The sequence below is a fragment of the Serratia proteamaculans genome (assembly GCF_004684015.1).
Classification (GTDB): domain Bacteria; phylum Pseudomonadota; class Gammaproteobacteria; order Enterobacterales; family Enterobacteriaceae; genus Serratia; species Serratia proteamaculans_F.
The window spans coordinates 1-57671 of record NZ_SRIA01000001.1 but is presented as its reverse complement, the minus strand read 5'-3'; the positions used below and the strand labels follow the sequence as shown (position 1 = coordinate 57671).

55 protein-coding genes (1 of these 55 running past the window's edge) are annotated in these 57671 nt (G+C 54.5%); 22 read left to right on the top strand and 33 right to left on the bottom strand.

Annotated elements, in window-relative coordinates; genetic code table 11:
- The 3 genes in view from E5C26_RS00280 to E5C26_RS00270 are tightly spaced (each overlapping or abutting the next) and all read left to right on the top strand, a layout consistent with a single transcriptional unit that may run on beyond the window.
- A protein-coding gene (locus E5C26_RS00280; protein ID WP_135314577.1) for a helix-turn-helix transcriptional regulator crosses the window boundary here: on the top strand, positions 1–327 show its 3' portion. It extends 279 nt beyond the left edge of the window; the window shows 327 of its 606 coding nt (coding positions 280–606); its start codon lies beyond the left edge, outside the window; it ends in the stop codon at positions 325–327.
- Entirely contained in the window at positions 324–1292 is a 969-nt protein-coding gene (locus tag E5C26_RS00275) for a threonine/serine dehydratase (protein WP_135314576.1), read from the top strand. Before E5C26_RS00280 ends, E5C26_RS00275 begins: the two co-directional genes overlap by 4 nt.
- The gene (locus E5C26_RS00270; RefSeq protein WP_135314575.1) at positions 1279–2220 is read left to right on the top strand and encodes an ornithine cyclodeaminase family protein; all 942 of its coding nucleotides are present in this window, start codon (positions 1279–1281) and stop codon (positions 2218–2220) included. The genes E5C26_RS00275 and E5C26_RS00270 overlap by 14 nt, the downstream gene beginning before the upstream one ends.
- A gap of 45 nt (positions 2221–2265) precedes the next feature.
- Here E5C26_RS00270 and yidA read toward each other — a convergent pair whose 3' ends face one another.
- From yidA to dnaA, 5 genes are all read right to left on the bottom strand, one after another.
- Positions 2266–3081 (bottom strand): sugar-phosphatase, encoded by an 816-nt coding sequence (yidA, locus tag E5C26_RS00265; protein ID WP_135314574.1) that lies wholly within the window; start codon positions 3079–3081, stop codon positions 2266–2268.
- Between the two features lie 122 nt (positions 3082–3203).
- Entirely contained in the window at positions 3204–5618 is a 2415-nt protein-coding gene (gene gyrB, locus E5C26_RS00260; RefSeq protein WP_135314573.1) for a DNA topoisomerase (ATP-hydrolyzing) subunit B, read from the bottom strand.
- 18 nt (positions 5619–5636) lie between these two features.
- Entirely contained in the window at positions 5637–6722 is a 1086-nt protein-coding gene (gene recF, locus E5C26_RS00255; protein WP_012004508.1) for a DNA replication/repair protein RecF, read from the bottom strand.
- A gap of 45 nt (positions 6723–6767) precedes the next feature.
- On the bottom strand, positions 6768–7868 hold the full coding sequence (gene dnaN / locus E5C26_RS00250) for a DNA polymerase III subunit beta (RefSeq protein ID WP_012004507.1): 1101 nt from the start codon (positions 7866–7868) through the stop codon (positions 6768–6770).
- 4 nt (positions 7869–7872) lie between these two features.
- The gene (dnaA, locus tag E5C26_RS00245; protein WP_012004506.1) at positions 7873–9264 is read right to left on the bottom strand and encodes a chromosomal replication initiator protein DnaA; all 1392 of its coding nucleotides are present in this window, start codon (positions 9262–9264) and stop codon (positions 7873–7875) included.
- A gap of 683 nt (positions 9265–9947) precedes the next feature.
- Between dnaA and rpmH the strand changes: the two genes are divergently transcribed.
- From rpmH to E5C26_RS00195, 9 genes are all read left to right on the top strand, one after another.
- Positions 9948–10088: a 50S ribosomal protein L34 gene (gene rpmH, locus E5C26_RS00235; RefSeq protein ID WP_003849659.1), complete on the top strand. Its 141-nt coding sequence runs from the start codon at positions 9948–9950 to the stop codon at positions 10086–10088.
- A gap of 18 nt (positions 10089–10106) precedes the next feature.
- Positions 10107–10466 (top strand): ribonuclease P protein component, encoded by a 360-nt coding sequence (gene rnpA / locus E5C26_RS00230; protein ID WP_025123954.1) that lies wholly within the window; start codon positions 10107–10109, stop codon positions 10464–10466.
- Entirely contained in the window at positions 10430–10687 is a 258-nt protein-coding gene (yidD, locus tag E5C26_RS00225; protein ID WP_135314571.1) for a membrane protein insertion efficiency factor YidD, read from the top strand. The genes rnpA and yidD overlap by 37 nt, the downstream gene beginning before the upstream one ends.
- A gap of 2 nt (positions 10688–10689) precedes the next feature.
- Positions 10690–12327: a membrane protein insertase YidC gene (gene yidC / locus E5C26_RS00220; protein ID WP_135314570.1), complete on the top strand. Its 1638-nt coding sequence runs from the start codon at positions 10690–10692 to the stop codon at positions 12325–12327.
- Positions 12328–12427: 100 nt separating this feature from the next.
- Complete coding sequence (gene mnmE, locus E5C26_RS00215; protein WP_135314569.1) at positions 12428–13792, top strand: tRNA uridine-5-carboxymethylaminomethyl(34) synthesis GTPase MnmE; 1365 nt, start codon at positions 12428–12430, stop codon at positions 13790–13792.
- A gap of 100 nt (positions 13793–13892) precedes the next feature.
- Entirely contained in the window at positions 13893–15206 is a 1314-nt protein-coding gene (locus tag E5C26_RS00210) for a lysine N(6)-hydroxylase/L-ornithine N(5)-oxygenase family protein (protein WP_135314568.1), read from the top strand.
- Between the two features lie 95 nt (positions 15207–15301).
- Complete coding sequence (locus E5C26_RS00205; protein ID WP_135314567.1) at positions 15302–16027, top strand: 4'-phosphopantetheinyl transferase family protein; 726 nt, start codon at positions 15302–15304, stop codon at positions 16025–16027.
- A 174-nt stretch (positions 16028–16201) separates the two neighbouring features.
- Positions 16202–16768 carry an NADPH-dependent FMN reductase gene (locus E5C26_RS00200; protein WP_135314566.1) on the top strand — a complete coding sequence of 189 codons (567 nt, stop codon included), beginning with the start codon at positions 16202–16204 and terminating at the stop codon, positions 16766–16768.
- Positions 16769–16862: 94 nt separating this feature from the next.
- Positions 16863–17915, top strand: coding sequence for a hypothetical protein (locus E5C26_RS00195; RefSeq protein ID WP_135314565.1), 1053 nt, complete (start codon positions 16863–16865; stop codon positions 17913–17915).
- Positions 17916–17954: 39 nt separating this feature from the next.
- Here the strand turns inward: E5C26_RS00195 and E5C26_RS00190 are convergent, their stop codons facing one another.
- Positions 17955–19292, bottom strand: coding sequence for an NCS2 family permease (locus tag E5C26_RS00190; protein ID WP_135314564.1), 1338 nt, complete (start codon positions 19290–19292; stop codon positions 17955–17957).
- A 225-nt stretch (positions 19293–19517) separates the two neighbouring features.
- Here E5C26_RS00190 and yieH point away from each other — a divergent pair, with 225 nt between their 5' ends.
- Positions 19518–20183, top strand: coding sequence for a 6-phosphogluconate phosphatase (gene yieH / locus E5C26_RS00185; protein ID WP_135314563.1), 666 nt, complete (start codon positions 19518–19520; stop codon positions 20181–20183).
- Here yieH and E5C26_RS00180 read toward each other — a convergent pair.
- The 8 genes from E5C26_RS00180 to pstS form a co-directional block, all read right to left on the bottom strand.
- On the bottom strand, positions 20176–20916 hold the full coding sequence (locus E5C26_RS00180) for an amino acid ABC transporter permease (RefSeq protein WP_135314562.1): 741 nt from the start codon (positions 20914–20916) through the stop codon (positions 20176–20178). The genes yieH and E5C26_RS00180 overlap by 8 nt on opposite strands.
- 1 nt (position 20917) lies before the next feature.
- Positions 20918–21631, bottom strand: a complete 714-nt coding sequence (locus tag E5C26_RS00175) for an amino acid ABC transporter permease (protein WP_135314561.1) — start codon at positions 21629–21631, stop codon at positions 20918–20920.
- A 78-nt stretch (positions 21632–21709) separates the two neighbouring features.
- Positions 21710–22549, bottom strand: coding sequence for an ABC transporter substrate-binding protein (locus E5C26_RS00170; RefSeq protein ID WP_135314560.1), 840 nt, complete (start codon positions 22547–22549; stop codon positions 21710–21712).
- Between the two features lie 168 nt (positions 22550–22717).
- The gene (gene phoU / locus E5C26_RS00165) at positions 22718–23452 is read right to left on the bottom strand and encodes a phosphate signaling complex protein PhoU (RefSeq protein ID WP_012004492.1); all 735 of its coding nucleotides are present in this window, start codon (positions 23450–23452) and stop codon (positions 22718–22720) included.
- Between the two features lie 11 nt (positions 23453–23463).
- On the bottom strand, positions 23464–24240 hold the full coding sequence (gene pstB / locus E5C26_RS00160) for a phosphate ABC transporter ATP-binding protein PstB (protein WP_135314559.1): 777 nt from the start codon (positions 24238–24240) through the stop codon (positions 23464–23466).
- A 48-nt stretch (positions 24241–24288) separates the two neighbouring features.
- Positions 24289–25179 carry a phosphate ABC transporter permease PstA gene (gene pstA, locus E5C26_RS00155; protein WP_135314558.1) on the bottom strand — a complete coding sequence of 297 codons (891 nt, stop codon included), beginning with the start codon at positions 25177–25179 and terminating at the stop codon, positions 24289–24291.
- 1 nt (position 25180) lies between these two features.
- On the bottom strand, positions 25181–26137 hold the full coding sequence (gene pstC, locus E5C26_RS00150) for a phosphate ABC transporter permease PstC (RefSeq protein ID WP_135314557.1): 957 nt from the start codon (positions 26135–26137) through the stop codon (positions 25181–25183).
- 92 nt (positions 26138–26229) lie between these two features.
- A complete protein-coding gene (gene pstS / locus E5C26_RS00145; protein ID WP_135314556.1) occupies positions 26230–27270 on the bottom strand; it encodes a phosphate ABC transporter substrate-binding protein PstS in 1041 nt (346 codons plus the stop codon).
- 217 nt (positions 27271–27487) lie between these two features.
- Here pstS and E5C26_RS00140 point away from each other — a divergent pair, with 217 nt between their 5' ends.
- Entirely contained in the window at positions 27488–27871 is a 384-nt protein-coding gene (locus E5C26_RS00140) for a hypothetical protein (protein ID WP_135314555.1), read from the top strand.
- A gap of 48 nt (positions 27872–27919) precedes the next feature.
- Here the strand turns inward: E5C26_RS00140 and glmS are convergent, their stop codons facing one another.
- From glmS to asnC, 15 genes are all read right to left on the bottom strand, one after another.
- Positions 27920–29749 (bottom strand): glutamine--fructose-6-phosphate transaminase (isomerizing), encoded by a 1830-nt coding sequence (gene glmS / locus E5C26_RS00135; RefSeq protein WP_135314554.1) that lies wholly within the window; start codon positions 29747–29749, stop codon positions 27920–27922.
- A 154-nt stretch (positions 29750–29903) separates the two neighbouring features.
- Positions 29904–31274 (bottom strand): bifunctional UDP-N-acetylglucosamine diphosphorylase/glucosamine-1-phosphate N-acetyltransferase GlmU, encoded by a 1371-nt coding sequence (gene glmU, locus E5C26_RS00130; protein ID WP_135314553.1) that lies wholly within the window; start codon positions 31272–31274, stop codon positions 29904–29906.
- A gap of 296 nt (positions 31275–31570) precedes the next feature.
- Entirely contained in the window at positions 31571–31990 is a 420-nt protein-coding gene (locus tag E5C26_RS00125; RefSeq protein WP_004950490.1) for a F0F1 ATP synthase subunit epsilon, read from the bottom strand.
- 20 nt (positions 31991–32010) lie between these two features.
- Entirely contained in the window at positions 32011–33393 is a 1383-nt protein-coding gene (gene atpD / locus E5C26_RS00120; protein ID WP_012004485.1) for a F0F1 ATP synthase subunit beta, read from the bottom strand.
- Positions 33394–33425: 32 nt separating this feature from the next.
- Complete coding sequence (gene atpG, locus E5C26_RS00115; protein WP_012004484.1) at positions 33426–34289, bottom strand: F0F1 ATP synthase subunit gamma; 864 nt, start codon at positions 34287–34289, stop codon at positions 33426–33428.
- Positions 34290–34347: 58 nt separating this feature from the next.
- Positions 34348–35889, bottom strand: a complete 1542-nt coding sequence (atpA, locus tag E5C26_RS00110; RefSeq protein WP_012004483.1) for a F0F1 ATP synthase subunit alpha — start codon at positions 35887–35889, stop codon at positions 34348–34350.
- A 12-nt stretch (positions 35890–35901) separates the two neighbouring features.
- On the bottom strand, positions 35902–36435 hold the full coding sequence (atpH, locus tag E5C26_RS00105) for a F0F1 ATP synthase subunit delta (protein WP_135314552.1): 534 nt from the start codon (positions 36433–36435) through the stop codon (positions 35902–35904).
- 14 nt (positions 36436–36449) lie between these two features.
- Entirely contained in the window at positions 36450–36920 is a 471-nt protein-coding gene (gene atpF / locus E5C26_RS00100) for a F0F1 ATP synthase subunit B (RefSeq protein ID WP_004950476.1), read from the bottom strand.
- Positions 36921–36977: 57 nt separating this feature from the next.
- Positions 36978–37217, bottom strand: a complete 240-nt coding sequence (gene atpE, locus E5C26_RS00095; RefSeq protein WP_004093904.1) for a F0F1 ATP synthase subunit C — start codon at positions 37215–37217, stop codon at positions 36978–36980.
- A gap of 49 nt (positions 37218–37266) precedes the next feature.
- Positions 37267–38088 carry a F0F1 ATP synthase subunit A gene (gene atpB / locus E5C26_RS00090; RefSeq protein WP_135314551.1) on the bottom strand — a complete coding sequence of 274 codons (822 nt, stop codon included), beginning with the start codon at positions 38086–38088 and terminating at the stop codon, positions 37267–37269.
- Positions 38089–38108: 20 nt separating this feature from the next.
- Positions 38109–38492, bottom strand: a complete 384-nt coding sequence (gene atpI / locus E5C26_RS00085; RefSeq protein WP_037421253.1) for a F0F1 ATP synthase subunit I — start codon at positions 38490–38492, stop codon at positions 38109–38111.
- 640 nt (positions 38493–39132) lie between these two features.
- Complete coding sequence (rsmG, locus tag E5C26_RS00080) at positions 39133–39753, bottom strand: 16S rRNA (guanine(527)-N(7))-methyltransferase RsmG (RefSeq protein ID WP_135314550.1); 621 nt, start codon at positions 39751–39753, stop codon at positions 39133–39135.
- Positions 39754–39889: 136 nt separating this feature from the next.
- Positions 39890–41779, bottom strand: coding sequence for a tRNA uridine-5-carboxymethylaminomethyl(34) synthesis enzyme MnmG (gene mnmG / locus E5C26_RS00075; protein ID WP_135314549.1), 1890 nt, complete (start codon positions 41777–41779; stop codon positions 39890–39892).
- A gap of 381 nt (positions 41780–42160) precedes the next feature.
- Positions 42161–42601 (bottom strand): FMN-binding protein MioC, encoded by a 441-nt coding sequence (mioC, locus tag E5C26_RS00070; protein WP_135314548.1) that lies wholly within the window; start codon positions 42599–42601, stop codon positions 42161–42163.
- A 97-nt stretch (positions 42602–42698) separates the two neighbouring features.
- Entirely contained in the window at positions 42699–43160 is a 462-nt protein-coding gene (gene asnC, locus E5C26_RS00065) for a transcriptional regulator AsnC (RefSeq protein WP_004950461.1), read from the bottom strand.
- A gap of 154 nt (positions 43161–43314) precedes the next feature.
- On the opposite strand from asnC, the gene asnA reads away from it, so the two are divergent.
- On the top strand, positions 43315–44307 hold the full coding sequence (gene asnA, locus E5C26_RS00060) for an aspartate--ammonia ligase (RefSeq protein WP_135314547.1): 993 nt from the start codon (positions 43315–43317) through the stop codon (positions 44305–44307).
- A 3-nt stretch (positions 44308–44310) separates the two neighbouring features.
- Here the strand turns inward: asnA and viaA are convergent, their stop codons facing one another.
- Together viaA and ravA are read right to left on the bottom strand one after the other, a co-directional pair.
- The gene (gene viaA, locus E5C26_RS00055) at positions 44311–45774 is read right to left on the bottom strand and encodes an ATPase RavA stimulator ViaA (RefSeq protein WP_135314546.1); all 1464 of its coding nucleotides are present in this window, start codon (positions 45772–45774) and stop codon (positions 44311–44313) included.
- A gap of 2 nt (positions 45775–45776) precedes the next feature.
- Positions 45777–47285: an ATPase RavA gene (ravA, locus tag E5C26_RS00050; protein WP_135314545.1), complete on the bottom strand. Its 1509-nt coding sequence runs from the start codon at positions 47283–47285 to the stop codon at positions 45777–45779.
- 283 nt (positions 47286–47568) lie between these two features.
- Between ravA and kup the strand changes: the two genes are divergently transcribed.
- From kup to rbsR, 7 genes are all read left to right on the top strand, one after another.
- On the top strand, positions 47569–49437 hold the full coding sequence (kup, locus tag E5C26_RS00045) for a low affinity potassium transporter Kup (protein ID WP_135314544.1): 1869 nt from the start codon (positions 47569–47571) through the stop codon (positions 49435–49437).
- Between the two features lie 175 nt (positions 49438–49612).
- A complete protein-coding gene (gene rbsD / locus E5C26_RS00040) occupies positions 49613–50032 on the top strand; it encodes a D-ribose pyranase (RefSeq protein ID WP_135314543.1) in 420 nt (139 codons plus the stop codon).
- A gap of 7 nt (positions 50033–50039) precedes the next feature.
- A complete protein-coding gene (rbsA, locus tag E5C26_RS00035; RefSeq protein WP_135314542.1) occupies positions 50040–51545 on the top strand; it encodes a ribose ABC transporter ATP-binding protein RbsA in 1506 nt (501 codons plus the stop codon).
- A 6-nt stretch (positions 51546–51551) separates the two neighbouring features.
- On the top strand, positions 51552–52517 hold the full coding sequence (gene rbsC / locus E5C26_RS00030; protein WP_135314541.1) for a ribose ABC transporter permease: 966 nt from the start codon (positions 51552–51554) through the stop codon (positions 52515–52517).
- A 24-nt stretch (positions 52518–52541) separates the two neighbouring features.
- Positions 52542–53429 carry a ribose ABC transporter substrate-binding protein RbsB gene (gene rbsB / locus E5C26_RS00025; protein WP_026142602.1) on the top strand — a complete coding sequence of 296 codons (888 nt, stop codon included), beginning with the start codon at positions 52542–52544 and terminating at the stop codon, positions 53427–53429.
- Positions 53430–53496: 67 nt separating this feature from the next.
- Positions 53497–54423: a ribokinase gene (gene rbsK / locus E5C26_RS00020; RefSeq protein ID WP_135314540.1), complete on the top strand. Its 927-nt coding sequence runs from the start codon at positions 53497–53499 to the stop codon at positions 54421–54423.
- A gap of 5 nt (positions 54424–54428) precedes the next feature.
- Positions 54429–55430, top strand: a complete 1002-nt coding sequence (gene rbsR / locus E5C26_RS00015) for a ribose operon transcriptional repressor RbsR (protein ID WP_135314539.1) — start codon at positions 54429–54431, stop codon at positions 55428–55430.
- On the opposite strand, the gene mdtD is transcribed toward rbsR, so the two are convergent.
- Together mdtD and E5C26_RS00005 are read right to left on the bottom strand one after the other, a co-directional pair.
- Positions 55427–56842, bottom strand: coding sequence for a multidrug transporter subunit MdtD (gene mdtD, locus E5C26_RS00010; protein WP_135314538.1), 1416 nt, complete (start codon positions 56840–56842; stop codon positions 55427–55429). The genes rbsR and mdtD overlap by 4 nt on opposite strands.
- A gap of 64 nt (positions 56843–56906) precedes the next feature.
- Positions 56907–57596, bottom strand: a complete 690-nt coding sequence (locus tag E5C26_RS00005) for a FadR/GntR family transcriptional regulator (protein WP_135314537.1) — start codon at positions 57594–57596, stop codon at positions 56907–56909.
- Positions 57597–57671 lie beyond the last annotated feature (75 nt).

Below are 57671 nucleotides of genomic sequence, written 5' to 3'. Positions count from 1 at the left end.
TGCATCAATCTTGATATCACCGTGCTGGAAAGCGCCAAAGCCGCGCTGGAAGTCTTCCTGGGTGGCAATGCCCTGCAACCACAACCGGACGTGCTGTTTCAGGACGACTGGCAGGAACGCATCAACACCTTCATTCACCAATGGTTGCAACAGCGCCAACAAACGCTCGGCACCCTTAACGGTGCGGGCAAGCGAGCCATGGTGGAGGCGCTCTATCACCAGGGGGCCTTCAAAGGAAAAAATGCCGCCGGCTACGTCGCCAAGATCCTCGGTATCGGCCGCGCCACCGTCTACAACTATCTGAAAAATATCAAGGAGTCTGTATGAGTCAGCTATTTGACGCGATTGTTTCCGCCCATCAGCAATTGCGCCCGCAGGTTCGCGTGACCCCGCTGGAACGCAGCGTACTGCTGTCACAGCAGTTGGGTTGCGAGCTGTATCTGAAGTGCGACCATCTGCAGCATACCGGCTCTTTCAAATTTCGCGGCGCCAGCAACAAACTGCGGCTGCTGACTGAGCAACAACGCAGCCGCGGGGTGATCGCCGCCTCGAGTGGCAATCACGGCCAGGCGGTCGCACTGGCAGGCAAACAGATGGGCGTCAGCGTGACGGTGTATGCCCCGGAAACGGCGGCTGCGATTAAACTGGAGACCATCCGTGCGCTGGGTGGCAAAGTGGAATTGATACCGGGCGATGCACTCAATGCCGAGCTGGCGGGAGAAAAAGCTGCCGTTGAACAAGGCAAAGTCTATATCTCACCCTATAACGACCCACAGGTAATTGCCGGTCAGGGCACCTGCGGCATGGAGTTGGTTGAGCAGCAAGCGGATTTGGATGCGGTGTTTGTTGCCGTGGGTGGTGGGGGTTATATTTCAGGAATTGGTACCGTTTTGCAGCAATTGTCGCCGAAAACCCAACTGATTGCCTGCTGGCCGGAAAATGCCACCAGCATGTACAGCGCACTGCAGGCAGGCCATATCTACCCGGTGGAAGAACAGGATACCTTGTCAGATGGTACCGCCGGTGGCGTTGAGCCGGATGCAATCACCTTCCCGCTGTGTCAGCAGGTGATTGACCGCAAAGTCTTGGTCAGTGAAGCGGAAATCAAACAGGCCATGCGCCAGATTGCCGCCAGCGATCGCTGGATCATTGAAGGTGCCGCCGGAGTGGCCTTGGCCGCTGCCATCAAACTGGCACCGGAATTCCACGGCAAAAAAGTGGCGGTGGTACTGTGTGGAAAAAACATTGTGCTGGAGAAATACCTCAAGGCAATCGCTGATGAAAATCCTTAATAAACAGCAGATCCTTGAAGCTTTCGATGCAGATGCCGTCACATTGTTGCTAAAACAGGGGTTTATTGCCTATTCCCAACAGCAGGTGCAACAACCGCCGGTGCAGCATTTTCTGTTTGAACAGGCGGCAGGTGACTGCTGTATTAAATCGGCCTGGCTGGAAGGGGACGAACAATTTGTCGTCAAGGTTTCCTCTGGCTTTTACCGTAATCCCACGCTGGGGCTGGCCAGTAATCAGGGGCTGATGATGGCCTTCTCGGCGCAAACCGGCGAACCGCAGGCATTATTACTGGATGAGGGTTGGTTAACTGCGTTACGTACCGCGCTGGCCGGGCGTATTGCCGCCGAGCTCTGTGCCCCGGCATCGATCCCGGCGATTGGCATTATCGGCTGCGGCATGCAGGCCAGACTGCAGTTACAACAGCTAAAATCCCTGACCGCCTGCCGTGAGGTTTGGGTGTGGGGCCGTAACGAAGAGGCTTTGCAAACCTACCAGCGCGATGTCGAAGCCGAAGGCTTCCGGGTGAATATCACCCAGGATGCCGCACAACTGGCGGCGCACTGTCGGTTGATAGTCACCACCACCCCGAGCCGCGAACCTATTCTACGAGCGGCAGATATCCAACCCGGCACCCACATCACCGCAGTCGGCGCTGACGCCCAGGGCAAACAGGAGCTGGCGGCCGATCTGGTGGCCAGGGCGGATGTGCTGTTAGTGGATGCTTTGGCACAATGTGCAGATTATGGCGAGATCGCCACCGCTTATCGGCAGGGTTTGCTTAAATCGACGCCGATCGTCGAATTGGGTACGGCATTAGCTCAGGGGATAAAAGTGCGCAGCGATGCTCAGCAAATCACCCTGGCCGATCTGACCGGGCTGGCAATTCAGGATGTACAGATTGTGAAGGGTATTTTGGCACGGATATAGAATGTTTTTAGGGGCGCGACTGCGCCCCTTTAATTCACAGTACTGTCAGGCATTCAGCACAAACTTCTCGATGGCGCGGGCTACACCGTCTTCGGTATTGGTGCTGGTAACAAACTGCGCTACCGCTTTCAGTTCCGGGATGGCATTGCCCATCGCCACGCCAACGCCGGCATACTCGATCATAGCGGTGTCATTGGCCTGATCACCCAGCGTCATTACATTTTCACGTGCAATACCGAGATGATCGGCCAGCATTTTCACCCCGGTCCCCTTATCTACTTTCTGGTGCAGAATCTCCAGGAAGTAAGGCGCGCTTTTCAGGATGGTGTAACGTTCCCGAGCTTCGACCGGGATGCGGGCAATGGCGCTATCCAGTAACTCTGGCTCGTCGATCATCATCAATTTCGGGAAACGAATCTCAGGATCCATCTCTTCCACGCTGCGGTACTTCAGCGGAATACCGGTCATCTCCGACTCATGCACGGTATATTTGCCGATATCCTTGTTTGGGGTATACAGCGTGTCAAAATCAAATGCCTGGTAATGGACGCCCAACTCGCGTGCCATCTGCTCGAAATAGAGATAATCCTCAAAACCCAGCGTTTCCTGCAGGATGCAGGCACCGTCTACCGCCTGTAAAACCAGTGCACCGTTATAGGTTATGCAGAAATCGCCAGGCCCCTGAATATCCAACTGCCGCAGATAGTCCTGCACGCCGACGTAGGGCCGTCCGGTGGCCAGTACCACATGTACCCCTTTGCGGCGTGCCTCGGTGATCGCCTGCTTTACCGCCGGCGTAATCTGGTGCTGCGGGTTGAGCAGTGTGCCGTCCATATCAATCGCAATCAGTTCAATCGCCATTCGAGCTTCTCCCAGTGGTTTTTTCCCATGCTAACGCGTTTCAGCCCACCGTGTCAGCGGCCAAAAGACATAAAAAAATCCGTGCGGGTTGCCCGGCACGGATTTTTATAATCATCAATGCGTTAGATATCGATGTTTGCCGCTTTCAGGGCATTTTCTTCGATAAAGGCACGACGAGGTTCGACCGCATCACCCATCAGGGTGGTAAACAGTTGGTCAGCCGCAATGGCGTCCTTCACGGTCACGCGCAGCATGCGGCGGCTTTCCGGATCCATGGTGGTTTCCCACAGCTGCTCCGGGTTCATTTCGCCCAGACCTTTATAACGCTGTACTGCCAGCCCACGGCGTGACTCTTTCACCAGCCACTCCAATGCCTGCTCGAAGCTTTCAACGGGTTGACGACGCTCACCACGTTCGATGAAGGCATCTTCTTCGATCAGGCCGCGCAGTTTTTCACCCAGCACGCAGATTTTGCGGTATTCGCCGCCGTGGATAAAGTCGAAGTCCAGCGCGTAGTCGGTATCCACACCGTGGGTACGGATGCGCAGTACCGGCTCAAACATCTGGCGCTCACGGTTCTCAAAGATCACCGAGTCATAGCTGCTGCCGTGCTGTTCTTTGTCATTCAGCAATTTCACCAGCGAATCAATCCAGGTCTTAACCTTGGCCTGATCGCTCAGATCGCCCTCTGCCAACGTTGGCTGGTAGATCAGGTTATTCAGCAGTGCACGCGGGTAGCGGCGCTCCATACGACCGATCAGCTTCTGCACGCTGTAGTGCTCGGCAACCAGTTTTTCCAGTGGCTCACCGGCAAGTGCTGGTGCGCTGGCGTTGGTGTGCAGGGTTGCGCCGTCCATCGCGATGGCGATTTGATACTGATCCATCGCTTCGTCATCTTTGATGTACTGTTCCTGCTTGCCTTTTTTCACCTTGTACAGCGGCGGCTGAGCAATGAACACGTGGCCGCGCTCAATGATTTCCGGCATCTGGCGGTAGAAGAAGGTCAACAGCAGCGTACGAATGTGCGAACCATCGACGTCGGCATCGGTCATGATGATGATGTTGTGGTAACGCAGCTTGTCCGGGTTGTACTCATCGCGGCCAATGCCGCAGCCCAGCGCAGTGATCAGCGTCGCGACTTCCTGCGAAGACAGCATCTTGTCGAAGCGTGCTTTCTCAACGTTGAGGATTTTACCTTTCAACGGCAAGATTGCCTGGTTCTTACGGTTACGCCCCTGCTTGGCAGAGCCGCCCGCTGAGTCCCCTTCCACCAGGTACAGTTCAGACAGCGCCGGGTCACGTTCCTGGCAATCTGCCAGTTTGCCCGGCAGGCCAGCCAAATCCAATGCGCCTTTACGACGGGTCATTTCACGCGCTTTACGCGCCGCTTCACGGGCACGTGCTGCATCGATGATTTTACCGACGACAATTTTCGCATCGCCCGGATTTTCCATCAGATAATCGACCAGCTTCTCGTTCATCAGCGTTTCAACCGCGGTTTTCACCTCAGAAGAAACCAGCTTGTCTTTGGTCTGAGAAGAGAACTTCGGATCCGGCACTTTCACCGAAACCACGGCAATCAGGCCTTCACGCGCATCGTCACCGGTGGCGCTGATTTTGGCTTTTTTGCTGTAGCCTTCTTTATCCATGTAGCTGTTCAGGGTACGGGTCATCGCGGTACGGAAACCGACCAGGTGGGTCCCCCCATCACGCTGTGGAATGTTGTTGGTGAAGCAGTAGATATTTTCCTGGAAACCGTCGTTCCACTGCAGCGCCACTTCCACACCGATGTCGTCTTTCACGGTTGAGAAATAGAACACGTTTGGATGGATCGGGGTTTTGTTCTTGTTCAGGTACTCAACAAACGCCTTGATACCGCCTTCGTAGTGGAAGTGGTCTTCTTTATCCGTGCGCTTGTCTTTCAGGCGGATAGACACGCCAGAGTTCAGGAATGAGAGTTCGCGCAGGCGCTTGGCCAGAATGTCGTACTCAAATTCGGTATTGTTGGTGAAGGTTTCATAGCTCGGCCAGAAACGCACCGTAGTGCCGGTCTGATCGGTTTCACCGACCACTTTCAGCGGCGACAGTGGCTCGCCCATGGCGTAGGTTTGCTCGTGCACCTTGCCTTCGCGACGGATAACCAGTTCCAGCTTCTCGGACAGGGCGTTAACAACAGAAACCCCTACGCCGTGCAGACCGCCAGAAACCTTGTAGGAGTTGTCATCAAATTTGCCGCCGGCATGCAGCACGGTCATGATCACCTGCGCCGCAGAAACCCCTTCCTCTTCGTGAATACCGGTCGGGATACCACGGCCGTCATCCTGTACCGAAACGGAGTTGTCGGCATGGATGGTCACCTGGATGTCACTACAGTGGCCAGCGAGTGCTTCGTCGATAGCGTTGTCCACAACCTCGAATACCATGTGGTGCAGACCGGTGCCATCATCGGTGTCGCCGATATACATGCCCGGGCGCTTACGCACCGCGTCCAGCCCTTTTAATACCTTGATACTTGAGGAGTCATAAGAATTCGACATCAACGTTTCTCGCTCATTTTAGTCCTGTGGTTGAACCTCTATTTTACCTTGTTCCACGCGGAACATCTTGCCCTTTTCACCGGCCATATCGGTCACTTGTTCAGCGCTTACCGCACTGACAAAGACCTGGGCCTGGGTGGCTTTCAGGCGATCGGCCAGCAACCGGCGACGGCCGGTGTCCAGCTCGGAGGCAAAATCATCAATCAGATACAGGCAACGCCGCCCGCTCTGCCGGGTGAGAAACTCACCCTGCGCCAAGCGCAACGCGCACATCAGCAGTTTAAGCTGACCGCGCGATAACAAATCCTCTACCGGCGTGCCGTCGGCACGAATACGAAAGTCCGCTTTATGCGGCCCCACCGCGGTATAGGTTAATGCCCTGTCGCGCTCAAACTGACGCTCCAGTAGCTCTCCGTAGTCGCTCTCTTTGTCCCAGCCACGCTGGAAAGAGAAACTCAGGGCAAATTCGGGCAAAAACTGCGCGCATGTCGCGGTAATATCCGCGGCAATCGCGTCGCTGTAAGCTGCCCGCCACTCGCTGATACGCTCGGCCAACGGGATCAATTCCTGATCCCAGGCGCGGATCTGCGCATAGCGACTGACCTGGCGCAGCGCGGCATTGCGCTGCTTCAGTAACCGTTTCAGGTTGCTCCAGGCGGTGAAAAAACCGGGTTCGTTATGAAAACAGCCCCAGTCCAGGAAAGCGCGCCGGAATTTCGGCCCACCGTTTAGCAGGGTAAAACCTTCGGGGGTAATCAGTTGCATCGGCAAAAGCTGCGCCAGTTCAGCCACTTTGTGGCCATCGCTGCCATCGATGCGTACCTTGCTGTCCCCCTGACGGCTCTTGCTTAATCCTACGGATATTTCACGTTCTGCACCGTCAATACGGCCGTGCAAAATAAACTCAGGCTGGTCGTGACGGATCACCCGACCAGCCTGCAGGCTGCGAAACGCCCGCCCGTGCCCAAGGGTATACACCGCCTCAAGCACGCTGGTCTTTCCGCTGCCATTGGCACCCACCAGGAAGTTGAATCCCGGCGCCAGCGCCAAATCTGCTGCTTCTATATTGCGGAAATCTTTAATCAGTAAACGCGTCAGAGCCATGCAATCTCTTTACCGATGACGGTGCTGTAATTCAAGGTAATGAGACTACAACCGCATTGGCATGACGACGTAGGCAGCAGACTTACTGGCACCGTCTTCGATCTGCACGCTGGAAACCGAGTCGGTCAGCAGCAGGCGCACATCTTCACACTTGAGCGCGTTCAATACGTCCAGCACGTAGCTGACGTTGAAACCAATTTCCATCTCGGTGCCATCGTAGCTGACATCGAGGATCTCTTCCGCTTCTTCCTGTTCAGGGTTGTTGGCGGTGATCTTGAGTTGGTTTTGGCTGACATACAGACGCACACCACGGAACTTTTCGTTCGACAAAATGGCCGCACGAGCAAACGCCTGCTTGAGCAGATCGCAGCCGGCTTCCAGCGTTTTGTCCGGGTTCTTCGGCAATACGCGACGATAGTCAGGGAAACGGCCATCAACCAGCTTGGAGGTGAAGATAAAGTCACCGACGTGGGCGCGAATGTTGTTACTGCCGATCTGCAGTTGCAGCAGCGTATCGCCACCGTCCAGCAGACGCACCAGTTCCATCACCCCTTTACGCGGCACGATCACCGAATGCGATGGCAATTGCTGGCCGATCGGCATTGAGCACACCGCCAGGCGGTGACCATCGGTCGCCACGGTACGCAGTTCTTCACCTTCGGTTTCGAACAGCATGCCGTTTAAGTAGTAGCGCACGTCCTGATGAGCCATCGAGAACTGCGTGGCTTCGATCAGGCGCTTAAGGGTCGCCTGCGGCAGAGAAAATTCAACTTCGCTCTGCCAGTCGTCCAGGTTCGGGAAATCCACCGCTGGCAACGTAGAAAGAGAGAAACGACTGCGGCCGGAACGCACCAGCATACGCTCGCCTTCCAGCGTCACCGTGATCTCGGCCCCTTCGGGCAAGCCACGGCAGATATCAAAGAGTTTACGCGCGGGGACGGTAGTCGCGCCCGCCTCATGAGGTTGGGACAGGGCAACGCGTGCCACCATCTCCATCTCCAGATCGGTGCCGGTCAACAGCAGGCAGCCTTCCGTCACCTGCAACAGCAGGTTACCCAGAATTGGCAGCGTTGGGCGGCCGCCCAGCGGGCTGCTCACTTGTTGCAGTGGTTTTAGCAGATGCTCACGTTCAACGATAAATTTCATAGCGCTAGGAAGATAATGTTCTGATTAAATTGGAGAAATCTTCTTTGATGTCGTGACTTTCCTCACGCAGCTGCTCGATCTTCCGGCAGGCGTGCAACACCGTGGTATGGTCGCGGCCACCAAACGCATCGCCGATTTCTGGCAGGCTGTGGTTGGTGAGCTCTTTTGCCAGCGCCATCGCCATTTGGCGGGGACGGGCAACGGAACGCGAGCGCCGCTTGGACAACAAATCAGCGATTTTAATTTTATAGTATTCCGCCACCGTCTTTTGAATATTATCGATGGTGACCAGCTTTTCCTGCAGTGCCAGCAGATCGCGCAGCGCTTCACGCACGAAATCAATGGTAATGGCACGGCCGGTAAAGTTTGCGTTGGCGATCACGCGGTTCAACGCCCCTTCGAGCTCACGCACGTTGGAACGCAGGCGCTTGGCGATAAAGAACGCCACTTCGCCCGGCAGACGGATATTGTTCTCGTCGGCCTTTTTCATCAGGATCGCTACGCGGGTTTCCAGCTCCGGCGGTTCAATAGCTACCGTCAGCCCCCAACCGAAGCGGGATTTCAGACGATCTTCCACGCCGTTAATCTCTTTCGGATAACGGTCTGAGGTCAGGATAATCTGCTGATTGCCTTCCAACAGGGCGTTAAAGGTATGGAAGAACTCTTCCTGCGAACGCTCTTTGTTGGCAAAAAATTGGATGTCATCGATCAGCAGCGCATCGACCGAGCGGTAATAACGCTTAAATTCTTCAATGGCATTGTTCTGCAAGGCTTTGACCATGTCCTGCACAAAGCGTTCAGAGTGCATATAGACCACTTTGGCGTTGGCCTTGCGAGCCATGATACCGTTACCCACCGCGTGCAACAGGTGAGTTTTACCCAAACCGGTGCCACCATAAAGGAACAACGGGTTATAGGCACCGCCCGGGTTATCCGCCACCTGACGGGCCGCCGCGCGCGCCAACTGGTTTGATTTACCCTCAACAAAGTTATCAAAGGTGTGCTTGGGGTTAACGTTGGAGCGGTAAGAAAGCTCAGGCTGCGGCGCAGCGTTGTCCCAGCTTGGGCGGGACGGCGCTGCAACGCGCACTATTGGCGCACTGGGTGCGCTAACGCTGGCAGTGACGGTCTGGCTGATGATTTGGGAGAGGGGTTTACTGCCCACTTCAAAACGCAGCAATGGGGCATCCGTACCGCAGAAATCATTCAACAGGCCATTGATATTGTTTAAGTACTTATCGCGAACCCAGTCCAGCACAAAACGATTGGGCGCATAAAGCGCCAGGGTGTTGTCACTCAGTTCCGCCTGCAATGGGCGTATCCACATACTAAATTCTGTGGCAGGTAACTCATCCTGCAATCGGGCAAGACACTGCTGCCAAAGCGAAAGTGACACGGCGGACTCCACTCGAACAAGATCAATAAAAGAAAAGAATCAGGCTAATTTTTTTATAACTCATGATTTTTGACACATACCCGGCATCGGCTGTTTGCCTGTGGGGGATGCGAACCGCCTTTCACGGTTTATGTCCCTCACGATCCCCGCTTGAGAGATCGCGATCGGAATGACGGATCATAGCGCAATCCGCGCAAGAGATCCTCCTCTTCATCACAGATTAGATCCATTTTATCCACAGGCCCCGGTCTGCGGCGATCTTTTCGCCAGCCTCGCTAAATTGCAGGCAAAAACCCGCCTGCGGAAAGGTATTTTTTACATTGTCAACCGGTTATACCCTGTTATCCACGCCGGATCCTTGGCTTTCCCCCCAAGGATCGCATCGGGATCCTTGCGATTTACCCCCGAGTCCGTATAATCTTCGCCCTACGTGTGTACCTGGTTCCTAAATGGTGTGTCATTAACCGGACAGGATTCTGCGGTGACCACGGGCCAATACCGGATTTTACTCCGAATTGGCAGACAACCAGGTAGGCTAGCGCAATGTGAATTGACTCAGGACTGTACAATTATTACAATCCCGCCTCTTTATATATTGCGATTGAGGCGTCGGTCGTCTTCACGCCGAATAGCCAAACGCGTTTACTGATCAGTAATTATTTTAAGTTTAGGTAGAAATCGCCATGAAACGCACTTTCCAACCGTCCGTATTGAAGCGTAACCGTAGCCACGGTTTCCGTGCTCGTATGGCCACCAAAAATGGTCGTCAAGTTCTGGCCCGCCGTCGTGCGAAAGGCCGTTCTCGTCTGACTGTTTCTAAGTAATAAAAGCTAACCCGCTGAGTGGTTAAGCTCGCTTTTCCCAGGGAGTTACGTTTGTTAACTCCCACTCACTTCACTTTCGTCTTCCAGCAGCCACAACGGGCTGGCACGCCGCAAATCACCATCCTCGGCCGCCTGAACCAGCTGGGGCATCCCCGCATCGGTCTTACCGTCGCCAAAAAACACGTCAAACGCGCGCATGAACGCAACCGGATCAAACGCCTAACCCGCGAAAGCTTCCGTTTACTTCAGCACGAGTTACCGGCGATGGATTTTGTCGTGGTGGCCAAAAAAGGGATAGCGGATTTGGATAACCGTGCACTGACGGAAGCTTTGGAAAAATTATGGCGTCGCCACTGTCGCCAGGCTCCCGCATCCTGATCGGGCTGGTGCGGGCTTACCAGCTCGTCATCAGTCCGCTGCTTGGGCCTCGTTGTCGCTTCCAGCCGACATGCTCTCATTACGCAATTGAGGCATTAAGCAGGTTTGGCATGATAAAAGGCAGTTGGTTAGCATTGAAACGCGTATTAAAATGCCACCCCTTGAACCCAGGTGGCAATGATCCCGTGCCGCCGAAACCCGACGATAACAGAGAACACTAACGATGGATTCGCAACGCAATCTTCTCCTCATCGCTCTGCTGTTCGTGTCTTTCATGATCTGGCAAGCCTGGCAAACGGACAACGCTCCGCAACCAGTCGCGCAGACCACGCAACAGACTTCGAACCCTGCTACCGGTGATGCCGCAAGCTCAGCAGTTCCAGCCAGTGGCCAAGGTAAACTGATTACCGTAAACACTGACGTGCTGTCGCTGACCATCAACACCCGTGGTGGTGATATCGAGCAGGCTAAACTGTTGGCCTACCCGGACACTCTGGGTTCATCGACGCCATTCCAGCTGCTGGAAACCACACCGGCATTTGTTTATCAGGCACAAAGTGGCCTGACCGGCAGAAACGGTCCGGATAACCCGGCAAACGGCGAACGTCCTCTGTTCCAGGCGGCGCAGGACAGCTACACCCTGCCGGAAGGCCAGGAAGAGCTGCGTATCCCGCTGACCTTTACCGGTAAAGACGGTGCAATCTACACCAAGACTTTCGTGCTCAAGCGTAACCATTACGCGGTTGGCGTTGACTACAACGTCGACAACAAAAGCACCACTCCGCTGGAACTGACTCTGTTCGGCCAACTGAAGCAGACCACCGAGCTGCCTAAGCACCGTGACACCGGCAGCAACAACTTCGCCCTGCACACCTTCCGTGGTGCGGCGTACTCTTCCAGCGATGACAAATATCAGAAGTATGCGTTCGATAAGGACGAGAACCTGAGCGTGACCACGCAGGGCGGTTGGGTTGCAATGCTGCAACAATACTTCGCCACCGCCTGGGTACCGGCAACTCAGGGTAGCAATACCTTCTATACCGCCAAGCCTGGCGACAACCTGTCTACCATCGGCTTCAAATCGACCCCGGTCGTGGTGCAGCCTGGTGCGCAGCAGCAACTGAACGCCACCCTGTGGGTTGGCCCGGAGCTGCAGGATCAGATGGCCCAACTGGCGCCGCACCTGGACCTGACCGTGGATTACGGTTGGTTGTGGTTCATTTCCCAGCCGCTGTTCAAACTGCTGAAGTTCATCCACGGCTTTATCGGTAACTGGGGCTTCTCAATTATCATCATCACCTTCATCGTGCGCGGCATCATGTACCCGCTGACCAAAGCGCAGTACACCTCGATGGCGAAAATGCGTATGCTGCAGCCAAAACTGCAGGCGATGCGTGAGCGTATCGGTGATGACAAACAGCGCATGAGCCAGGAAATGATGGCGCTGTACAAGTCTGAGAAAGTGAATCCGTTGGGGGGTTGTCTGCCGCTGGTTATCCAGATGCCAATCTTCCTGGCGCTGTACTACATGTTGATGGGCTCGGTTGAGCTGCGCCATGCGCCGTTCGCTCTGTGGATCCACGACCTGTCGGCGCAAGACCCGTACTACATCTTGCCAATCCTGATGGGCGTGACGATGTTCTTCATTCAGAAGATGTCGCCGACCACCGTGACTGACCCGATGCAGCAGAAAATCATGACCTTCATGCCGGTGATCTTCACAGTGTTCTTCCTGTGGTTCCCGTCAGGTCTGGTGCTGTACTACATCGTCAGTAACCTGGTGACCATCCTCCAGCAGCAGTTGATTTACCGCGGCCTGGAAAAACGTGGCTTACACAGCCGCGACAAGAAAAAGACCTAAGCGTATTGTAGGGGTCCGGCGCGCTGAACCCTTGCAGCGATAGATAAGAGGCGGTCATTAGACCGCCTTTTTGCATATTGAATTGTCAGAGAGAATCACTATGAGCACCACCGATACCATCGTAGCCCAAGCCACCCCGCCGGGACGCGGCGGCGTCGGCATTCTGCGTATTTCTGGCCGTGGCGCCAAAGACGTCGCCCAGGCCCTGCTCGGCAAACTTCCCAAGCCGCGTTACGCCGATTACCTGCCATTCCGTGATGCCGCAGGTGCCACCCTGGATCAGGGCATCGCACTGTGGTTCCCAGGCCCTAACTCGTTTACCGGCGAAGACGTGCTGGAACTGCAAGGCCATGGCGGGCCAGTGATCCTCGATCTGCTGCTCAAACGCGTGTTGGCGCTGCCAGGCATGCGTATCGCGCGGCCCGGCGAGTTTTCCGAACGCGCATTCCTCAACGACAAGCTGGATCTGGCGCAGGCCGAGGCGATTGCCGACCTGATCGATGCCAGTTCCGAGCAAGCGGCACGCTCAGCCATGAACTCGTTGCAGGGGGCTTTTTCCACCCGCATCCACCAGCTTGTGGAAGCACTTACTCACCTGCGGATCTACGTGGAAGCGGCCATCGACTTCCCCGATGAAGAAATCGACTTCCTGTCTGACGGTAAAATCGAAGCGCAGCTCAACGGCGTGATGGCCGATCTGGACAGCGTACGCGCCGAAGCGCGTCAGGGCAGCCTGCTGCGTGAAGGGATGAAGGTGGTGATCGCCGGGCGGCCAAACGCCGGTAAATCCAGCCTGCTGAACGCATTGGCCGGCCGCGAGGCAGCCATTGTTACCGATATCGCCGGCACCACCCGCGATGTTCTGCGCGAACATATTCACATCGACGGCATGCCATTGCACATCATCGACACTGCCGGCCTGCGTGAAGCCATCGACGAAGTTGAGCGCATCGGTATCGAACGTGCATGGAATGAGATCGAACAGGCGGATCGCGTGCTGTTTATGGTCGATGGCACCACCACCGCTGCCACCGAGCCGGCAGAGATCTGGCCAGAATTTATGGCGCGTCTGCCGCACCGCTTGCCGATCACCGTGGTGCGCAATAAAGCCGATATCACCGGTGAGACGCTGGGTATGACCGAAGTAAATGGTCACTCACTTATTCGCCTGTCGGCGCGTACCGGCGAAGGCATTGACCTGTTACGTGACCACCTGAAGCAGAGCATGGGCTTTACCAGCAATATGGAAGGCGGCTTCCTGGCCCGCCGTCGCCACCTGCAGGCGCTTGAGCAAGCGGCCCAGCATCTGGTTGAGGGCAAAGAACAGTTAGTGAGCGCTTACGCGGGGGAGCTATTGGCCGAGGAATTACGCCTGGCGCAGCAAGCGCTGAGTGAAATCACCGGTGAATTTACCTCCGATGACCTGCTGGGACGCATTTTCTCCAGCTTCTGTATCGGCAAGTAATTGATAGCGGGCGTCATAGCAACGCCCGCTTTCTGCCCCCAGCTTGCGAAAACTCACCTAAGCTTATCTCTGTAACCTCTGTCGGGAGAGATAAGAAAAAATGAATGAACCACTGGATCTACTGGGTGTCGGCCTTGGCCCCTTCAACCTCAGTCTGGCCGCCCTGGCCTATGAAAGTGGCGCTCTCAATTATACCTTTCTCGATCGAAACGCCAGCTTCCGTTGGCATCCCGGCATGCTGCTGCCTTCCGCCTATATGCAGACCTATGTACTGCAGGACCTGGTTACGGCGGTAACACCACGTAGCCAATTCTCCTTTATCAACTATCTGGTCGAGCAGAAAAAAATTTATCGATTTTTGATCACCGAACAGCAAATTATCAGCCGTGAAGAGTTCTCCGACTACCTGAGCTGGGCCTGCGATAGATTAGATGGGCTACAGTTTTCACAGTCGGTTGAAAGTATTGATTTTGACGATGACAAGCAGCTGTTCGAGGTCCGCACCATCAACCAGACTTTGTGGGCGAAGAATATTTGCCTGGGTACCGGCCACGATCCCTGGCTGCCGGAGGAGTTTTACCCTGCACTGGGTGAAAACTGCCTGCATGCCGCCGAAATCGCCATTCGCAACCCGGATCTGACCGGTAAACGGGTAACCGTTGTCGGGGGAGGCCAAAGTGGTGCAGATATTTTCCTGAACGCGCTACGCGGCCATTGGGGGGAAGCCGCACAGCTGGACTGGATTTCCCGCCGCCCTAACTTCCAGCCGCTGGACGAGTCCGCCTTCACCAATGAATATTTCACCCCTGAATACGTCGACTATTTTTATACGCTGCCACAGGAGATCCGCGAACGCGAAATCCGGGCTCAGAAGTTACCTGCAGACGGCATCAGTAATCATACGCTGCGTACGCTGTACCGTGAGTTGTACATGCGTTTCGATGTAATGCACCAGCCGCGTAACGTCCGTCTTTTACCACACCGAACGCTGCTGGCGATCGAACCGACGGACAGGGGCTATCAGCTGCGTACCCGCCACGGTTTGGAGAATCGCCAGGAAGGATTTCATGCCGACGTCGTCATTTTAGCGACAGGTTACCGCCCTTCGCTGCCGTCCTGCCTCAAACCGCTGCTGTCACGCATTCCTTTCGACGACAAACAGCGCTTGCCGCTACAGCCGGATTTTAACCTTGAGTGGCAGGGGCCTGAGCAGAATCGCATTTATGCGGTGAATGCCGGAATACATAGCCACGGCAGCGCAGAAGGAGGACTCAGCCTGATGGCCTGGCGCTCGGCCCGCATCCTCAATCACCTGCTCGGCAAACCCCATTTTGATCTGGCGCCGAACGCATCAATGATCCAATGGTGGAGTGATGCCCCTCCGGACAATGATATTGCTTATCCAGATAAATAGGATAAAACGCATACTGTTTTTTAATGATAAATCCTCAACTTATGCTTAATCTAACTCCCCAGCATTTTTAGCGCCCCTCGGTTATGGAGTGAATAATGGCATGTCATTTTGCCCGATGGATCCCCACATCCACCGCACTGGATACCCGGAGATTATCCGCCGACGTAGTTGCTGCAACCGCTGCTTTTTCCATTAAACGTCGCCAGCGTTTCCTGCAGGGACGCATCCTGCTCGCTGAAATGATGTTTTATCTTTATGGGCTGTCGACATTGCCGGCTCTCGCCACCACCCCCACCGGACGCCCCTGTTTCGTCGATAATCACCTGCCCGATTTCAGCCTGGCCTATGCCAGCGACACGGTGGGGGTTTTACTCAGTGAGGAAGGCAAGGTAGGGTTGGATATCGAGGTCATGCGTGCCCGTGCCGGGCAACATCGAGAGCTGCAACACCAATACCAAACGCCGGCAGAAAACGCCTGGATCAGCGCACAGTACGACCGGCTGGAGGCAGCAACCCAACTGTGGAGCATTCGCCAGAGCGTGCTGAAGCTTTCCGGCCTGGGTAACAGCGGGCAATCGACGCTGCTGCTGCACCCTTTTTCCGGCCATTTGCGCTCCAGCATCACCCCCCAGGTTCATGTGATGAGCGATGCCGACGAATACCTGAGTTGGGCTTGCGCACGTGAACCCAGCCTGGAGCGTTTAATCTGTTGGCAATATGAAACCTGTAAAGGCCTGCACAAGCACGGCGAAATCTCCCCGCGAACCCCCGCCAGCTCCCTCCGTTTTGTGAAATTAACCAGTCTGGCGCTCCACCGCTGACATCGGCGATTTATGGCGAATCTGTAAGATAAAACTTTCTTTAACGGATAAATTTCTGCATAAAACTGCAAAGTCAGCTAAATATTCAGTAATCATCTATTCTCATTCGCCCCTTTGCCCTACTATCTTCTGGTGTTCCAAGCTGAATCTGTTCATTCGAAAGGGAGAATCACCATGTCAGACCAAGCATTAAAAATCGTCACCTTGCTCGGCAGTTTGCGTAAAGGCTCTTACAACGCGATGGTAGCCCGCGCCTTACCCGGTCTTGCGCCACAAGGCGTCACCATTGAAGCACTCCCCTCCATCCGTGATATCCCGCTGTACGATGCCGATATGCAACAGGAAGAAGGTTTCCCTGCAGCGGTGGAAGCCATTGCCGAGCAAATTCGTCAGGCTGATGGCGTGATCATCGTGACCCCGGAATATAACTATTCGGTACCAGGCGGATTAAAGAACGCTATCGACTGGCTATCCCGCCTGCCGAATCAGCCGTTAGCGGGTAAATCGGTGGCCATTCAGACCAGCTCAATGGGACCGATTGGCGGCGCACGCTGCCAGTATCATCTGCGCCAGATCCTGGTGTTCCTTGACGCGATGGTAATGAACAAACCGGAATTTATGGGCGGCGTGATCCAGAACAAAGTGGATGCGCAGACGGAAGAATTGAATGACCAGGGCACGCTGGACTTTCTGACCGGGCAGCTATCGGCGTTCAGCGACTATATTCGTCGTCTGAAATAAATGTCTTTTTGACGCCTTCAGTGCAACCCTGGCTGATGGCGTCATGATTTTGAGAGAGCTACCGCCAACCCATTAAAAATAAAGCCATTAAATTATGTATTTTTTCATTTTAGCCATATTCATGGCTTTCATCACCAGACCACTATTAGCCACAGAAATGCATTATCCCGCCGGAGAAGAGCCGATCGAGCTACCGGTACATAGCCCACTCAGCACCCAATTACCGCGTACCGCCCACAGCCAGGAGGATAAAAAGATCGCGGCCATGTCGTTGTATCTGACGCTGATGCGTGAGGATGGCCGTAACATATGGGCCCCTTACCAACTGGCGGCCTCCTCAGCGGAAAAGGGCCAGACCGAGCTGGCAGAACGCTATCTGCAACTGAGTGCCGACCGCGGGTTATGGTATTACTACAATCTGCTGGAGGACGATGCCTTCAACAATATCCAGCACGGCAGCACCTATCAGTCGATTCTGGCGGTAACCAAAGCCCGTTATCTGCAACACGCTCATTGGTTCGAGGGCAAAGCCAGCTACGCCATTCCGGACGGCACACCCCCACCCGAAGGCTGGCCAACGGTGGTCTATCTGCACCCCTATGGCAAGAACGCCAGTATCACGCCTGAAGAACGCTTGTTCTTTAGCGAGATAGGCGTCGCCTATATAGAGATCAACGGCACCCAGATGCTGTCGGAAAACAGTTTCCGCTGGTCAAATTACAGCGACGAAAGCACCCAGAGCGCAATTCAGCGGGCCCTGCAGTCATTAACCGCGGAATTAAAACTCAACCCGCAGCAGATCTACCTTGCTGCTCGCGGGCAAGGGGCGTTACATGCCGCTAATCTGTTGGCCAAATACCCGCAACTTTATGCCGGTGCGCTGCTGATTGCCCCAAACGGCGAGATAAAGCAGGCGCAGCAATCATTAGCAACCCATAAGCGGTTGGTGGTGGCCTACTACGAACGGCAAAACTTCAGCGATCAGGCATTGGCAATGCACTTTGCCAATCTGTTCAGTGAGAATAATCAGGTGGAGGCACTGCATTTTGCCCAGGGTGAAACCCCTGATGGCGGCTGGCAGGCACGTTTTAAACGGCCTTTACAATGGATGTTGCATCAGGCGCCCGACGCCACGCCGGGAGCCTGATGCCAGAGGGCCGACATTTGTCGGCCCTGTTCTTTGGTATCAGTGACCGTCGACAAAGACAATCTTCAGCACAAACAGCAGCGCAACCACCACCACGCATGGGCTGATCTCACGCCAGCGACCGGTACCCAACTTCATCACGCAGTAGGAGATAAAGCCGAGTGCGATACCTTCGGTAATTGAGAAACTGAACGGCATCATTACCGCGGTCACAAACGCCGGCACTGCTTCGGTCAGATCATCCCATTTCACCCGCGCCAGGCTGGATGTCATCAGCACGCCCACGTAGATCAACGCGCCGGCAGCAGCGTAAGCCGGCACCATACCCGCCAATGGCGACAGGAAAATCACCAACAGGAACAGAATACCGGTAACCACGGCGGTCAGGCCGGTACGGCCGCCAACGGAAACCCCGGCGGAGCTTTCAATGTAGGCGGTAACGGAAGAGGTACCGACAAACGAACCGGCCACTGAACTGATGCTGTCCACGTACAACGCCTGCTTCATGCGCGGGAACTTGCCCGTTGCGTCGGTCAGCCCTGCCTTGTCGGTCACGCCAATCAGGGTGCCGGAGGAGTCGAACAGGTTCACCAGCATAAAGGAGAAGATCACCCCCGCCAGGCCAATGTTTAGCGCCCCCGCCAGATCGACCTGACCCACGACGGAAGTAATGTTAGGTGGCATAGAGAACACGCCGCCGTATTTCACATCGCCCAGCGCCCAGCCGATCAAGGTAGTTACCACGATAGAAACCAGCACCGCCGCATGGAAATTACGTGAGGACAGCACGGCAATAATAAAGAAGCCCAGCGCGCCCAGCAGCACGTTGTGCGAGGTCAGGTTGCCTATGGTCACCAGCGTATCCGGGTTAGCCACCACGATGCCGGCATTTTTCAGCCCCATCATGCCGATAAACAGGCCGATACCACTGGTAATGCCCACCCGCAGGCTCATGGGAATATTGGCAATCATCCAGTAGCGGACGCGGAAAATAGTCAGCAGCAATAAACCGACCGCACCCCAGAAGATGGCCCCCATGCCTACCTGCCATGAAATGCCCATTGCGCCCACGACCACGAAGGCGAAGAACGCATTGAGGCCCATCGCCGGCGCCAGCGCCACCGGCAGGTTCGCCAGCAGCCCCATAAAAATACTGCCGAAAGCGGCAATCAGGCAGGTTGTTACAAACACCGCCTGCGTATCCATACCCGCCGCACCCAAAATCTGGGGGTTAACGAACACGATATACACCATGGTCAAAAAGGTCGTAATACCGGCAATCGTTTCCGTACGCGCCGTAGTGCCATGTTGCTTGAGCTTAAACACACGCCCAAGCAAGCCTTGCTCAACGTCAAGGCCAGTGACTTGTTTGTTCATTTTCAGAAATTCCGAAGAAGGGAATGGACCGTCGCCGGCTATCCTATAACAAAAAGTCAGGCTTTTGACGCCAGTCACAGGTTTTTTTCGCCGTCTTTACGGCTAAAAAACTCAACAGATTGTATTTACTGGGATTGATCGGTAATTCGTGATTCTGGGGTCGCAATCCTGCCTGATGCGGTTAAAGTGGCATTATCGCCGCTTAACCTAAGGACATTGCCCCGGATGAACCAGATTGACTGTATTTTGTTTGATTGCGACGGCACGCTGGTAGACAGCGAAGTGCTGTGCAGCAAAGCCTATGTACACATGTTTGCCCATTATGGCATTCAACTGTCACTGGACGAGGTGTTCAGAAAATACAAAGGGGTGAAGCTGTACGAGATTATCGACCAGGTTAATCTGGAGCACCGCACAACGCTGTCGAAGGAAGAGCTGGAACCCTTATACCGCCAGGAAGTGGCTCGCCTGTTCGACAGCGAACTGCAGCAGATTGCCGGTGCGCGCGAGCTGTTGGCGCAGGTGGCAGTGCCAATGTGTACCGTGTCTAACGGCCCGGTCAGCAAAATGCAGCACTCGCTCGGTCTGACCGACATGCTGCACTATTTTGATGACCGGTTGTTCAGCGGCTATGACATTCAGCGCTGGAAACCGGACCCGGCTATTGTGTTTCACGCCGCCGAAAAAATGCAGGTCCCGGTGGAACGTTGCATCCTGGTGGACGATTCCGCTGCCGGTGCGCAGGCAGGGATCGCCGCCGGGATCCCGGTATTTTACTTCTGCGCCGATCCGCACAACCAACCGATCGACCACCCGCTGGTCACCGCATTCGACGATTTGGCGCAATTACCGGCCCTATGGCGTGAACGCGGCTGGCAACTGACTAACTAGCCGGTAACGGCGGTTTGTTGCGCCACCAGCGCCATGAGCGTTTCAACGCCCGGGTCTGCGGGCTAAAGCGGCGATTGACCGCATTGGCCAGCAGATCCAGCGCCAGACAGAACACAAAGTACACCAGAGCGATAAACAGGAAGACTTCCATCGGGTACACCATGCTGCGGTTGTTGACCTGGGTCGCCAGGAAGGTTAGCTCACCCACGCCGACGATATAGGCCAGCGACGTATCCTTGATTAACGAAATCCACTGGTTGATAAACGAAGGCACCATCATGCGCAATGCCTGCGGCAGCACGATCATCCGTAGCGTTTGCCAACGGGTCAATCCCAGAGACAAACCCGCCTGCCACTGGCCGGGGCCAATAGCGATAATTCCCGCCTTCACCGCATGCGCCAGATAGGCCGAGGCGATCAGCGCCAGCGCACAAACTACGGTGGTGATTTCCGGAATATCCACGCCAAAAACGATTGGCAGCAGGAAATAGGTCCAAAAAATCAGCATGATCACCGGGATGGCGCGGAAAAAACCCAACAGCATCGCCAGTAATCCCGCCGCCACACCGCGCGACATCGCCAACGCCACACCCAGCAGCGTGCCGAGAATGGCCGAGGCCACGCCGGCCATCAGGCTGATTGCCAGCGTCAGCGCTGCGCCCCCCAGCGGCCCGTCCGGCCAGGTGCCCCACAGCAGATAGCCCAGGTTGTCGTAAATAACGCTGAAATCCATCTTAATGCCCTCTCAGCGGTTTACGCTGCTGTCGCCACATGCCCCAACCTTCCAGCAGGGCAATGATGGCAATATACAGCACCGTCGCCACGCCAAACGCCTGGAAGGTGCGTAACGTCTCGGTCTCCACCTGGCGCGAAGCGTAGGACAATTCGGCAACGCCGATCGCCATGGTCAATGAGGAGTTTTTGATCACATTCATATACTGGCCCAACAGCGGCGGCATGGCGATTTTCAGCGCCTGCGGCAATATCACGTAACGCATCGCCTGCCAGCCGGTTAACCCCAGTGCGTTGGCCGCATATTTTTGCCCATCGGCAACGCCACGGATGCCGGAGCGGATCTCTTCAGCAATAAAAGCACTGGAATACAGCGTCAGGCCGAAGAAACCGGCAAGAAATTCAAACGACGGCCACGCCAATGGGCCTAGCTGATGTGAAGTGTTGAGCCACTGCATGGCGGCAGAAGGCAGGATCTGCCCGGCGGCGAAATACCAAAAGAACAGCTGCACCAGCAACGGCGTGTTGCGAAACAACGAGCTATACCCCACCGCCAACCAGCGCAGTGTCCACAGGCGGCTGTCACGCATGGCGGTCAGTAAAAAGCCCAACAGCGTGGCGGCCAGGCTCGCGCAGGCGGAAAGCCACAACGTCAGCAGGAAACCCCGCCACAGCCAGCTTAGGTATTGTGGCGCCAGCAGCCAGTCCAGATCCATGGTCAATCCTTGTCTTGAAAAATGCGTCAGGGGCGCAGCAAGCTGCGCCCCTCCAAACAGATTTCAGCCCCGTGCAAATCAGGCCTTCGGCTGTTGATCCAAAGGCGCGATTTTGAAGTCGCCACGCGGCTGCGCGGTTTTGGTTTCCGGGCCAAACCAGCGATTGTAGATCTTCGCCGCTTCACCGTCTTTTTCCAGCTTGATCAAGGTGTCATTAACGCTGGCAGTCAGGCGATCTTCACCTTTGGGAATACCCACCCCCTGGTACTCTTTGGTGATACTGAACGGCGAGATTTCGAAGTCCGCTTTCTGTGCCGCCGGCAGATTACCGAGCAGGCCCACCAGCTTGGCGTCATCCTGGGTGATCGCCTGCACGTTACCGTTGCGCAGCGCCACGAACGCCAGTGGAGTGTCGTCGTAAGAGATCACTTTGGCCGTCGGGTAATGTTCACGCAGGGTAATTTCCTGCACAGTGCCTTTGTCCGCACCGATACGCAGCTTTTTGATATCTTCCGGGGTTTTCAGCACGCCTTTATGGGCAATAAATTTCTGGCCGGTCGCGAAGTACGGCACGCTGAAGTTCACTTCCTTGGCGCGCTCGTCAGTAATGGTGAAGTTGGCGGCGATCAAATCGACCTTTTTCGCTACCAGCAAAGGAATGCGGTTGGCCGGGTTGGTGGCTCGCAGCTCCACCTTCACGCCCAACGCCTTGCCAATCGCATCGGCCACATCAACGTCATAACCCACCAGCTTTTTGCTTTGCGGATCGATATAACCGAACGGCGGATTGCTGTCGAACACCGCGATACGCACTACACCGGCTTTCTTGATATCGTCGAGTTTATCCGCATGCGCGGCACCGGTGGCGAGGCTGGTCAGGCTGGCTAACAACGTTAAAGCCAAAACGCGATGTTTCATGAGTTGCTCCTAAAGGGTTGATGTCCTGCTGATTGCTACGCTAGCAAGTCCCACTTAGGTCAGGAAATAATATAAAAAGCTATATTTATAACCTTTTTGTATTTAGGGGTTTTAAATAGCATAAAGGCGCAGTTTCCTGCGCCTTTATGAGGTCACGCTGGGGGAAGGTTACTCTTTTTCTTCGTCTTTACCGTCGGACGACAGCAGCTTTTCCAGCGCATCGCCACCGATATGACGGAAGTCCTGACCCTTCACGAAGTAGAAGATAAACTCACAGATGTTCTGGCAACGGTCACCGATACGCTCGATAGAACGGGCACAGAACAACGCAGTCAGCACGCTGGGAATAGTGCGTGTGTCTTCCATCATGTAGGTCATCAACTGACGCACGATGCCTTCATACTCCTGATCGACCTTTCTGTCTTCACGGTAAATTCGGATCGCTTCATCCAGATCCATACGCGCGAACGCATCCAGCACATCATGCAGCATCTGCACGGTATGACGGCCCAGCGACTCCAGGCTCACCAACAACGGCTGGTGCTGATGCGAGAACTTCTCCAGCGCGGTGCGGCAGATTTTATCCGCCACGTCGCCGATACGTTCCAGCTCGGAAATGGTCTTGATAATCGCCATCACCAGGCGCAGGTCGCTGGCGGTCGGCTGACGTTTGGCAATGATCCGCACGCAGGCTTCGTCGATCGCCACTTCCATCATATTGACCTTGGCGTCGCCTTCAATTACGCGCTTGGCCAATTCACCGTCCTGGTTATGCATCGCGGTAATGGCGTCAGTCAGTTGCTGTTCCACCAGCCCGCCCATGGTCAACACCTGGGTGCGGATGTGCTCAAGTTCTGCGTTGAACTGGCCGGAAATGTGTTTATTTAAATTCAGGTTATCCATGATGCATCCTATCAACCATAACGGCCAGTGATGTAGTCTTCGGTCTGTTTTTTCTGCGGCGCAGTGAACAGGGTATCAGTATCACTGAACTCGATCAGTTCGCCCAGATACATAAATGCCGTGGAGTCGGAACAACGCGCAGCCTGCTGCATGTTGTGGGTTACGATCACCACGGTGTAGTCAGACTTCAGCTCGCTGATCAGCTCTTCAATCTTGCCGGTGGAAATCGGATCCAGCGCCGAGCAAGGTTCATCCAGCAGTAATACGTCCGGACGAATAGCGATGCCGCGGGCGATACACAGACGCTGCTGCTGGCCGCCGGACAGGCTGTAACCGCTCTGTTGCAGCTTGTCCTTGGTTTCGTTCCACAGTGCAGCCTTGGTTAAGGCCCACTGCACACGCTCATCCATATCGGCACGCGACAACTTTTCAAACAGACGCACGCCAAAGGCGATATTGTCGTAAATCGACATTGGGAACGGTGTCGGCTTCTGGAACACCATACCAACCTTGGCACGCAGCAGGGCGATATCCGAGTTGTCGGTCAGGATGTTCTGCCCATCAAGCAGGATGCCGCCTTCGGCACGCTGCTCAGGGTATAACTGATACATCTTGTTGAAAGTGCGCAGCAGGGTTGATTTACCACAACCGGATGGGCCGATAAACGCAGTGACCTTGTTCTTGGCGATATCCAGCGTGATGTTTTTCAGCGCATGGAATTTGCCATAGTAGAAGTTCAGATCGCGTACCTGAATTTTGCTGCTGGAAGCGTCGTTAACCATACTCATCAAGACTTCTCTCTTTTCATCAGCGCCGCCATGGCCGCGCTCAAAATTTTATGAATGCTTTTGCTTGGCGAAAACCACACGCGCCAAGATATTCAGTAGCAGTACACACAGGGTAATCAACAGCACCCCTGCCCAGGCCAGTTCTTGCCATTCGGCGAATGGGCTCATGGCGAATTTGAAAATGGTCACCGGCAGGTTGGCGATCGGCTGCATCAGGTCGGTGCTCCAGAACTGATTCGACAGCGAGGTAAACAGCAACGGTGCGGTTTCCCCGGCAATACGTGCAATCGCCAGCAGCACGCCGGTGATAATGCCGGACACCGAGGCTTTCAGCGTGATGGCGGAAATCATGCGCCATTTCGGCGTCCCCAGCGCGTAAGCGGCCTCACGCAGCGTATCCGGCACCAGCTTGAGCATGTTTTCAGTGGTACGAATCACGATCGGCACCTGTAACAGCGCCAAGGCGATGATCCCGGCCCAACCGGAGAAATGCTGCATCTTCGCCACCACGATGGTGTAAACGAACAGGCCCACGACGATCGACGGTGCCGATAACAATATGTCGTTAATAAAACGGATCACTTCCGCCAGCCAGGATTTACGGCCGTATTCCGCCAGATAGATGCCGGCCATGATGCCCAGCGGCGTACCGAATACCGTTGCCCACATGATCAACAGCCCGCTACCGGCGATGGCGTTAGCCAGGCCACCCCCCGCGGTGTTCGGCGGCGGGGTCATTTCGGTGAACAGCGCCAGCGACATGCCGTCTATGCCTTTGGTGATGGTGGAGAACAAGATCCACACCAGCCAGAACAGGCCGAACGCCATGGTCGCCATCGACATAAACAGCGCCAGTCGGTTTTTCTGACGGCGCCAGGCCTGCATTTTACGGCGGCTTTCCAGCAGCGCCTGGTCGTTTTGCATTTCCATAGTCGCCACCTTAGCGCCCCTCATTCTTGGCCAGACGCATGACCATCAACTTCGACAGCGCCAGCACGATAAAGGTGATAACAAACAGAATCAGCCCCAGTTCCATCAACGCGGCGGTATGCACCCCAGATTCGGCTTCGGCAAATTCGTTGGCCAGTGCAGAGGTGATACTGTTGCCCGGCATATACAACGAGGCACTGGTGAGCTGATAGGTATTACCGATGATGAAGGTCACCGCCATGGTTTCCCCCAGCGCACGGCCCAGCCCCAGCATCACACCGCCAATCACACCATTCTTGGTAAACGGTAGCACAATTCGCCAGATCACTTCCCAGGTGGTGCAGCCGATGCCGTAAGCCGACTCTTTCATCATCACCGGGGTCTGTTCGAACACGTCGCGCATCACGGCGGCGATGTAAGGAATGATCATAATCGCCAGGATCACCCCGGCAGCCAGAATACCAATACCAAACGCCGGGCCGGAGAACAGTTCACCAACAATCGGGATACCGGACAGCACGTCGCCCACCGGAGTCTGGAAATATTCGGCAAACAGCGGGGCGAACACGAACAGGCCCCACATGCCATAAACGATACTCGGGATCGCCGCCAGCAACTCAATGGCGATACCCAGCGGGCGTCGCAACCAGTTTGGCGCCAGTTCAGTCAGGAACAACGCGATACCAAAGCTGACGGGAACAGCAATAATCAGTGCAATCACCGAGGTGACCACGGTTCCGTAAATGGGTACCAGAGCACCAAACTGTTCGGCAGGCGCGTCCCACTCTTTGGTCCACAGGAAGGCGAAACCGAATTTCTGTATGCTTGGCCAGGAGGCGAAGATCAGCGAAACAATAATGCCGCCCAGCAACAATAGGGTAATCAGCGCTGCCAGTTTAACCAGCGCGCTGAAGATGACGTCACCATTTTTACTCGGTGCTTTCATGGTCGGCTTGTACTCAGCCATAGATCACTCTCTGTTTTAACCCTGGCAGGCCCAACATGGGTTAGACCCTGAAAAACTGAGTGGGGCGCGTGCTAGCACGCGCCCCTGCGTTGTTAGTACAGCGCTTTACCGGAACTGTCTTTTACGTTGGTTTTCCATGCTGCACGCACCTGCTCGACAACTTCTTTCGGCAGAGTGGCGTAATCCAGGTCATTAGCCTGCTTGGCGCCAGTTTTGTACGCCCAGTCAAAGAACTTCAGCACTTCGGTGCCCTGAGCCGGGTTTTTCTGCTCTTTGTGCACCAGGATGAAGGTGGTGGAGGTGATTGGCCAGGCGTTGTCGCCTTTCTGGTTAGTCAGATCCTGTGCGAAGGTTTTGCTCCAGTCCACACCTTTAGCGGCGGCGCTGAAGCTCTCTTCTGTCGGGCTAACCGCTTTGCCGTCGGCAGAAATCAGCTTGGTGTAAGCCAGGTTGTTCTGCTTGGCGTAAGCGTATTCTACGTAGCCGATAGAACCTGGCAGACGTTGTACGAATGCCGCGATACCGTCGTTACCCTTGCCGCCCAGACCGGTTGGCCAGTTGACGGTAGAGCCTGCACCAATTTTCTCTTTCCATTGGGCGTTGGCTTTAGACAGGTAGCTGGTGAACACGAAAGAAGTGCCTGAACCGTCAGCACGACGCACAACGGCAATGTTCTGATCCGGCAGTTTAACGCCTGGGTTCAGCTTGGTGATCGCCGGGTCGTTCCACTTCTTCACGTTACCCAGATAGATATCGCCCAGCGTTTTACCGTCCAGGATCAGTTGGCCGGATTTGATGCCCGGGATGTTAACTGCCAGTACCACACCACCGATCACGGTAGGGAACTGGAACAGGCCATCAGCAGCCAGTTTGTCATCAGCCAAAGGTGCATCAGAAGCACCAAAGTCAACAGTGTTGGCGACGATTTGCTTCACGCCACCCGAAGAGCCGATGCCCTGATAGTTAACTTTGTTGCCAGTTTCTTTCTGATAAGAATCTGCCCACTTGGCATATACCGGAGCGGGGAATGTCGCACCTGCACCGGTCAGGCTAGCAGCAGCGAACGCGGACACGGCGGTCAGGGAGAAAGTCGCTGCCACAATACTGGCGACGGTGGTACGCATCAGTTTCATAATCCCTCCTAATGGGATATTTAAAAATCGACTTCAAGTCGTTTTCATCAGAGTAAGTATTGCTGCAGGAGGGAAAATAGGACAGTTTGGTGACAGTAAAATGTACGAAATATGACAGTTATATTACAGCGCACCAATAGTGCAATTAACATCTTGATTAGGTTATTCTTTCATCTGAAACATTCAATAATATCTTGCTCACGCAAAGGGATCTTCCATGAAAAAAACACTTATCTTGTCAGCGGTTAGCCTTTGTTTGCTGGCTTCAGCAAACGCCACGGCGTCAAATGAATATCAGCGCCTCAAGGAGGTAGCGGGAGACGATAGGGATGAAATCCTCGTTTGGAGCAGTAACTCCTCTGGCTATGCCATTTCTAATTATCAGCTAAGAGATTTAAACAACTTCAAAGAACAATTAAGGCTTCAGGAACAGACGATTAAGAAACTGGAAAGTAAGCTGAGCGATATGGAGAGAGTGAGCCAAAATCAGAACAGCGAGATCGGGAATCTGCAGCGCAAGTTACAAGAACAAGACAATAATCAACGCGAAATCAGCAATCTGAAAAGCTCGCTGCAAGAGATAAGTAACAAGATAAAATAGTAAAAAAGCCGGCGCAGTGGCCGGCTTTTAGAGATTAACAGCAGCGAGTTACTCTACCGTGACAGACTTCGCCAGGTTGCGCGGCTGGTCAACGTCAGTGCCTTTGATCAGCGCCACGTGGTAAGACAGCAACTGTAATGGCACGGTGTAGAAGATCGGTGCCACGATATCTTCCACATGCGGCAGTGGAATAATCGTCATGCCTTCACTGCTGACGAAACCGGCATCCTGATCGGCGAACACATACAGTTGGCCACCACGTGCACGTACTTCTTCAATGTTGGACTTCAGCTTCTCCAACAGTTCGTTGTTCGGCGCCACCACGATCACCGGCATATCGGCATCGATCAACGCCAACGGGCCGTGCTTCAACTCACCGGCCGCATAGGCTTCCGCGTGAATGTAGGAGATCTCTTTGAGCTTCAGTGCGCCTTCCATCGCGATTGGGTACTGATCGCCACGGCCGAGGAACAACGCGTGATGCTTGTCGGAGAAACCTTCCGCCAGCGCTTCGATGCTCTTATCCATCGACAGCATCTGTTCGATACGTGCCGGCAACGCCTGCAGGCCGTGCACAATGTCATGCTCAACGCTCTCAGCCATGCCTTTCAGACGGCCCAAACGCGCCACCAGCATCAACAACACCGCAAGCTGGGTAGTAAAGGCCTTGGTGGAGGCAACACCGATTTCAGTGCCGGCCTTGGTCATCAGTGCCAGATCGGATTCACGTACCAGTGAAGAACCGGCCACGTTGCACACGGCTAACGAACCGAGATAACCCAGCTCCTTCGACAGGCGCAGTGCCGCCAGCGTATCGGCGGTTTCACCGGACTGCGACAACGTAATGATCAGACTGCCCGGACGCACGGCAGATTTGCGATAGCGGAATTCGGATGCAATCTCAACGTCGCAAGGCACGCCAGCCAGAGATTCGAACCAATAGCGCGCAACCATGCCGGAGTGGTAAGAAGTCCCACAGGCAATGATCTGCACGTGCTGTACTTTCGCCAGCAACTCATCGGCACGCGGCCCCAACTCACTCAGGTTGATCTGACCATGGCTGAAACGCCCTTCCAGGGTGTTCTTCAGCGCCAGCGGCTGTTCGTAGATCTCTTTTTGCATGTAGTGACGGTAAGCGCCTTTGTCACCGGCGTCATACTGCACCTGGGATTCGATTTCAGGACGCTCAACGGCGTTGCCCTGCTTATCGAAAATGTTGACGGTGCGGCGAGTCATTTCCACCACATCACCTTCTTCCAGGAAGATAAAGCGACGGGTTACCGGCAATAACGCCAGTTGATCGGAAGCCAGGAAGTTTTCACCCACGCCACGGCCGATAACCAACGGGCTACCGGAGCGCGCTGCCACCAGCACGCTTGGGTCACGGCTGTCCATCACCACAGTGCCGTATGCACCACGCAACTGAGGGATCACGCGCTGAACCACTTCCAGTAAAGTACCGCCCTGACGTTGCTCCCAATGCACCAGGTGAGCAATCACCTCGGTGTCGGTTTCAGAGCTGAAGTGGTAACCGCGTTCAATCAGCAGTTCACGCAGCGGTTCGTGGTTTTCGATGATGCCGTTATGCACCACCGTAATGTAATCAGAAACATGCGGGTGCGCGTTAGCTTCGGTAGGTTCACCGTGCGTTGCCCAGCGGGTGTGAGCAATACCGGTGCCCCCATGCAATTCATGTTGTTCAGCGGCTTCGGCCAGTTTGTTGACTTTGCCTACGCGGCGTAAACGGCTGACGTTGCCTTCAGCATCCACCACCGCCAAACCGGCTGAGTCGTAGCCACGGTATTCAAGACGGCGTAACCCTTCCAACAGAATCTCTGCAATATCACGTTGCGCTACTGCGCCTACAATTCCACACATCAGTTGTATTCCTAATTAAACGCCTTTCGGGGCGCTTTCGATGTCTTGACCTGATTTTGCCGGTTTTTACCGTGCATCCCCGAGCCTGTAGAGATTGGGGATTATTATGTTTTGTATTGGGCTCTCAAGCAGAGCCCAACGCAAAACAGACGGGTTACTTCTTCTTGACCGGGCGCTGCCAGCCCTGGATATGCACCTGCTTGACACGGCTCAGTACCAGTTCGTCCTCGCCGATATCACGGGTCACCGTCGTGCCTGCGGCAATGGTAGAACCTTTGCCGACAGACACTGGCGCCACCAGTTGGGTATCGGAACCGACAAACACCCCGTCGCCGATAATGGTTTTATGCTTATTGGCACCATCGTAGTTACAGGTGATGGTACCGGCACCGATATTCACATCGTCGCCAATCTCGGCATCACCCAGGTAGCTCAGATGACCCGCTTTAGAGCCTTTGCCCAAGCGCGCCTTTTTCATTTCGACGAAGTTGCCAACGTGAGCCCCCACCGCCAGCTCAGCACCTGGACGCAAGCGGGCAAAGGGACCGACTGTACATTCCGCTGCCAGCACGGCATCTTCCAACACGCTGTACGGGCTGATTTCGCAGTCATCGCCGATCACGCAGTTTTTCAACACGCAGCCGGCACCGATTTTCACCCGATCCCCGAGCTTGACTGTGCCTTCAATAATGACGTTGGCATCAATAGAGATGTCGCGGCCGTGCACAAGTTCCCCGCGCAGGTCAAAACGCGCCGGATCCAGCAGCATTACACCGGCCAACAGCAATTTTTCAGACTGTTCTGCCTGATAGATGCGCTCGAGACGCGACAGTTGCAGACGGTTATTTACGCCTTCCACTTCACTCAGGCGTGACGGATGCACGGCTTCAATTTTCTTGCCGTCGGCATGGGCCAGCGCAATGATATCGGTGATGTAGAATTCACCCTGTGCATTTTCGTTATTCAGCATCCCCAGCCAGCGCTTGAGATCGCGGCCGTTGGCCACCAGGATACCGGTGTTGATTTCATTGATTTGGCGCTGGGCTTCGCTGGCATCTTTATGCTCAACAATCCCCACCACCTGGTCGTTCTCACGTACGATACGACCGTAACCGCTAGGATCAGCCAGCTTCACCGTCAGCAGGCCAATGCCGCCCTGTGGCTTCGCGGCCAGCAAACGCTGCAAAGTATCGACAGAGATCAGCGGGACGTCGCCGTACAGCATCAGCACGTCTTCATCATCGGCAAAATGCGGGGCCGCCTGCTGCATCGCATGGCCGGTACCCAATTGCTCAGCCTGCAGCACCCAGTTCAGTGCGCCGTCGGTCAGGGTATTTTTCAGCAAGTCGCCGCCATGGCCGTACACCAGATGGACGTTTTTCGCGCCCAGTTTCATCGCGGCATCAATGACGTGCTGCACCATCGGCTTGCCGGCCAACGGATGTAACACCTTGGGAAGATCGGAATACATGCGTGTTCCCTTGCCCGCGGCGAGGATCACCACACTCATTGCGCTGTTCGACATAAGCAACCTGATAACTCCATTTTAATAGACGAAAGTAGAACCCTTTAGTGACGATATTACTACATATTTCTCTGCACGAACCCAGCGCAGGCCTTGGGGCACTAAGCACGCCGAAGTTAACGCTCAGTTAACCCGACCGCGGGGAGAACTGTCGGCGATCGGCGACATTTCCAGCCGCTATTGAAGGTTATACCTCACAATGCCTGCCGGGGTATCAGGCTTATTTTAAAACAAAAAAAAAGCGACCCAATAGGCCGCTTTCTTAATTTTGACTGCGTTATGCACGCGCCAAAATATTACATCGATCTTCTGGTGAGCTCGATAACGCGCAGTTTTGCGATCGCTTTCGCCAGTTCTGCAGATGCCTGAGCATAGTCGACATCGCCATGAGAGCTACTGATATGTTCTTCAGCTTTACGCTTGGCTTCAAGCGCTCTCGCTTCGTCGAGGTCCGTTCCACGGATAGCAGTGTCAGCCAGCACGGTGACCACGCTCGGTTGTACCTCAAGGATACCGCCGGACAGGTAGATGAACTCTTCTTCACCGTGTTGTTTAACAATGCGCACCATGCCAGGCTTGATGGCAGTCAGCAGCGGCGCATGACCAGGGAAAATCCCCAGTTCGCCTTCGCTACCTGTCACCTGGATCTTTTGCACCAGGCCGGAAAACATATGTTTTTCCGCGCTGACTACATCCAGATGGTAAGTCATAGCCATATCACCCTCCTCTCAAGACGTTACAGTTTCTTGGCTTTTTCCACTGCTTCTTCAATGGTGCCAACCATGTAGAACGCTTGTTCAGGCAGGTGGTCATAGTCGCCGTCCATAATGCCTTTGAAACCACGGATGGTGTCTTTCAGCGATACGAACTTGCCCGGAGAACCGGTGAAGACTTCTGCCACGAAGAACGGCTGAGACAGGAAGCGTTGGATTTTACGCGCACGGGATACGACCAGTTTGTCTTCTTCAGACAGCTCGTCCATACCCAGGATTGCGATAATATCCTTCAGTTCCTGATAGCGTTGCAGAATGGACTGCACGCCACGCGCTACATCGTAGTGCTCCTGGCCAACTACCAACGGATCCAGCTGACGGCTGGTGGAATCCAGCGGGTCAACGGCCGGGTAGATACCCAGAGAAGCGATATTACGGCTCAGTACCACAGTTGCATCCAAGTGAGCAAAGGTGGTGGCTGGTGACGGGTCAGTCAAGTCATCCGCAGGGACGTAAACGGCCTGTACGGAGGTGATTGAACCGGTCTTGGTAGAGGTGATACGTTCTTGCAGAACGCCCATCTCTTCCGCCAGCGTTGGCTGATAACCTACCGCCGATGGCATACGGCCCAGAAGTGCGGACACTTCGGTACCGGCCAGGGTATAACGGTAGATGTTATCAACGAACAGCAGAACGTCACGGCCTTCGTCACGGAATTTCTCAGCCATGGTCAGACCGGTCAGAGCAACGCGCAGACGGTTACCCGGTGGCTCGTTCATCTGGCCGTAAACCAGGGATACTTTGTCCAGTACGTTGGAGTCGTTCATTTCGTGGTAGAAGTCGTTACCCTCACGAGTACGCTCACCCACGCCCGCAAACACAGAATAACCGGAGTGCTCGATCGCGATGTTACGGATCAGCTCCATCATGTTTACGGTTTTACCCACACCCGCACCACCGAACAGACCGACTTTACCCCCCTTGGCGAACGGGCAGATCAGGTCCATTACCTTGATACCGGTTTCCAGCAGATCCTGGGAGTTGGCCAAATCTTCGTAGCTTGGCGCCGGACGGTGAATCGCCCAACGTTCTTCTTCGCCGATATCACCCTTCATGTCGATTGGTTCACCCAATACGTTCATGATACGGCCCAGGGTAGCTTTACCTACCGGTACTTCAATTGGGTGGTCCAGGTCAGTGACTTTCAGACCGCGACGCAGACCATCAGAGGTCCCCATTGCGATACAGCGAACCACGCCACCGCCCAACTGTTGCTGAACTTCCAGCACCAGCTTATTGGCACCGTTTTCTACCTCAAGAGCGTTGTACACTTTTGGTACGGCATCCTGAGGGAACTCGACGTCCACTACGGCGCCGATTACCTGGATAATCTTTCCAGTAGCCATCTTGAATCCTCTACGTAATTCGTAAACCTAGCTTAAACCGCGGAGGCTCCCGAAACGATCTCGGTGAGTTCCTGAGTGATGCTGGCCTGACGAGCCTTGTTGTATACCAACTGCAGCTCTTTGATCAGGCTACCGCCGTTATCGGTTGCGGCTTTCATCGCTACCATTCGTGCGGCCTGCTCGCTGGCCAGGTTTTCCACGACGCCCTGATAAACCTGAGATTCCACATAGCGACGCAGCAAGGTATCAAGCAGCACTTTTGGATCGGGTTCATACAGGTAATCCCAAGATTTTTTCTTCAGCTCACCGTCTTCGGCAGGCGGCAACGGCAGCAGCTGAACGATCTGTGGTTCTTGGGACATCGTATTGATAAATTTGTTACTGACAATGTACAGCTTGTCCAAACGACCTTCGTCGTAGGCTTGCAGCATCACTTTCACCGGTCCGATCAGCTCCGACAGGGAAGGGTTATCCCCCATGCCGGTGACCTGGGCAACCACGTTGCCACCCACGGAACCAAAGAAAGAAGCGGCTTTAGAGCCAATCAGTGCCAAATCAGTTTCGACACCTTTTTCGGACCAGCCTTTCATCTCTGCCAACAGCCGCTTGAACAGGTTAATGTTCAAGCCACCACAGAGACCACGGTCAGTAGACACCACCAGATACCCGACGCGCTTAACATCACGCTCATCCAGGTACGGGTGCTTATATTCCAGATTACCCAACGCAAGGTGACCAATCACTTTGCGCATGGTCTCTGCATAAGGACGGCTGGCCGCCATGCGTTCCTGCGATTTACGCATTTTGGAGGCGGCGACCATTTCCATCGCTTTAGTGATCTTTTGCGTGTTTTGCACGCTCGCGATCTTACTACGTATCTCTTTTGCGCCGGCCATGTCTGCTTCTCCTCATTGCCAGACGGCCTGCTGTCTTTCAACTGCAGGCCGCTGAGCGTTACCAGGACTGGGTTTTCTTGAAGGTCTCGAGGATGCCTTTCAGCTTGCCCTCGATCTCATCGTTGAAATTGCCAGTTTGGTTGATGTGGTTCAGCAACTCGGCATGCTCGCGGTCTGCGTAAGCAACCAGCGCGGCTTCGAAGCTCACGACTTTCGCGACTTCAACGTCGTTCAGGAAGCCACGTTCTGCGGCAAACAGCACCAGAGACTGTTGTGCGACGGACATCGGCGCATACTGTTTCTGTTTCAGCAGCTCGGTCACTTTCTGACCGTGGCTCAGCTGTTTGCGGGTTGCATCATCCAGATCGGAAGCGAACTGAGAGAACGCAGCCAGTTCACGATACTGTGCCAGCGCGGTACGAATACCACCGGACAGTTTTTTCATGATCTTGGTTTGCGCTGCACCGCCCACACGGGATACGGAGATACCCGGGTTAACTGCCGGACGAATACCGGAGTTAAACAGGTTGGATTCCAGGAAGATCTGACCATCGGTAATCGAGATTACGTTGGTCGGAACGAACGCGGAAACGTCACCCGCCTGGGTTTCAATGATCGGCAGAGCCGTCAGTGAACCGGTTTGGCCTTTGACTTCACCTTTGGTGAAAGCTTCAACGTATTCGGCGTTAACACGCGCAGCACGCTCCAGCAAACGGGAGTGGAGATAGAATACGTCGCCTGGGTAAGCTTCACGACCTGGTGGACGACGAAGCAGCAGGGAGATCTGACGGTATGCAACGGCCTGTTTGGACAGGTCATCATAAACAATCAGCGCATCTTCACCGCGGTCACGGAAGTATTCACCCATCGCACAACCGGCATATGGCGCCAGGTATTGCAATGCAGCGGATTCAGACGCGGTAGCAACCACAACGATGGTGTTTGCCAGTGCGCCGTGCTCTTCCAGTTTGCGCACCACGTTAGCGATGGTGGACGCTTTCTGGCCGATAGCCACGTAAACACATTTGATGCCGGAATCGCGTTGGTTGATGATCGCATCGATCGCCAGGGCAGTTTTACCTGTCTGACGGTCACCGATCACCAGCTCACGCTGGCCACGGCCGATTGGGATCATGGCGTCAACAGATTTGTAGCCAGTTTGAACCGGCTGATCTACGGACTGACGCTCGATAACACCAGGGGCAATAGCTTCAACCGGGGAGAAACCGTCGTTATCAACCGGGCCTTTACCATCGATAGGTGCGCCCAGGGTGTTAACTACACGGCCCAGCAGGCCACGGCCAACCGGAACTTCCAGAATACGGCCGGTACATTTTACCTTCATGCCTTCGGCCAGATCCGCGTACGGACCCATGACCACAGCACCTACGGAGTCGCGCTCCAGGTTCAATGCGATTGCGTAACGGTTGCCTGGCAGTGCGATCATTTCGCCCTGCATAACTTCGGCCAGACCGTGTACGCGGATGATCCCGTCACTGACGGAAACAATAGTACCTTCATTGTGAGCTTCGCTCACCACATTGAACTGAGCAATGCGCTGCTTGATCAGTTCGCTGATTTCGGTGGAATTCAGTTGCATGCTCCAGTCCCCTTAAGACTGCAAGACGTCTGTCAGGCGTTCAAGACGACCGCGAACGCTGCCATCAATCACCATATCGCCAGCACGGATAATTACGCCGGCCAGTACAGACTTGTCAATTTTGCAATTCAGCTTAACTTTGCGTGACAGACGCTTTTCCATCGCAGCGGCAATATTAGCCAGCTGTTTGTCGCTTAGTGCGCTCGCAGAGAGCACGTCGACTTCGACGGTGGATTCCAGCAAGGCGCGCAGTTCGATGAACTGCTGCAGCACCGCAGGAAGAACCAGTAAACGTCCATTTTCGGCCATTACACGGATAAAGTTCTGGCCATGTTCGTCGAGTTGTTCGCCACATACCGCGATGAACGTTCTGGACAGCGTCTCCGGTGCGACAGCACCAGCCAGCAGTTCAGAAATCTGTTCATTGCGAGTGACATCAGCCGCAAACGCCAGCATATCCTGCCAGCGATCCAAGCTTTGATGCTCAACGGCAAAGTCAAAAGCTGCTTTGGCGTAGGGGCGAGCTACAGTTACAAATTCAGACATCAGCCCCTCCCTCCTTACAGTTCAGCGACCAGTTTATCAACGATGTCGCTGTTAGCAGCTTCATCCACGGAACGTTCGATGATCTTCTCGGCGCCGGCAATTGCCAGCATCGCGACTTGCTTACGCAACTCTTCACGAGCGCGCTTACGTTCGGCTTCGATCTCAGCCTGAGCCTGCGCCACGATTTTGTTACGTTCCTGCTCGGCTTCGGCTTTCGCTTCATCCATGATCTGAGCTTTGCGTTTGTTTGCTTGCTCGATGATCACCTGAGCTTCTGCCTTGGCAGTTTTCAGCTGGTCGGTCGCATTGGCTTGCGCTAAGTCCAAATCTTTTTTGGCACGTTCTGCAGAAGCGAGACCGTCAGCAATTTCTCCCTGACGCTTCTCGATGGCTGCCATGATCGGCGGCCATACGTACTTCATGCAGAACCAGACAAACAGAACGAACGCGATGGCCTGGCCGAGGATTGTTGCGTTAAGATTCACAGCACAATGCCTCTTTAAAAGTTAATAGTGTGGTTTCAGTGTAGAGAAATTCTCTACTTACGCGACAGCAAACATCACGTACAGACCCAGACCAACAGCGATCATCGGGATGGCGTCAACCAGACCCATAACGATAAAGAACTGTGTACGCAGCAAAGGAATCAGGTCAGGCTGACGTGCAGCGCCTTCCAAGAATTTACCACCCAGGATGCCGATACCGATCGCAGCACCGATTGCCGCTAAACCCATCATCACAGCGGCAGCCATGTACAGCAGATCCATACTCAGGTTTTCCATGACAGTCTCCAGTTTGTTTCAGTTTAAAAGTACAAGTGTTTTAAGAAAATCAGTGCTCTTCAGATGCCATCGAGAGATAGACAATCGTCAGAACCATGAAAATAAAGGCTTGAAGCGTAATGATCAGGATGTGGAAAATAGCCCAAGGCACATTCAGAAGCCACTGTGACCACCACGGCAACAAACCGGCAATCAGGATGAAGATCAACTCACCCGCATACATGTTGCCGAACAGTCGCAGGCCCAGTGAAACAGGCTTGGACAGCAGGCTGACACCTTCAAGAATCAGGTTGATTGGAATGAATAACGGATGGTTGAACGGCTGCATGGTCAACTCTTTAACGAACCCACCAACACCTTTCATTTTGATGCTATAGAACAGAATCAGGATAAATACGCCCAACGCCATCGACAGTGTAATACTCACGTCTGCGGTAGGAACAACACGCAGCGCCGGCAAACCAAACACATGTTCGCCAATAAACGGCAGCAGGTCGATTGGCAACAGATCCATCATGTTCATCAGGAATACCCAGACGAACACGGTCAGCGCCAGCGGAGCAATAACCTTGCTCTTGCCGTGATACATATCACGAACGCTACTGTCGACGAAGCCCATGATAAGTTCGACGGCAGTTTGAAGTTTCCCCGGTACACCGCTGGTGGCTGTATTGGCTACTTTCTTGAAGATAAACAAGAACAGCGCGCCCAACACCACAGAGAAGAACAATGAGTCAATGTTCAACGTCCAGAATGTCGGATTACCAGAGTGTGGTTCAACTAACTGAAAAGTACGCAGATCCAACTGAAGGTTATTCAGGTGGTGGCTGATATAGTCCTTTGCAGTCCCATTTTCTCCAGATGCAGACATGATGCCTCTTACCCTTTTAGTTAAGTTCGGTAACTGTTAATCACGGCCGGTGCCACTATCTGCACCACTAACACCGCTAAATAGGTCAGGCCAAGCGGTATAAACGCCGCTTTAAACACCCCAAGCGCCACGATCAACAAAACTATGGTGATCAGGACCTTTAATCCCTCGCCGATGGCGAACGACCAGGCAACCCGACCGGGTGCCGGCGTCTGCGCCTGATGGCGCAAGGCAAACAGCATAAACATGGTACTCGGCAACCAGGCAGCGAGACCGCCTGCCAGCGCCGAACCGCTCCATTCCAGGCTTTTCAGACCGAAAGCAGCGCTGATCAGAACAAAAGTCATTAACTGCAGAAACAGCAATTTGCGAGCAACTTTTCCGCTGTAAAGGGACACAGACATGACGTTTGTTCTCTCCGTACCCCTGAGGAGGTATGCTGAGTGACGTATAAAACTTTCTTTACTGCTCTGAGTCAAGCAGCAAAAAACGAGCAAATTATACGGGGCATACCAACGAATTCAATCGATAAGTAGCGAAAAGGTGAACAATTATTTAAATTTCCCCATTTCAGGCTATTTTCACAAGAAAACGGTCGGAATAATAGAGCTCATTTAATTGTCTGATTATTCCAGCGTTACAGCAAGAAACGTGTAGTTGCTCACAATAATACCTATTTCTGATTTATAGCCCACGGCCAGCCAAAGCGTCTTTAGCAAATCGGGCGATCAAAAAGATATTATAAATCAGAATATTACAAGTTAACTGTTCAAAAACAATCCGTCTACCCGCTAAAAACCTTTTATTGACAGCTTCAGGGATAATATTCCAACAGCTAATTAACATTAGCAGCAAAGCAAGATCCTTCACTTATGGTTGCTAACGCAACTATTACGATCTGCAATTACCCTATTGTCGCCAATTGGTGGCTATTTTTGTGTTAATAAAAAGTAAATTAACTAAAAAAACCACCGACTAATTAGCCTGCTTACTTTAACTATTGGCACTATCTTTTAATTCACGCTTACTTGATCAAAAACAAACTCAGTTTGCCTTAAGAACGACCAGATGACGTTCACCTTCAAGTTCCGGCACCTGCAGACGAACGACCGACTCCAACTCGATACCTTCCGGCAACTGCGTCAGCTCTTCGTCTGGGCGCACTCCTTTCAGCGCGTAGAAACGCCCCTGCCCTTTTGCCGGCAAATGATGACACCAGGACAGCATGTCCTGCAGCGAGGCGAAGGCACGGCTGATGACACCGTCAAACGGTGGCTCGGCAGGGAACTCCTCGACGCGGCTCTGAACCGGCTCAACATTGGTCAAACCCAGTTCATGCTGTACCTGACGCAGAAAGCGTACACGCTTGCCCAAGCTGTCCAGCAAGGTGAAATGGGAATCAGGGCGAACAATCGCCAGTGGAATGCCTGGCAGGCCAGGGCCGGTGCCTACGTCGATAAACCGGTTGCCCTGCAGATGCGGGTTGACCACGATGCTGTCGAGAATATGGCGAACCAGCATTTGCTGCGGATCGCGCACCGACGTGAGGTTATACGCCTTGTTCCACTTATCCAGCATGCCGACATAGCCCAACAGCTGCTGTTTTTGCTGATCGGGAAGCGTAATGCCTGCCGCTTTGAGCAACGAATCCAATTTTTTCTGCACAATGAGTCCTTAGACTGGCGCACAACGGCAAGCCAGGTAGGGGCTGCCCAAGAAGGTGACCATAATAATTCAGGCTTGAAACGATGTCAGCGGCCGTTTGCTTATCAAATAAACAAACGGTCGCCCAAAACAGGATTTATGCGCTGCGGCGCAGCAGCCCTTGCTTTTTCAGCCAAATCAGCAGAATTGAGATCGCCGCCGGCGTAATGCCAGAAATGCGTGACGCCTGGCCGATCGAATTCGGCTTGTGGTCATTGAGCTTGGCGATCACTTCATTCGACAGACCAGAAACTTGGCTGTAATCGAGATCCAACGGCAGCACGGTGTTCTCATTGCGCTGCTGTTTTTCGATCTCTTCCTGCTGACGAGCAATATAACCTTCGTATTTTACCTGGATCTCAACCTGCTCGGCGGCCTGGACATCGGCCAGCGGCGGTGCAAATGCCGCAACAGAGGTCAGTTGGGTGTAATCCATTTCCGGGCGACGCAGCAGTTCTTCACCGTTAGCCTCACGCGACAGCGGTGCTTTCAGCAGTGCGTTCACCTGCTCGACGTTTTCAGAGTGCGGATGCATCCAGATGTCGCGCAGGCGCTGACGTTCCTGTTCGATGTGCTCGAGCTTTTCGCTAAAGCGTGCCCAGCGGGCATCGTCCACCAGGCCCAGTTCGCGGCCTTTTTCCGTCAGGCGCAGATCGGCATTGTCTTCACGTAACATCAGGCGGTATTCGGCACGTGAAGTGAACATGCGGTACGGCTCTTTGGTACCCAGGGTGCTCAGATCGTCCACCAGCACGCCCAGATAAGCCTGATCGCGGCGTGGTGACCAGCCTTCGTCTTCATTGGCGTAGCGTCCGGCATTCAGGCCGGCCAACAGGCCCTGTGCAGCCGCTTCTTCGTAACCGGTAGTGCCGTTGATCTGTCCGGCAAAGAACAGGCCCTGAATAAATTTGCTTTCCAGTGTTGGCTTCAAATCACGAGGATCGAAGAAATCGTATTCGATGGCATAGCCAGGTCGAATGATTCGGGCATTCTGCATCCCTTCCATCGAACGAACGATCTGCATCTGTACGTCAAACGGCAGGCTGGTGGAGATGCCGTTTGGATAAATTTCATTGCTGGTCAGGCCTTCCGGCTCGAGGAAGATCTGGTGCGCGTTACGATCGGCAAAACGCATCACCTTGTCTTCGATCGACGGGCAGTAACGCGGCCCGATCCCTTCGATGATCCCGGCATACATCGGGCTGCGATCGAGGTTATTACGGATCACATCATGGGTTTTTTCATTGGTGTAGGTGATGTAACACGCCATTTGCTCGGGATGTTGCCCGGCGTTGCCCATGAACGAGAACACCGGGATCGGCGTATCACCGTGTTGAGGTGCCAGTACGCTGAAATCGATGCTGCGGGCATCGATACGCGGCGGTGTGCCGGTTTTCAGGCGGTTAACACGCAAAGGCAATTCACGCAGTCGCTGTGAAAGCGAGATCGATGGCGGATCTCCGGCACGGCCACCGCTGTAGTTTTCCAGGCCAATGTGGATCTTGCCGTCCAGGAAGGTCCCTACGGTCAGTACCACCGCCTTGGCGCGGAATTTCAGTCCCATTTGGGTCACGGCACCGACAACGCGATCGTTTTCGACGATCAGATCTTCGACGGGTTGCTGGAAGATCATCAGATTGGGCTGGTTCTCCAGGGCAGTACGTACCGCTTGACGATACAGTACCCGGTCAGCCTGAGCTCGGGTGGCTCGTACCGCAGGGCCCTTGCTGGCGTTTAGTATCCTAAACTGGATGCCCGCATGGTCGATCGCCGTGGCCATCAGGCCGCCAAGTGCATCAATTTCCTTAACCAGATGCCCCTTACCAATACCGCCAATCGCCGGGTTGCAAGACATTTGCCCCAGCGTATCGATATTGTGAGTCAGTAATAAAGTCTGACGTCCCATACGTGCCGCAGCCATAGCGGCTTCGGTACCGGCATGGCCACCACCGATGATGATGACGTCAAATTGCTCTGGATAAAACATGGAACTGCACCTCGTCGTATTGCGAACGATCGTTGTTTGCCCTGGGGTGGAGGATTCTACTCAAGTTTAGTCGATCGACCAAGTGGTCAGGATCCTTGAGTAATTAAAAGAAGATCTTTTTATTTAAAGATCTCTTTATTAGATCTCTTATTAGGATCGCGATCTTCTGTGGATAAGTGATTATTCGCGATTGAGATCAGCTAATTAAGGAGGATCGTTAGCTGTGAATGATCGGTGATCCTACGGCTTATAAGCTGGGATCTAAATGGCATGTTATGCACAGGACAAAAAGCGACCTAAGGTTGTTATTGGGATAACTACCGGTTTTACCCTGCTTTTAAGCTTAGTTATCCACAATCGTTCGGGTGATCTTTGAACAAATTAGAGTAAATTAATCCAATTTTTCACCCATTCCTCTGCTGGATCCTCAGGAATTTCGTGTTCTGTCACGTCGATCTCGAGCCGTTCGCCGATCCTTTTCGCTCCACGAGCAATCAGAAGATCGTCGATCTGTTGGATCGCACCACAGAAAGTATCGTATTCAGAGCTGCCCAAACCGACTGCGCCGAACTGCACCTGAGACAAGTCAGGACGCTGTTCTTCTATTTGTTCCAGCAGCGGTTGCAGGTTATCCGGTAAATCCCCGGCGCCATGGGTCGAAGACACCACCAGCCAGCGTCCGGACAGGGTCAGTTCATCCAATTCAGGGCCGTGCAGCGTCTCGGTAGTAAAGCCTGCGGCCTCCAGCTTTTCAGCCAGGTGCTCGGCTACATACTCGGCACTGCCAAGCGTACTGCCACTGATCAGAGTAATGTCTGCCATGAAATGAATGATCCCAACCTTCTCAAAGTGGCAGCATTGTACGCTGTGAATCGGCTGGGATCTACCTGTGGATAATATGGGTATAGTAAATAGTTGGCTAAGGGGTGATGGTACGCATGATGGGGTTCTGCAGCGAGATCAGGGTTTCAGTTGACTGGATCTCGTCAATTGTCTGGATCTTGTTGATAAGTACTTGTTGCAGCGCATCTATCGAGCGGCACATCACTTTGATGAAAACACTGTAGTGGCCGGTGGTGTAATAGGCCTCAACCACTTCCTCCAGGCTTTCGAGCTTTTTCAGTGCCGAAGGATAGTCTTTGGCACTCTTTAATATAATGCCGATAAAACAGCAGACATCGTAACCCAGGCGTTTGGGGTTCACGTCTACCCGCGCACCGGTGATGATACCGGCCTGTTTCATCTTCTCTACCCGCACATGAATGGTGCCGGGGCTGACGGCAAAGTTCTTCGCCAGTTCGGCATAAGGTGTGCGCGCGTTTTCCATCAAGGCATTAAGGATGCCGCGATCGAGATTATCGATCTGATAATTTTCAGCCATTTAATCCCCCACTAATTGCGGATTGTTGAATTATTACCGCATCAAAATGAACGATTAAAAGTGAAAAGGCAATATTGATTAACGGATATTGAATTGTGGTGCCGTTCTGTTGCTTAATCGTTGGCAACGAGACAGGTTTATAAGAGATACGGCAATGAAAAAACAATTTATTCAAAAACAACAACAAATCAGCCTGGTTAAATCCTTTTTCTCCCGCCAGTTGGAACAACAGCTTGGCCTGATTGAAGTGCAGGCGCCAATCCTCAGCCGTTTGGGTGACGGAACCCAGGACAACCTGTCCGGCAGCGAGAAAGCGGTACAGGTAAAGGTGAAAACCCTGCCGGATGCCACTTTCGAAGTGGTGCACTCGCTGGCTAAATGGAAACGTAAAACACTGGGCAGCTATGATTTCGGTGCCGGTGAAGGCCTGTATACCCATATGAAAGCACTGCGTCCGGACGAAGATCGTCTGAGCGCCATCCATTCGGTCTACGTTGATCAATGGGACTGGGAGCGGGTGATGGGCGATGGCGAACGCAGCCAGGATTACCTGGAAAGCACCGTGCGCAGCATTTATGCGGCGATTAAGGCGACTGAAGGCGAAGTGAGCCGCGAATACGGCTTAACCCCTTTCCTGCCGGAGCAAATCCATTTTGTGCACAGCGAAACCCTGCTGCAACGCTACCCAGAGCTGGATGCCAAAGGTCGTGAGCGGGCGATTACCAAAGAGCTGGGCGCGGTATTCCTGATGGGGATTGGTGGCAAACTGTCGCACGGCAAATCACATGATGTGCGTGCGCCGGATTATGATGACTGGACTACCCCAGCAGCTGCAGGGCTGGCCGGTTTGAACGGCGATATTCTGGTATGGAACCCGGTACTGCAGGATGCCTTCGAACTTTCTTCGATGGGGATCCGCGTTGACGCCAGCGCGCTGAAACGCCAATTGGCACAGACCGGTGATGAAGATCGCCTGGCGCTGGAATGGCATCAGTCACTGCTGCGTGGCGAGATGCCACAAACTATCGGTGGCGGTATCGGTCAGTCGCGCCTGGTGATGCTATTGCTGCAACTGTCGCACATCGGGCAGGTACAGTGCGGCGTGTGGTCACCTCAGGTACGTGAGGCGGTAGAAGGGCTGCTGTAATACTCAGCGCCGCCAGCGGCGCATTAAGCGGCTTTTTAACCCGGTATCAAAGCGCCAGATATGATCGAAGATGCGCATGATACCGGGCTTGCCGTAGTTGGACATCGCCACTGCGTGAAAGCGTTGCTGGTGGTTTTGCTGCTGTTGTTTAACCTTCTTTATTATCTCTTCCGGCAATCGCTGGGCAATAAAGTCAGAAATGATCACCGCGTCGGCGTCGAACCAGCCGCTTTCCGTCATTTTGCTCAACGTGGCATTCAGGCAGGCCGCCAGATCGGTACCGCCGCGAAAATGCTGGCCGAGAAAGCGCACCGCCTGCTCAATACCGCTGGCAGCAGTCAGTTCGTAATGTACGATCTGGTTGGCGAACAGCATGATGTAGCAGCGGCGGTTATCCGCCAGCGCAATGCGTAACAGTGCCAGACAGAAAGCCTTGGCGCACTGCTCGTTGAAACCGCCCATCGAACCAGAGGTATCCACACAGACAATAAACGGCCCGCGCGGTTGTTGATCCTGCTGCTGGTGGGTGACCTGGCGAATATGGATCTGTTCCTGCCAGACATCGCCCTGCAGGCGATAGCTCAATAGCCGTTTCTCCAGCAGGCGGCGGTAAAACTCAAACTCCAGCTCTTCAATGCCCAGCGTGACCAACTCGGGCGGCAACAGGCGCAGAATATCGTCGCTCTGGTGAATGCCGCTGACCTCTTCCGGCAGCGTGGCCGGTACCTGTACCATCACGCGGAACGGCTCCGGCAAGGCGTCCTGCTGTTGCACCGCCTTGGCCTGATAGCTACGCCCAAGCTGCTGTGCCAGCTTTTTCAGTTCCGGTTGCTGCTGCAAGAAATTGCCGTATTCCACCAGCCGTTGATAGTCACCCCGTTGCAGATGGCCTTTACTCATATCCCACAGTCGCCCGGCAGCGGTGTCGTTTTCCGACAGCAGCGGCTCCAGTGCACCACTCAGCGCCAGACGTTCCTGCAGCTCCGCCATCAACTGTTCGCGTTCCTGTTCCAGCAATTGGTGATGCATCATGGTGGCCTGCAGCGTCAGGCTGATGCGCCAGCGCTGCAGAAACAGGGTTTGGAAGCTGTCGTCCAGCGGATGGTTGGGCAGATCGGCGGCGTCCACCAGTGAGCGCGCCTGCTCATAAAAGGGGGAAACCAGCTGGCGCAGCAGATCCAGGGTGTCATTAAGGTTATGGAAGAACTGGGTGTTGTTCTCTAGCTGGCACTGTTGATAACGATAGAATTCCTGTGCCAGCGCGGGCGGCACCATGGCTTCATGCAGGCGCTCTTTCAGTTGTAGCTTCCAGCGTGGCAGGTCGCGATCCAGCGCCCGGCGGATGGCCGGAAACTTTTTGAAGAAAATCGACAGCTGCGGCGCCGCCAGCATGCCGATGATCATCTCCTCGATCAGCTCACCTTCGGTGATCGCCAGCAGCAGATCGAGCGTTTCCAGGCTGAGCATAATTACTGGCCGCGCATTTGCTGGTGCTGCTGTTTGATTTGTTCCGCCACCTGCAGCAGGCTGGCTTCAATTTTTGCCAGCCTGGCGGCAGGGGTAAACAGGCAGGGCTGATGCTGACTGAACAACCGACGCTGTTCTGCCAGGCGCTGCGCCAACTGATCCATTTCGTCCAGCATTGCCTGCGGCGTGCCGCTGGTCTGTTTGCCGGGCTGGGCCAGTAGAGAGGGCTGGCGGCTGACGTCCAACACCGTCAGATGCAGTTGCTCGTCGACTTCCAGGTCTACCTGCTGAGCAAAACCAATGCCGTTCAGCTTGGCGCGTACGTCACCGCCTTTTTGCAGCCAATTTTCCAGCGCGCTGTTTTCAATACTCAGATGGTTGACCTGAATATCATGCAGTTGCAGCGGTTTTTGCAGCAACAGGGTCAGGGTGCCGGTACCGAGCGGCGTTGCCAGGGCAAACTGGGGCTTTCTGCTGAACATTCCGCCCTTTTTTACCAATGTAATAGCCTGACTGTCGCTCTGCTGTTGTTGATGCTGTAGCCAGCGGGTATGGATCTGTTGCAGTTGGATCAACAACGTTTGCTGTTGATAGGCCGACTCGTTCAGCAACTGCTCAACTTGCTGTTGCAGCAGTTTCAGTGAGCTGAGGTCGTGCCACAGGCAGTCTTTCAGCAGCAGCAGGTCGATCGGCGCCACGGCGTCGCGACCGCTGAAGAAGGCACAGGCCTGCAACAGTCGCAGCGCTTTTTTCCAGCGACGATCGGAAACGTAAGGGGCACTTTCCAGCGCATCGAGTCGTTGGCGCAGTTGGAATATCAGTTCAAAGCAATTTTCAGGCAGCTTGATTTTGTCGATCTGCGGTTGCCACTGGTGATATTCCTCGTCACTGATGCTCAGTGCTTCGGGCACCGGGTTTTCATTCTCGTTCTGGCGGCTGACCAGCAGTGAGCGGAAATTCTGTTTATCCTGCACTTTATCCAACCACAGGCGTATCAACATGCGGTCATACAAGGCTTCCAGACTGTTGTCGGCTTCCGGCAGTTCGTTGGAGGCGGTGACCAGCAGCCGCAGCGGGATAGGTTCTTCATTATTACCGTTACGGAAACGGCGTTCGTTAATCGCCGTCAGCAGGGTATTGAGGATCGCCGGGCCGGCCTTCCAGATTTCATCCAGAAAGACGATTTCTGCCTCGGGCAGATAGCCGGCGGTCAGGCGCTGGTAGCGCCCTTCATCTTTTAAAGCCTGGATCGATAATGGGCCGAAGACTTCTTCCGGCGTTGAGAAGCGCGTCATTAGATATTCAAACGAACGTGCGCTGCGAAAGGCGAATTTTAACCGGCGGGCAATCAGGCTTTTGGCGATGCCCGGTGGACCAAGCAGAAACACGCTTTCACCACTGAGCGCTGCCAGCAAACACAGGCGAATGGCTTCCTGCCGTTCATAAAGACCGCTCTCCAGCGCGCTGCTGAGGCGGGATATTCGTTCTGCAAGAAGTGATGATGGCGCCATATTATTGTCGTGTTGTCCGAGAGTTAGCCAATCTTGGTGGATAATCCGATGATAAACCACCATTATTTTTAATGGTATAGCTTGTTGATTAGTAAAATTTTTCTATTATCAAAAGGGCGGCTGGTTCACATTTTGTTTATTTTTAAGCTCTGATATAAGGATAGGCAAGCAGTATAAATCGTGCATACTGTGCGCCTTTTAGTGGGCGTAACGGATCTTAGAGCCCGTATCTCTGGCTGATGCGGATGCATCGCTAACGGATGTTCTAATAAAGAAACGAATTATGAGCACAGAGCATAAACAGTCCTTATCGGCGGTAACCCTGGCGGCAATTGGGGTGGTTTACGGTGATATCGGCACCAGCCCTCTCTATACTCTTCGAGAGTGTTTCTCCGGCCATTACGGCTTCGATGTTCGTCCAGATGTGGTCTTCGGTTTTCTTTCGCTGATCTTCTGGATGTTAATCATCATTGTTTCCCTCAAATATCTTACCTATGTCATGCGGGCGGATAACGCCGGTGAAGGGGGGATATTGACGCTGATGTCGCTGGCCGGGCGCCATACTTCGGCGCGGACAACGTCCATATTGGTGATCCTGGGTCTGATTGGCGGCAGCTTCTTTTATGGTGAGGTGGTGATCACCCCGGCGATATCGGTGATGTCGGCGATAGAAGGCCTCGAAATTGCCGCGCCGTCGCTTGATGGCTATATCGTCCCGCTGTCGATTCTGGTATTGACCCTGCTGTTCGCCATCCAAAAGCATGGCACCGGCAGCGTCGGCAAGCTGTTTGCGCCGGTAATGCTGCTGTGGTTTATCGTTCTGGCGGTGTTGGGAGCCCGTAGCATCATGGCCAACCCGGAGGTGCTGCAGGCGCTAAACCCGAAATGGGCGCTGAACTTCTTTATCGAATACAAGAAGGTTTCGTTCTTTGCGCTGGGTGCGGTAGTGCTGTCGATCACCGGCGTTGAGGCGCTGTACGCCGATATGGGGCACTTTGGCAAATTCCCTATTCGTCTGGCCTGGTTCACCGTGGTGTTGCCTTCGCTGGTGCTGAATTATTTCGGCCAGGGTGCCTTGCTGCTGAAAAATCCTGAGGCAATTAAAAACCCGTTCTTCCTGCTGGCGCCCGATTGGGCGCTGGTCCCGCTGTTGATACTGGCAACGCTGGCCACGGTTATCGCTTCACAGGCGGTGATCTCCGGCGTGTTTTCACTGACCCGCCAGGCGGTGCGTCTGGGTTACCTGTCACCGATGCGTATCATCCATACTTCGGAAATGGAGTCCGGCCAAATCTATATTCCGGTGATCAACTGGACGTTGTATATCGCGGTCGTGCTGGTGATTATTGGTTTCGAACACTCCAGCAATCTGGCGGCGGCATACGGTATCGCCGTGACCGGCACCATGGTACTGACCAGTATTCTGGTGACCTCGGTGGCGATCAAAAATTGGCACTGGAACCGTTTCTTCGCCGTCGGCATTCTGGCTGTCTTGCTGATTATCGATGTGCCGATGTTCTCCGCCAACGCCTTGAAGCTGTTCTCCGGCGGTTGGTTGCCGTTGCTGTTGGCGCTGATGATGTTCATCATCATGACCACCTGGAAGAGCGAGCGTTTCCGCCTGCTGCGCCGCATGCACGAACACGGTAACTCCCTCGAGGCAATGATCGCCTCACTGGAAAAATCACCGCCGGTACGGGTGCCGGGGACTGCGGTCTTTATGTCGCGTGCCATCAACGTGATCCCTTTTGCTCTGTTGCATAACCTGAAACACAATAAGGTGCTGCATGAGCGAGTGGTGCTGTTGACGCTGCGCACTGAAGACGCACCTTACGTCCACAACGTGCGGCGGGTGACCATCGAACAGCTTTCACCGACCTTCTGGCGGGTGGTGGCCAGCTACGGCTGGCGTGAAACGCCGAACGTGGAGGAAGTGTTCCACCGCTGTGGGCTGGAAGGGCTGCCATGCCGGATGACGGAAACCTCGTTCTTTATGTCGCACGAGTCGTTAATCCTGACCAAACGGCCTTGGTACCTGTTCCTGCGCGGCAAGCTGTTTATCGCGCTGAGCCGCAACGCGCTGCGTGCGCCGGACCAGTTTGAGATCCCACCCAATAGGGTGATCGAACTGGGGACCCAGGTCGAGATTTAACTTCCCCTCAAGGGCTCAGCAACGGCTGGGCCCTTTCTGTTTATGTTCTCGGTAACACGAGCGAAACGTTTCGATGACGATCACATTTCTGCACTGTCCCGGTTGCCTTCTGTTGGCGTTTTTTTACACTCCAGACACAAGCGAAACGTTTCGCTGGTGGAGTGAGAAGAAAAAGATGAAAAAAGGCGTGCTGCTGAATGCTGATGTTTCTGCCGTGGTTTCCCGCCTCGGCCATACCGACCAGATCGCCATCTGTGATGCGGGGCTGCCTATTCCGGCGGCAACGCAGCGTATCGATCTGGCACTGACCCAGGGTGTGCCGACGTTTTTGCAGGTGGTCGGGGTGGTGACGCAGGAAATGCAGGTAGAGAGCGCCATTCTGGCGGAAGAGATAGTTAAACAAAATCCGCAGCTCCATCGTGCGTTGTTGGCTCAACTGACCGAACTTGGCCAACACCAGGGCAATACCATCAGCGTGAGCTATATCAGCCACAGTGCGTTCAAAGCGCAAACTGCACATAGCCGGGCAGTGATCCGCAGCGGGGAATGCTCGCCGTATGCGAATGTCATCCTCTGCGCCGGCGTAACTTTCTGAGGCATTTATGCAACCTTTACTGCAACTGAAAGGGATCGATAAAGCCTTTCCCGGCGTGAAGGCGCTTTCCGGCGCCGCACTCAGCGTTTATCCCGGCAAGGTGATGGCGCTGGTGGGGGAAAACGGTGCCGGGAAATCCACCATGATGAAAGTGCTGACCGGCATTTATAACAAGGACGCCGGCAGTCAGTATTTTCTTGGTAAAGAGGTGGCATTCAATGGGCCAAAAGATTCGCAAGAAGCGGGTATTGGCATTATCCATCAGGAGCTGAACCTGATCCCACAGTTGACGATCGCGGAAAACATCTTCCTCGGGCGCGAATTTGTGAACCGCATTGGCCGCATTGACTGGAAGCGCATGTATGCCGAAGCCGACAAACTGTTGGCGCGGTTAAACCTGAGTTACAGCAGCCACCGGCTGGTGGGCGAGCTGTCGATCGGCGATCAGCAGATGGTGGAAATCGCCAAGGTGCTGAGCTTCGAATCCAAAGTGATCATTATGGATGAACCGACGGATGCGCTAACCGACACGGAAACCGCCTCTTTATTTAAAGTGATCAACGAGCTGAAGGCCGAAGGGCGCGGCATTGTTTATATTTCACATCGCCTGAAAGAGATCTTTGAAATTTGCGACGACGTCACAGTGTTTCGTGACGGGCAGTTTATTGCCGAGCGGCCGGTCAGCGAGCTGCAGGAAGATTCACTGATAGAAATGATGGTTGGCCGCAAGCTGGAAGAACAGTACCCACGTCTGAATCAGCCGCGCGGTGAAAAGCGACTGGAGGTCAGCCAGGTTTCCGGCCCGGGTGTGAATGACGTCAGCTTTACCCTGTACCGGGGCGAAATTCTTGGTGTGGCCGGGCTGATGGGCGCCGGGCGTACCGAACTGATGAAAATTCTCTACGGTGCCGCGCCGCGCAAATCCGGTACCGTCAGCCTCGATGGTCGCCCGGTGGTTACCCATTCTCCGCAGGACGGCCTGGCGAACGGCATTGTGTATATCTCCGAAGACCGCAAGCGCGATGGCCTGGTGCTGGGGATGTCGGTGAAGGAAAACATGTCGCTGACGGCACTGCGCTATTTCAGCCGGGCCGGGGGCAGCCTGAAACAGGCGGAAGAGCAGCAGGCCGTGGGCGACTTCATCCGTTTGTTCAATATCAAGACGCCGTCGATGGAACAGCCGATCGGCCTGCTCTCCGGTGGTAACCAACAGAAAGTGGCGATCGCCCGTGGCCTGATGACGCGGCCAAAGGTGCTGATCCTCGATGAGCCGACACGCGGTGTCGATGTCGGTGCAAAAAAAGAAATCTATCAGTTAATCAACCAGTTCAAACAGGAAGGGCTGAGCATCATTCTGGTGTCTTCGGAAATGCCGGAGGTGCTGGGCATGAGCGACCGCATCCTGGTGATGCACGAAGGACATCTCAGCGGTGAATTCCCGATTGAACAGGCCACCCAGGAAGCGTTGATGGCTGCGGCCGTTGGCAAGCAATACGGCGTAAAGCAGGAGTAATCAGATATGAGTTCCCAAAGTGCGGCAAAGCGCTGGTTCAGTAAAGAGTGGTTGTTAGAGCAAAAATCACTGATTGCTCTGCTGGTGCTGATCGCCGTGGTCTCTTCAATGAGTCCGAATTTCTTCACCGTAAACAACCTGTTCAATATTCTGCAGCAAACCTCGGTGAACGCCATTATGGCGGTGGGGATGACGCTGGTGATCCTGACCTCCGGCATCGATTTGTCGGTGGGATCGCTGCTGGCCCTGACCGGCGCGGTGGCAGCATCGATCGTCGGTTTTGAAGTTAACGCGGTGGTGGCCGTGGCGGCGGCTCTGGCATTGGGGGCGGCAGTCGGCGCCTGTACCGGGGTGATCGTAGCCAAAGGCAAGGTGCAGGCGTTTATCGCTACTTTGGTGATGATGCTGCTGTTACGCGGTGTCACCATGGTGTACACCAACGGCAGCCCGGTGAACACCGGCTTTACCGACGTGGCCGATAGCTTCGGCTGGTTCGGCATTGGCCGTCCGCTGGGTGTTCCCACCCCGATCTGGATCATGGCGATCGTGTTTATCGCCGCCTGGTACATGCTGCACCATACCCGTCTGGGTCGCTATATTTATGCCCTGGGCGGTAACGAAGCGGCGACCCGCCTGTCGGGTATCAGCGTCGATAAAGTGAAGATTATCGTTTATTCACTTTGTGGACTGTTGGCGGCGCTGGCGGGGGTGATCGAAGTGGCGCGCTTGTCTTCCGCGCAGCCCACCGCCGGTACCGGCTATGAGTTGGATGCCATTGCTGCGGTGGTGCTGGGTGGTACCAGCCTGGCCGGTGGCAAGGGCCGCATTGTCGGTACGTTGATCGGGGCGCTGATCCTTGGCTTCCTGAACAACGGTCTGAATTTACTGGGTGTTTCTTCCTACTACCAAATGATCGTGAAGGCAGTGGTGATACTGCTGGCGGTTCTGGTAGAGAACAAAAGCAACAAATAACCTCCCCCTACAGGAATCACGATGATGAAAATGAAAAAACTGGCAATTCTGGCTTCAGCCTTCGCGCTGAGCGCCACCCTGAGTGCTAACGCACTGGCTAAAGACACCATCGCGCTGGTGGTTTCTACCCTGAACAACCCGTTCTTTGTCTCAATGAAAGAGGGCGCACAGCAGGAAGCCAATAAGCTGGGTTACAACCTGGTGGTGCTGGACTCGCAAAACAACCCGGCGAAAGAACTGGCGAACGTGCAGGATCTGATGGTGCAGGCACCCAAGTTGTTGCTGATTAACCCAACCGATTCCGATGCGGTCGGCAACGCCATCAAGATGGCCAACCAGGCCAAGATCCCGGTCATCACCCTGGACCGGGTGGCGAGCAAAGGCGAAGTGGTCAGCCATATCGCTTCTGATAACCGCGTCGGCGGTAAAATGGCCGGTGACTTTATCGCTAAAAAAGTGGGCACAGACGCCAAAGTGATCCAACTGGAAGGGATCGCCGGTACCTCCGCCGCCCGTGAACGTGGCGAAGGCTTCAAACAGTCGCTGGATCAGAACAAATTCAAACTGCTGGCCAGCCAGCCGGCAGACTTTGACCGTACCAAAGGCTTGAACGTGATGCAGAACCTGCTGACCGCTCATCCGGACGTGCAGGCGGTGTTTGCCCAGAACGATGAAATGGCACTGGGTGCACTGCGTGCGCTGCAAACCGCCGGTAAAACCGACGTGGTCGTGGTAGGCTTCGATGGCACCGCTGACGGCGTGAAAGCGGTTGAAGGCGGCAAACTGGCAGCGACCGTGGCGCAGCGCCCGGATCAGATCGGTGTGATTGGTGTTGAAACGGCGGATAAAGTGTTGAAAGGCGAAAAAGTGCCGGCCACTATCCCGGTTGATCTCAAGCTGGTCACCAAATAACACTCTGTAGCACCAGCGCCATCAAAACGGGGCGTTTATGATGGCGCGCAATTCAGGAATCAATGCGATGGCAACAGGTAAGCTGGTGGTTCTGGGCAGTATCAATGCCGACCATATCCTCAATATTGAGCAGTTTCCCCAACCGGGCGAAACGGTGATCGGGAAGCAGTATAAAGTGGCGTTTGGCGGCAAAGGCGCCAACCAGGCGGTGGCGGCAGGGCGCAGCGGCGCGGATATCGCCTTTATTGCCTGCGTGGGCGCTGATGACATTGGCGAACGCATTCGCCAGCAACTGGCGACCGATCGCATTGATACCCAACCGATTGAGGCGATTGCCGAAAACACTACCGGCGTCGCGCTGATTTTTGTTAATGCTGAAGGCGAGAATGTGATCGGCATTGATGCCGGCGCCAATGCGGCAGTGACTCCCGACTATCTGGCCCGCTATCAGCAAAAAGTGATCGATGCCGACGCGCTGCTGATGCAGCTCGAGTCGCCGTTGGAGACGGTTATCACCGCCGCCGGCCTGGCGAAACAGCATCAGACTCAGGTGATCCTCAATCCTGCGCCGGCGCGTGAACTGCCGGACGAATTATTGGCGATGATCGATATGATTACGCCAAACGAAACTGAAGCCCAACGCCTGACAGGTATTGCGGTCAATAATGATGATGACGCCGCGCGAGCCGCACAGGCTTTGCATAATAAAGGCATTGCCACGGTGATCATCACCCTTGGCAGCCGTGGCGTTTGGCTGAGCGAGAACGGCAAGGGTAAGCTGGTGCCCGGCTTTAGGGTTAAAGCGGTAGACACCATCGCCGCCGGCGATACCTTCAACGGGGCGCTGGTCACTGCGCTGCTGGAAGGTAAAACCATGGCAGAGGCGGTACGCTTCGCCCATGCGGCGGCGGCCATTGCGGTGACCCGTCCTGGCGCGCAGCCTTCCGTACCCTGGCGCGAAGAGATCGACACCTTCTTGCAGCAGCAGGAGTAATCCTTTTGGCCACCATGAAAGACGTCGCCCGCCTGGCGGGCGTTTCAACCTCGACGGTCTCGCACGTCATTAATGACAATCGTTTTGTCAGCGACAGCGTGCGAGCCAAAGTCATGGCGGCCGTTGAACAACTGAACTATGCGCCTTCTGCGCTGGCGCGCAGCCTCAAACTGAACCAGACGCGTACCATCGGCATGCTGGTGACCTCCAGCAATAACCCGTTTTATGCCGAAGTGGTGCGTGGCGTTGAGCGCAGTTGCTATGAACGTGGTTACAGCCTGATCCTGTGCAATACCGAAGAAGATGCCGCACGCATGAATCGCAACATGGAGACGCTGCTGCAAAAGCGCGTCGATGGTTTGCTGTTGATGTGCACCGAAAATCATCGGCCATCGCAGGACGCGCTGAGTCGCTATCCTTCGTTACCGATAGTCATGATGGATTGGGCGCCGTTCGAAGGGGCCAACGATATCATTCAGGATAACTCGCTGCTGGGCGGTGAGATGGCGACCGATCACCTGATCGCCCGTGGGTATCGCAAGATTGCCTGCATCGCCGGCCCACAGGATAAAACTACTGCCCGCCACCGGTTGGAGGGCTACCGTCGCGCCATGCAGCGCGCCGGGTTAGCCGTCTTGCCGGGGTACGAAGTGCACTGCGATTTTGAATTTGAAGGCGGCGTGGATGCCATGAAGCAACTGCTGGCGCTGGCTGAACCCCCGCATGCGGTATTCGCCGGTAACGATGCGGTAGCCGTAGGTGCCTATCAGGCGCTGTATCAGGCTGGGCTATCGGTGCCGCAGGATATGGCGGTGATGGGCTACGATGATATAGAGCTGGCCAAATATCTGGCACCACCGTTAAGCACCATTCACCAACCGAAAGATTCACTGGGGGAATTGGCGATTGATACGCTGATTAACCGCCTGCAGAACCCGGAACGTGAAGCCCAGGTTCTGGTGTTAACCCCTGAGCTGGTGGAGCGAGCCTCGGTCGGTCACCGTTAGCCTGCGGTTTTAACCGGTTTCTTCGGGTCCTGGCCGCTGATCAGGTTACGGCCGTCCTTTCTTCTCAGCAGCATAAACACAAACGCCGACGCCACGGTGACAATTCCCATGGTAATAAAGGTGTAGTGAAAGTGATCAACCATGGTCCCCGGTGACATGGTTTGATAAAAACGCAGCACCGCCGCGCTGATCGCCACCCCGAAGCTAATAGAAAGCTGTTGAGTCACTGCCAGCACGCTGTTGCCGGAGCTGGCGTTGGCATCGTTCAAATCTGCCAGGCTGATGGTATTCATGGCGGTGAATTGCGTAGACATTGCCATCCCCAGCACAAACAATGGCAGGATCATCAGCCATAGCGGCATCCCCGGGCTTTGCAGTGCAAACTGGGCAATCAGCACACCGATAATCATGGTGATACCCACCAGAGTTTTACGATAGCCGAACCAGCGCAGTACCTGAGTGACGGTGGATTTCGCCATCAATGAGCCGACCGCCGTCGGCGCCATCATGCAACCGGCAATAATCGCCGAGTAACCGAAACCCACCTGCAACATCAGTGGCATCAGGAACGGCACGCAGCCGGTCCCCAGCCGTGAGGCAACGTTACCTGCAATCCCCACCGAGAAGGTTCGGGTCTGGAACAGGTCCAGGCCAATCAGCGGTTGAGGGTGCCTGCGAGCATGGACGATGTAGCCGAACAGCATCACGACCCCACTGAGTAAAATACCCAGCGAGATATAGCTGGCCAGTACCTGTTCGCCAAACAGCTCAAGCCCGGTGGAAACCAGTACCAGGCTCAGCCCAAACAGCATAAAACCAATAAAGTCGAAGCGACGTTTGGGGGTGGTAAAGTCCGGCATATATTTACGCGCATAGAAGATACCGAGCAGGCCAATCGGGATATTGATAAGGAAAATCCAGTGCCAGGTGGCGTAGGTCACCAGCCAGCCGCCCAGCATCGGCCCCATGATCGGCCCAACCAGCCCCGGCATGGTCACGAAGTTCAGCACCGGCAACAGTTCGCTGCGTGGGTAGGCGCGCAGCAGAGCCAGGCGCGCCACCGGCATCATCATTGCGCCACCGATCCCCTGAATGACGCGCGACGTCACCAGTACACTTAACGTCGGAGAAAGCGCGCACAGCAAGGAACCGAGAGTAAACAGCGATACCGCGACGATAAACACCCGGCGGGTACCGAAGCGATCAGCCAGCCAGCCGCTGACCGGGATCAGCATCGCTACCGTCAGGGTATAGCTGATAACCGCCGACTGCATCGCCAACGGCGAGCGCTCAAGACTTTGAGCTATCGCCGGCAATGCCGTATTGAGGATGGTGGCATCCAGTGCCTGCATAAAGAACGCCATGGCGGCGATCCAGGGTAGCCCTGCCATACTGCGCGCGGATTTAGTCATTGTGAGTTCCGGTTAACTGTCGTCTTCGTCCCTTTCATCTTCTTCTATATATAAGAAGGGGGCGTTAGTCTTTCTCTCTGAGCAACACCTGGCAGGCGGTTAATGCCGCAGCGCTGTCACCGGCGAGTATCGCATCGACGATGGCCTGATGGTGCTGGAGCTTAATCACTTCGTTGCCGGTGATGGCGCGGAAGTAACTTTGATATACCGAACTGAACAGATTGGCAAACGAGGTCAGAAATGGGTTGCCGCTGGCTTCATAGATCAGCTGGTGGAATTGGGTATCCACCTGGATCCAGTGCTCCCGGTCGAACTGGGTATGCAGGGCGCGCATTTCCGCCATCAGTTCAGCCAGTCGTGCGGTTTGTTGATGGCTGGCATTGGCCGCCGCCAGTGAACAGGCCTGAGGCTCCAGTGAGGTACGCAATATAAGGAAGTGTTGCATGACCTGATCGAAGTTTTCCTTGGTCATCCACCAGGTCAGCAAATCCTGATCGAGAAAGTTCCACTGGCTTTGTGGCATTACCCGGGTCCCAATGCGTGGCCGGGGTAACAGCATACCTTTGGCGGCCAGCATCTTCACGGCTTCGCGTACCGCTGTGCGGCTAACGCCGAATTGTTCGCCCAGTTCCATCTCCCCGGGCAGGATGCTGCCGGCCTGATAATCGCCTGCCAGAATTTGTTGGCCGAGTTTTTCTGCGAGTAGATAAGAAAGATTGCGCTGGGCGGCCTGTTGTTGAGCATTAAATTGCATGGCTGCGAGTCCTTACTGACATTGTTACTCTTATTTTACTCTACGGATCGCCAGCTTTTGCGGCTGTTTACCGGA

Excerpts from the sequence above, each read along its gene's own strand:
- E5C26_RS00275 (WP_135314576.1), top strand. The coding sequence starts at position 324 with ATGAGTCAGCTATTTGACGCGATTGTTTCCGCCCATCAGCAATTGCGC.
- E5C26_RS00270 (WP_135314575.1), top strand. The coding sequence starts at position 1,279 with ATGAAAATCCTTAATAAACAGCAGATCCTTGAAGCTTTCGATGCAGAT.
- yidA (WP_135314574.1), bottom strand. The coding sequence starts at position 3,081 with ATGGCGATTGAACTGATTGCGATTGATATGGACGGCACACTGCTCAAC.
- gyrB (WP_135314573.1), bottom strand. The coding sequence starts at position 5,618 with ATGTCGAATTCTTATGACTCCTCAAGTATCAAGGTATTAAAAGGGCTG.
- recF (WP_012004508.1), bottom strand. The coding sequence starts at position 6,722 with ATGGCTCTGACGCGTTTACTGATTAAAGATTTCCGCAATATAGAAGCA.
- dnaN (WP_012004507.1), bottom strand. The coding sequence starts at position 7,868 with ATGAAATTTATCGTTGAACGTGAGCATCTGCTAAAACCACTGCAACAA.
- rpmH (WP_003849659.1), top strand. The coding sequence starts at position 9,948 with ATGAAACGCACTTTCCAACCGTCCGTATTGAAGCGTAACCGTAGCCAC.
- yidD (WP_135314571.1), top strand. The coding sequence starts at position 10,430 with ATGGCGTCGCCACTGTCGCCAGGCTCCCGCATCCTGATCGGGCTGGTG.
- yidC (WP_135314570.1), top strand. The coding sequence starts at position 10,690 with ATGGATTCGCAACGCAATCTTCTCCTCATCGCTCTGCTGTTCGTGTCT.
- mnmE (WP_135314569.1), top strand. The coding sequence starts at position 12,428 with ATGAGCACCACCGATACCATCGTAGCCCAAGCCACCCCGCCGGGACGC.
- E5C26_RS00210 (WP_135314568.1), top strand. The coding sequence starts at position 13,893 with ATGAATGAACCACTGGATCTACTGGGTGTCGGCCTTGGCCCCTTCAAC.
- E5C26_RS00205 (WP_135314567.1), top strand. The coding sequence starts at position 15,302 with ATGGCATGTCATTTTGCCCGATGGATCCCCACATCCACCGCACTGGAT.
- E5C26_RS00200 (WP_135314566.1), top strand. The coding sequence starts at position 16,202 with ATGTCAGACCAAGCATTAAAAATCGTCACCTTGCTCGGCAGTTTGCGT.
- E5C26_RS00195 (WP_135314565.1), top strand. The coding sequence starts at position 16,863 with ATGTATTTTTTCATTTTAGCCATATTCATGGCTTTCATCACCAGACCA.
- E5C26_RS00190 (WP_135314564.1), bottom strand. The coding sequence starts at position 19,292 with ATGAACAAACAAGTCACTGGCCTTGACGTTGAGCAAGGCTTGCTTGGG.
- yieH (WP_135314563.1), top strand. The coding sequence starts at position 19,518 with ATGAACCAGATTGACTGTATTTTGTTTGATTGCGACGGCACGCTGGTA.
- E5C26_RS00180 (WP_135314562.1), bottom strand. The coding sequence starts at position 20,916 with ATGGATTTCAGCGTTATTTACGACAACCTGGGCTATCTGCTGTGGGGC.
- E5C26_RS00175 (WP_135314561.1), bottom strand. The coding sequence starts at position 21,631 with ATGGATCTGGACTGGCTGCTGGCGCCACAATACCTAAGCTGGCTGTGG.
- E5C26_RS00170 (WP_135314560.1), bottom strand. The coding sequence starts at position 22,549 with ATGAAACATCGCGTTTTGGCTTTAACGTTGTTAGCCAGCCTGACCAGC.
- phoU (WP_012004492.1), bottom strand. The coding sequence starts at position 23,452 with ATGGATAACCTGAATTTAAATAAACACATTTCCGGCCAGTTCAACGCA.
- pstB (WP_135314559.1), bottom strand. The coding sequence starts at position 24,240 with ATGAGTATGGTTAACGACGCTTCCAGCAGCAAAATTCAGGTACGCGAT.
- pstC (WP_135314557.1), bottom strand. The coding sequence starts at position 26,137 with ATGGCTGAGTACAAGCCGACCATGAAAGCACCGAGTAAAAATGGTGAC.
- pstS (WP_135314556.1), bottom strand. The coding sequence starts at position 27,270 with ATGAAACTGATGCGTACCACCGTCGCCAGTATTGTGGCAGCGACTTTC.
- E5C26_RS00140 (WP_135314555.1), top strand. The coding sequence starts at position 27,488 with ATGAAAAAAACACTTATCTTGTCAGCGGTTAGCCTTTGTTTGCTGGCT.
- glmS (WP_135314554.1), bottom strand. The coding sequence starts at position 29,749 with ATGTGTGGAATTGTAGGCGCAGTAGCGCAACGTGATATTGCAGAGATT.
- glmU (WP_135314553.1), bottom strand. The coding sequence starts at position 31,274 with ATGTCGAACAGCGCAATGAGTGTGGTGATCCTCGCCGCGGGCAAGGGA.
- E5C26_RS00125 (WP_004950490.1), bottom strand. The coding sequence starts at position 31,990 with ATGGCTATGACTTACCATCTGGATGTAGTCAGCGCGGAAAAACATATG.
- atpD (WP_012004485.1), bottom strand. The coding sequence starts at position 33,393 with ATGGCTACTGGAAAGATTATCCAGGTAATCGGCGCCGTAGTGGACGTC.
- atpG (WP_012004484.1), bottom strand. The coding sequence starts at position 34,289 with ATGGCCGGCGCAAAAGAGATACGTAGTAAGATCGCGAGCGTGCAAAAC.
- atpA (WP_012004483.1), bottom strand. The coding sequence starts at position 35,889 with ATGCAACTGAATTCCACCGAAATCAGCGAACTGATCAAGCAGCGCATT.
- atpH (WP_135314552.1), bottom strand. The coding sequence starts at position 36,435 with ATGTCTGAATTTGTAACTGTAGCTCGCCCCTACGCCAAAGCAGCTTTT.
- atpE (WP_004093904.1), bottom strand. The coding sequence starts at position 37,217 with ATGGAAAACCTGAGTATGGATCTGCTGTACATGGCTGCCGCTGTGATG.
- atpB (WP_135314551.1), bottom strand. The coding sequence starts at position 38,088 with ATGTCTGCATCTGGAGAAAATGGGACTGCAAAGGACTATATCAGCCAC.
- atpI (WP_037421253.1), bottom strand. The coding sequence starts at position 38,492 with ATGTCTGTGTCCCTTTACAGCGGAAAAGTTGCTCGCAAATTGCTGTTT.
- mnmG (WP_135314549.1), bottom strand. The coding sequence starts at position 41,779 with ATGTTTTATCCAGAGCAATTTGACGTCATCATCATCGGTGGTGGCCAT.
- mioC (WP_135314548.1), bottom strand. The coding sequence starts at position 42,601 with ATGGCAGACATTACTCTGATCAGTGGCAGTACGCTTGGCAGTGCCGAG.
- asnC (WP_004950461.1), bottom strand. The coding sequence starts at position 43,160 with ATGGCTGAAAATTATCAGATCGATAATCTCGATCGCGGCATCCTTAAT.
- asnA (WP_135314547.1), top strand. The coding sequence starts at position 43,315 with ATGAAAAAACAATTTATTCAAAAACAACAACAAATCAGCCTGGTTAAA.
- viaA (WP_135314546.1), bottom strand. The coding sequence starts at position 45,774 with ATGCTCAGCCTGGAAACGCTCGATCTGCTGCTGGCGATCACCGAAGGT.
- ravA (WP_135314545.1), bottom strand. The coding sequence starts at position 47,285 with ATGGCGCCATCATCACTTCTTGCAGAACGAATATCCCGCCTCAGCAGC.
- kup (WP_135314544.1), top strand. The coding sequence starts at position 47,569 with ATGAGCACAGAGCATAAACAGTCCTTATCGGCGGTAACCCTGGCGGCA.
- rbsD (WP_135314543.1), top strand. The coding sequence starts at position 49,613 with ATGAAAAAAGGCGTGCTGCTGAATGCTGATGTTTCTGCCGTGGTTTCC.
- rbsA (WP_135314542.1), top strand. The coding sequence starts at position 50,040 with ATGCAACCTTTACTGCAACTGAAAGGGATCGATAAAGCCTTTCCCGGC.
- rbsC (WP_135314541.1), top strand. The coding sequence starts at position 51,552 with ATGAGTTCCCAAAGTGCGGCAAAGCGCTGGTTCAGTAAAGAGTGGTTG.
- rbsB (WP_026142602.1), top strand. The coding sequence starts at position 52,542 with ATGAAAATGAAAAAACTGGCAATTCTGGCTTCAGCCTTCGCGCTGAGC.
- rbsK (WP_135314540.1), top strand. The coding sequence starts at position 53,497 with ATGGCAACAGGTAAGCTGGTGGTTCTGGGCAGTATCAATGCCGACCAT.
- mdtD (WP_135314538.1), bottom strand. The coding sequence starts at position 56,842 with ATGACTAAATCCGCGCGCAGTATGGCAGGGCTACCCTGGATCGCCGCC.
- E5C26_RS00005 (WP_135314537.1), bottom strand. The coding sequence starts at position 57,596 with ATGCAATTTAATGCTCAACAACAGGCCGCCCAGCGCAATCTTTCTTAT.